This is a genomic window from Xanthomonas sp. LMG 12460, assembly GCF_009192895.1.
GTDB classification, from domain to species: domain Bacteria; phylum Pseudomonadota; class Gammaproteobacteria; order Xanthomonadales; family Xanthomonadaceae; genus Xanthomonas_A; species Xanthomonas_A sontii.
On sequence record NZ_NKUH01000037.1, the window covers coordinates 54,523 to 99,894 of the forward strand.

The 45,372-nt window shown below is 69.5% G+C and carries 39 protein-coding genes and 2 riboswitches (1 of these 41 only partly in view); of the genes, 15 read left to right on the forward strand and 24 right to left on the reverse strand.

The window, feature by feature from the left end; translation table 11 throughout:
• The 5 genes from CEK66_RS08815 to dusA all read right to left on the reverse strand — a co-directional run.
• Positions 1-1,505, reverse strand: partial view of a DUF1800 domain-containing protein gene (locus tag CEK66_RS08815; protein ID WP_152236656.1) — the 5' portion only. The gene continues 79 nt to the left of window position 1, outside the view; the window shows 1,505 of its 1,584 coding nt (coding positions 1-1,505); its start codon is at positions 1,503-1,505; its stop codon lies beyond the left edge, outside the window.
• Between the two features lie 212 nt (positions 1,506-1,717).
• On the reverse strand, positions 1,718-3,088 hold the full coding sequence (locus CEK66_RS08820) for a sensor histidine kinase (RefSeq protein WP_193312608.1): 1,371 nt from the start codon (positions 3,086-3,088) through the stop codon (positions 1,718-1,720).
• An 82-nt stretch (positions 3,089-3,170) separates the two neighbouring features.
• Positions 3,171-3,854 (reverse strand): response regulator transcription factor, encoded by a 684-nt coding sequence (locus CEK66_RS08825; RefSeq protein ID WP_003469280.1) that lies wholly within the window; start codon positions 3,852-3,854, stop codon positions 3,171-3,173.
• Positions 3,855-3,927: 73 nt separating this feature from the next.
• On the reverse strand, positions 3,928-4,311 hold the full coding sequence (locus tag CEK66_RS08830; protein WP_039726258.1) for a hypothetical protein: 384 nt from the start codon (positions 4,309-4,311) through the stop codon (positions 3,928-3,930).
• Positions 4,312-4,725: 414 nt separating this feature from the next.
• Positions 4,726-5,769 (reverse strand): tRNA dihydrouridine(20/20a) synthase DusA, encoded by a 1,044-nt coding sequence (dusA, locus tag CEK66_RS08835; RefSeq protein WP_152236658.1) that lies wholly within the window; start codon positions 5,767-5,769, stop codon positions 4,726-4,728.
• 238 nt (positions 5,770-6,007) lie between these two features.
• On the opposite strand from dusA, the gene CEK66_RS08840 reads away from it, so the two are divergent.
• The 5 genes from CEK66_RS08840 to CEK66_RS08860 all read left to right on the forward strand — a co-directional run bounded on the left by CEK66_RS08840 (position 6,008) and on the right by CEK66_RS08860 (position 13,378).
• Complete coding sequence (locus tag CEK66_RS08840) at positions 6,008-6,337, forward strand: type II toxin-antitoxin system RelE/ParE family toxin (RefSeq protein ID WP_226978545.1); 330 nt, start codon at positions 6,008-6,010, stop codon at positions 6,335-6,337.
• A 1-nt stretch (position 6,338) separates the two neighbouring features.
• Positions 6,339-6,626 (forward strand): XRE family transcriptional regulator, encoded by a 288-nt coding sequence (locus CEK66_RS08845; protein WP_148827261.1) that lies wholly within the window; start codon positions 6,339-6,341, stop codon positions 6,624-6,626.
• 63 nt (positions 6,627-6,689) lie between these two features.
• A complete protein-coding gene (locus CEK66_RS08850; RefSeq protein ID WP_152236659.1) occupies positions 6,690-7,976 on the forward strand; it encodes a hypothetical protein in 1,287 nt (428 codons plus the stop codon).
• Positions 7,977-8,386: 410 nt separating this feature from the next.
• Positions 8,387-8,640, forward strand: a riboswitch (cobalamin riboswitch).
• 210 nt (positions 8,641-8,850) lie between these two features.
• Positions 8,851-11,142 carry a 5-methyltetrahydropteroyltriglutamate--homocysteine S-methyltransferase gene (gene metE, locus CEK66_RS08855; protein ID WP_152236660.1) on the forward strand — a complete coding sequence of 764 codons (2,292 nt, stop codon included), beginning with the start codon at positions 8,851-8,853 and terminating at the stop codon, positions 11,140-11,142.
• 238 nt (positions 11,143-11,380) lie between these two features.
• Positions 11,381-13,378, forward strand: a complete 1,998-nt coding sequence (locus CEK66_RS08860) for a choice-of-anchor X domain-containing protein (RefSeq protein ID WP_152236661.1) — start codon at positions 11,381-11,383, stop codon at positions 13,376-13,378.
• 254 nt (positions 13,379-13,632) lie between these two features.
• Here CEK66_RS08860 and purU read toward each other — a convergent pair whose 3' ends face one another.
• From purU to CEK66_RS08885, 5 genes are all read right to left on the reverse strand, one after another.
• Positions 13,633-14,484 (reverse strand): formyltetrahydrofolate deformylase, encoded by an 852-nt coding sequence (purU, locus tag CEK66_RS08865; RefSeq protein ID WP_152236662.1) that lies wholly within the window; start codon positions 14,482-14,484, stop codon positions 13,633-13,635.
• A gap of 499 nt (positions 14,485-14,983) precedes the next feature.
• Entirely contained in the window at positions 14,984-15,424 is a 441-nt protein-coding gene (locus tag CEK66_RS08870) for an XVIPCD domain-containing protein (RefSeq protein ID WP_017908683.1), read from the reverse strand.
• 123 nt (positions 15,425-15,547) lie between these two features.
• Positions 15,548-16,426, reverse strand: coding sequence for an NAD(P)-dependent oxidoreductase (locus tag CEK66_RS08875; protein WP_152236663.1), 879 nt, complete (start codon positions 16,424-16,426; stop codon positions 15,548-15,550).
• Between the two features lie 58 nt (positions 16,427-16,484).
• Positions 16,485-17,582: an NADH:flavin oxidoreductase/NADH oxidase gene (locus tag CEK66_RS08880; protein WP_152236664.1), complete on the reverse strand. Its 1,098-nt coding sequence runs from the start codon at positions 17,580-17,582 to the stop codon at positions 16,485-16,487.
• Positions 17,583-17,669: 87 nt separating this feature from the next.
• Positions 17,670-18,551 (reverse strand): NAD-dependent protein deacetylase, encoded by an 882-nt coding sequence (locus CEK66_RS08885; protein ID WP_152236665.1) that lies wholly within the window; start codon positions 18,549-18,551, stop codon positions 17,670-17,672.
• 243 nt (positions 18,552-18,794) lie between these two features.
• On the opposite strand from CEK66_RS08885, the gene CEK66_RS08890 reads away from it, so the two are divergent.
• Positions 18,795-19,535 (forward strand): response regulator transcription factor, encoded by a 741-nt coding sequence (locus CEK66_RS08890; protein WP_152236666.1) that lies wholly within the window; start codon positions 18,795-18,797, stop codon positions 19,533-19,535.
• On the opposite strand, the gene CEK66_RS08895 is transcribed toward CEK66_RS08890, so the two are convergent.
• Positions 19,516-20,916, reverse strand: a complete 1,401-nt coding sequence (locus tag CEK66_RS08895; protein ID WP_053069678.1) for an ATP-binding protein — start codon at positions 20,914-20,916, stop codon at positions 19,516-19,518. The two genes, CEK66_RS08890 and CEK66_RS08895, sit on opposite strands and share 20 nt — an antisense overlap.
• A 135-nt stretch (positions 20,917-21,051) precedes the next feature.
• Here CEK66_RS08895 and CEK66_RS08900 point away from each other — a divergent pair, with 135 nt between their 5' ends.
• The gene (locus CEK66_RS08900) at positions 21,052-23,406 is read left to right on the forward strand and encodes a YadA-like family protein (RefSeq protein WP_152236667.1); all 2,355 of its coding nucleotides are present in this window, start codon (positions 21,052-21,054) and stop codon (positions 23,404-23,406) included.
• A gap of 65 nt (positions 23,407-23,471) precedes the next feature.
• Positions 23,472-25,427 carry a S8 family peptidase gene (locus CEK66_RS08905; protein WP_152236668.1) on the forward strand — a complete coding sequence of 652 codons (1,956 nt, stop codon included), beginning with the start codon at positions 23,472-23,474 and terminating at the stop codon, positions 25,425-25,427.
• Positions 25,428-25,464: 37 nt separating this feature from the next.
• On the opposite strand, the gene CEK66_RS08910 is transcribed toward CEK66_RS08905, so the two are convergent.
• A complete protein-coding gene (locus CEK66_RS08910) occupies positions 25,465-25,845 on the reverse strand; it encodes a VOC family protein (RefSeq protein ID WP_152236669.1) in 381 nt (126 codons plus the stop codon).
• A 33-nt stretch (positions 25,846-25,878) separates the two neighbouring features.
• The gene (locus CEK66_RS08915; RefSeq protein ID WP_152236670.1) at positions 25,879-27,132 is read right to left on the reverse strand and encodes an MFS transporter; all 1,254 of its coding nucleotides are present in this window, start codon (positions 27,130-27,132) and stop codon (positions 25,879-25,881) included.
• 99 nt (positions 27,133-27,231) lie between these two features.
• On the opposite strand from CEK66_RS08915, the gene CEK66_RS08920 reads away from it, so the two are divergent.
• Positions 27,232-28,137 carry a LysR family transcriptional regulator gene (locus tag CEK66_RS08920; protein ID WP_152236671.1) on the forward strand — a complete coding sequence of 302 codons (906 nt, stop codon included), beginning with the start codon at positions 27,232-27,234 and terminating at the stop codon, positions 28,135-28,137.
• 788 nt (positions 28,138-28,925) lie between these two features.
• Here the strand turns inward: CEK66_RS08920 and CEK66_RS08930 are convergent.
• The 5 genes from CEK66_RS08930 to CEK66_RS08950 all read right to left on the reverse strand — a co-directional run bounded on the left by CEK66_RS08930 (position 28,926) and on the right by CEK66_RS08950 (position 34,706).
• Entirely contained in the window at positions 28,926-29,258 is a 333-nt protein-coding gene (locus CEK66_RS08930; RefSeq protein ID WP_017911175.1) for a thioredoxin family protein, read from the reverse strand.
• An 88-nt stretch (positions 29,259-29,346) separates the two neighbouring features.
• Positions 29,347-29,907 (reverse strand): flavodoxin, encoded by a 561-nt coding sequence (locus tag CEK66_RS08935; protein WP_152236672.1) that lies wholly within the window; start codon positions 29,905-29,907, stop codon positions 29,347-29,349.
• A gap of 120 nt (positions 29,908-30,027) precedes the next feature.
• Entirely contained in the window at positions 30,028-31,068 is a 1,041-nt protein-coding gene (locus tag CEK66_RS08940; RefSeq protein ID WP_010340146.1) for a ribonucleotide-diphosphate reductase subunit beta, read from the reverse strand.
• A 108-nt stretch (positions 31,069-31,176) separates the two neighbouring features.
• Complete coding sequence (locus CEK66_RS08945) at positions 31,177-33,591, reverse strand: ribonucleoside-diphosphate reductase subunit alpha (protein ID WP_010341219.1); 2,415 nt, start codon at positions 33,589-33,591, stop codon at positions 31,177-31,179.
• Between the two features lie 180 nt (positions 33,592-33,771).
• Positions 33,772-33,991: riboswitch (cobalamin riboswitch) on the reverse strand.
• A 187-nt stretch (positions 33,992-34,178) separates the two neighbouring features.
• Complete coding sequence (locus CEK66_RS08950) at positions 34,179-34,706, reverse strand: hypothetical protein (protein ID WP_226978543.1); 528 nt, start codon at positions 34,704-34,706, stop codon at positions 34,179-34,181.
• Between the two features lie 178 nt (positions 34,707-34,884).
• Here CEK66_RS08950 and ompR point away from each other — a divergent pair, with 178 nt between their 5' ends.
• From ompR to CEK66_RS08965, 3 genes are all read left to right on the forward strand, one after another.
• The gene (ompR, locus tag CEK66_RS08955) at positions 34,885-35,613 is read left to right on the forward strand and encodes a two-component system response regulator OmpR (RefSeq protein ID WP_152236673.1); all 729 of its coding nucleotides are present in this window, start codon (positions 34,885-34,887) and stop codon (positions 35,611-35,613) included.
• Positions 35,610-36,878 (forward strand): ATP-binding protein, encoded by a 1,269-nt coding sequence (locus CEK66_RS08960; protein WP_152236674.1) that lies wholly within the window; start codon positions 35,610-35,612, stop codon positions 36,876-36,878. Before ompR ends, CEK66_RS08960 begins: the two co-directional genes overlap by 4 nt.
• Before the next feature lie 77 nt (positions 36,879-36,955).
• Positions 36,956-37,879, forward strand: coding sequence for an alpha/beta hydrolase (locus tag CEK66_RS08965; protein ID WP_152236675.1), 924 nt, complete (start codon positions 36,956-36,958; stop codon positions 37,877-37,879).
• Between the two features lie 34 nt (positions 37,880-37,913).
• On the opposite strand, the gene CEK66_RS08970 is transcribed toward CEK66_RS08965, so the two are convergent.
• The 3 genes from CEK66_RS08970 to CEK66_RS08980 form a co-directional block, all read right to left on the reverse strand.
• On the reverse strand, positions 37,914-38,684 hold the full coding sequence (locus tag CEK66_RS08970) for an NAD-dependent deacylase (protein WP_152236676.1): 771 nt from the start codon (positions 38,682-38,684) through the stop codon (positions 37,914-37,916).
• Between the two features lie 165 nt (positions 38,685-38,849).
• Positions 38,850-39,281 (reverse strand): organic hydroperoxide resistance protein, encoded by a 432-nt coding sequence (locus tag CEK66_RS08975; protein ID WP_010342071.1) that lies wholly within the window; start codon positions 39,279-39,281, stop codon positions 38,850-38,852.
• A gap of 84 nt (positions 39,282-39,365) precedes the next feature.
• Positions 39,366-39,824 carry a MarR family transcriptional regulator gene (locus tag CEK66_RS08980; RefSeq protein WP_152236677.1) on the reverse strand — a complete coding sequence of 153 codons (459 nt, stop codon included), beginning with the start codon at positions 39,822-39,824 and terminating at the stop codon, positions 39,366-39,368.
• A 140-nt stretch (positions 39,825-39,964) separates the two neighbouring features.
• Here CEK66_RS08980 and CEK66_RS08985 point away from each other — a divergent pair, with 140 nt between their 5' ends.
• On the forward strand, positions 39,965-40,363 hold the full coding sequence (locus CEK66_RS08985) for a hypothetical protein (RefSeq protein ID WP_152236678.1): 399 nt from the start codon (positions 39,965-39,967) through the stop codon (positions 40,361-40,363).
• A 22-nt stretch (positions 40,364-40,385) separates the two neighbouring features.
• Here the strand turns inward: CEK66_RS08985 and zapE are convergent, their stop codons facing one another.
• Positions 40,386-41,483, reverse strand: coding sequence for a cell division protein ZapE (gene zapE, locus CEK66_RS08990; protein WP_152236679.1), 1,098 nt, complete (start codon positions 41,481-41,483; stop codon positions 40,386-40,388).
• On the reverse strand, positions 41,480-42,145 hold the full coding sequence (locus CEK66_RS08995) for an alpha/beta family hydrolase (RefSeq protein WP_148827221.1): 666 nt from the start codon (positions 42,143-42,145) through the stop codon (positions 41,480-41,482). The genes zapE and CEK66_RS08995 overlap by 4 nt, the downstream gene beginning before the upstream one ends.
• Before the next feature lie 86 nt (positions 42,146-42,231).
• Here CEK66_RS08995 and CEK66_RS09000 point away from each other — a divergent pair, with 86 nt between their 5' ends.
• Positions 42,232-43,095 (forward strand): EamA/RhaT family transporter, encoded by an 864-nt coding sequence (locus CEK66_RS09000; protein WP_152236680.1) that lies wholly within the window; start codon positions 42,232-42,234, stop codon positions 43,093-43,095.
• A 61-nt stretch (positions 43,096-43,156) separates the two neighbouring features.
• Here CEK66_RS09000 and CEK66_RS09005 read toward each other — a convergent pair whose 3' ends face one another.
• Positions 43,157-44,482, reverse strand: coding sequence for a GTP-binding protein (locus CEK66_RS09005; protein WP_152236681.1), 1,326 nt, complete (start codon positions 44,480-44,482; stop codon positions 43,157-43,159).
• A gap of 75 nt (positions 44,483-44,557) precedes the next feature.
• Between CEK66_RS09005 and CEK66_RS09010 the strand changes: the two genes are divergently transcribed.
• Positions 44,558-44,941: a MerC domain-containing protein gene (locus CEK66_RS09010; RefSeq protein WP_017911918.1), complete on the forward strand. Its 384-nt coding sequence runs from the start codon at positions 44,558-44,560 to the stop codon at positions 44,939-44,941.
• Positions 44,942-45,372 lie beyond the last annotated feature (431 nt).

The window sequence follows — 45,372 nt, forward strand, 5'->3', positions numbered from 1 at the left end:
CGCGTGGCATCGCTCAGTTGCGGCTCGATCGCGTGGTAGTACAGCGGCGTGCTCAGTTGCGGGAAGCCGCCACGCTGCTGTCCGTCGACAGTGAACAGCTGGGTGTTGCCGTTACCGATCGCACGCGCGATCTCGAAGCGCTGCGCCATCTGCCCGGAACTGTTCCAGGCGCTGGATTGCAGCGCCCAGCCATCGGGGGTGATCCGGCCGAAGCTCGGCTCGCCCATCTGATTCAACCAGCCCAGCAACGGCTGCGGATTGACGATGGTCTGCCCGTCGTAGGCCAGGCGCAGCGCCGAGACCAGGAACCGGTAGGGATCCTTGAACTTGTGCGGTGCGCCGGCCGCCATCTCCGGTGCGGTGAACATCACCTGCAGCACCGCGGCGATGTCGCCGTCGCTATGCTGGAACGTGCGCGCCATCTTCTCCACCAGCGCCGGCGGCGGATCGTCGGCGACGAAGTATTCGGCCAGCTGCCGCGACACGAAGTGCGCGCATGCCGGCTGGCGCACGATCAGCTGCACCGCGCGCTCGACCTCGTCGAAGCCGCCGCCGGCGATGCGCTGGCCGAGCAGGGTCTTGTCGCCGGGTTCGTGCCGGGCCGGATTGAACTCGAATGCGCCGCGGCGCAGATACTGCGCCTGCAACGCCGGCGGCAGCTTCGGCGGGCCGTCGCGGTCGACCGGCGCGATGCCGACGCCGGTGAGGATCAGCGCCAGTTGCTGCACGTCCTTCTGCGTGTAGCCGGCGTCGACGCCGAGCGTGTGCAGCTCCATCAGCTCGCGCGCATAGTTCTCGTTGACCTTGCCCTTGGCGTTCTGCGCGTTGTCCAGGTACTCCAGCATCGCCGGGCTCTGCAGCGTCGCCATCACCAGGTCGGAGAACTTGCCCAGCGCGTGCGGGCGGATCGCGTTGTCGGCGTAGTCGGCCACGGTCCAGTGCAGGCGGGCCTTGTCGGCGAATACGCTGAAATGGTTGAGCCAGAACCACACCATCTGCTCGCGCAACTGGTCCGGCGCGTAGATGGAACGCAGCAGTTGCGCCTGCCGTGCCTGGTTCAGCAGCAGATCGCCGCGCTGCTGTGCGGCCTTCTTCGCCGCGACCTTGGCGTCGCCGTCCGGCATCGCCTTGATCGCCTGCTGGGCGGCGGCCTGCTGCTTGAGCAATTCCTGCACCGGCGTGTGCAGCGCCGCATAGCCGTCCAGTTGCGCGCGCACCGGCGCCGGCAGGGCCGCATCGCCAGCATCGGCCTGCAGTTGCTCGCGCAGGAAGCGCTTGCGGCCATCGCGCTCGAACTGCGCCACGCTGGCGCTGTCCAGGCCGGTGGTCATCGACTGCAGCCAACGCGCGTCGTCGCGCTTGAGCACCTTGTCGGTGGCGGCGATGGCGGCGACGGTGAACAGCACCAGCAGCAGCGACAGCAGCAACCGCTGGGTGTTGCGCAGCGCGCGCCGGCCGCGCACGCGCAGACGCGTTGCTGCAGGACGATGCCGGGATGCGGACATGCGAGGCTCCTGGACGAAAAGCGGCGTGAAGACCGGCGCAGTATCGCCAGCTGGTTGCCGGTCGCGTTAAGCCACTGTCGGAAACCTCCCGGTCATTTGCACGGGATTCACCTGCTGCTGCGGTGCAGCGGCGCCAGCGGCGGCGGATCCCCGCGGTCGGCCAGCGCGCGGCGGGATGGCGATCCCGGACCGGCACCGGCGCGTTGCCGGGCCTACAGTCCCGGCGGCAGGGTCACCAGGAAGCGCGCCCCGCCCAGTTCCTCGGAGCGGCTGACCTGCAGTTCGCCGCGGTAACCCTTGACCAGGTCCTGCACGATCGCCAGGCCGATGCCATGGCCGTGCACGCGCTCGTCGCCGCGCACGCCGCGCTGCAGGATGTGCGCGACCTCGTCCGGGGCGATGCCGGGGCCGTCGTCCTCCACCGCGATGATCAGGCCGGCGCGGCGGCTGCCGGCGGCCGGCTCCGGCCGCACGCTCAGCAGCACCCGCCGGCGCGCCCACTTGAAGGCGTTCTCCAGCAGGTTGCCGAGCAGTTCCTGCAGGTCGCCGGGTTCGCCGTGGAAGCGCGCGCTCGGCTCGATGTCGAACTCGCACAGCACGCCCTTGGCCGCGTAGACCTTCTCCAGGCCGCGCACGATCTCCTCGGCGTTGGGCTCGATCGGCAACGGCGCGGCGAACAGCTTGTGGCCGCTGGAAGCGGCGCGGGCCAACTGGTAGGACACCAGGTTGTTCATGCGCCGCAGCTGCACGTCCAGCTCTTCGCGCAATTCCGGCCCCTGCGCGCCGCTGTCGAGCTGGGTGCGCAACACCGCCAGCGGCGTCTTCAGGCTGTGCGCCAGGTCGGCCAGGGTGTTGCGCTGGCGGTCCAGGTTCTCGCGCTCGCTCTCGATGAAGGCATTGATGCTGTCGGTCAGCGGCTCCAGTTCGCGCGGGTGGCGATCGCCCATGCGCAGCGCTTCGCCGCGCTGCACCTTGGTCAGTTCGTTGATCACCCGGCGCAGCGGGCGCAGGCTCCATTGCAGGATGAAGGCCTGCAGCACCAGCAGGATCAGGCCGGCGCCACCGAGGTTGAACCACACCCGGCCGCGGAACACGCGCAGTTGCGCACCCAGCGCGCGGGTGTCCTCCATGATGTAGATGGTGACCGGGGTTTCCTTGTCGCGGCGCACGTAGGCCAGGCCGATGCCGTAGCGGTAGACCTCGCCTTCGCTGCCGTCGATCTGGGTCATCGGCCAGGGTCCGTCGAAGGTTTCCTGACGCGGTTCGAGCATGCCGCCCTTGGGCGGCAGCGGGCCCATGCTGGACATCGAGATCCAGCCTTCGCTGGGCATCACGATCTGCGCGTACAGGCCGCTGCCCGGCCGGTCGAAATGCGGATCCGGCGACGGCTTGTCGTTGTTGATGTACAGCGAGCCGTCGCGGGCGACGTCGATGTTGTTGGCGTAGGCGGTGGCGTAGCTCTTCAGGCGCTCGCGCAGGTTGCTCAGCGCGGTATCGGCGAACGCCTGATCCAGGGCGTAGCCGGCGGCGGCCAGGAACGCCAGCAGACTGAGGCTGGCGGCGAGCAGCTGGCGCGCCTGCAACGAGCGCGGGCGCCAGCGCTTGTACCACCTGGGTCGTGCCGCCACGCGGTCGCTTCCTCGGTGTGCTCGCCGGCGCCTGCGATCAGCCTTCGGTGCGCGGAATCGCGAACCGGTAGCCGCGGCCGCGCACGGTCTCGATCGGCTTCAACTCGCCGTCCGGGTCCAGCTTCTTGCGCAGGCGGCCGATGAAGACTTCCAGCACATTGGAGTCGCGATCGAAATCCTGCTGATAGATGTGCTCGGTCAGGTCGGCCTTGGAGACCAGTTCGCCGGCATGCATCATCAGGTACTCGAGCACCTTGTATTCGTAGCTGGTCAGGTCGACGTTGCTGCCGCTGACGCTGACGGTCTGTGCCGCCAGGTCCAGCGCGACCGGACCGCATTCCAGCGTGGGCTTGCTCCAGCCGGCGGCGCGGCGCAGCAGTGCATTGACGCGCGCCAGCAGCTCTTCGACGTGGAACGGCTTGACCAGGTAGTCGTCGGCGCCCTGCTTGAGGCCTTCCACCTTGTCCTGCCAGCTGGAACGCGCGGTGAGGATCAGCACCGGAAACTTCTTGCCTTCGTCGCGCAGCGCCTTGATCAGCTCCATGCCCGACATCTTCGGCAGGCCGAGATCGATGATGCCCACGTCGAAGGGCACTTCGCGGCCCATGTACAGGCCTTCCTCGCCGTCCTGCGCCGCATCCACCGCAAAGCCTTCGCGCTTCAGGCGAGCGGCCAGGGTCTCTCGCAGCGGAGCTTCGTCTTCGACCAGAAGGATACGCATGAACTCTCCCTAGTAACTTACAGGTGGCCGGTGGCCGGGGCGGTGTGTGGAACCTGAACCGAACTATCCGGACTCACGGGTGATCGTCGCGTGGTGGCTCGGGAGGCTCGCCCGACCGCGGCGCCCGCGGCGGCGCCGCACGGCCAGGTTGCGGATCGTCCATGTAGCGTACCCGCCCACGGCCGTCCATGTACTTGACGCGGTTGATGTCGCGGCCATCGAACGGCACGCGCTCGGCGCCGAGAATCTGCCCGCCGGTGGAGCGCTGCACCCGGCGCACCGCGTCGGACAGCGAACTACCGCCATAGTCCCGATTACGCCCCGCATCGCGCTCCGGCGGCGCCATCACACCCGGCATGGGCGGCTGCTGCGCACGGCCGTGCCCAGCCGCGACCGACGCCAGCGCGAGCGCGAAGACAGCGGCAAAGCGGTAGTGGCGGGAAGCGGAAGAAGTCACGACGGGCATCCTAACGGACTGATCGGAAACGTTCAAAACTTGTGAAGCGCGACACCTCGCGGGAACGAAGACGACCTCGAGAAATCGAGGCAAATTCTTGATTTTTCGGGGTGAATCCGGTCTGAACTTTTCCCCGCGCCGCGGGCGGCATTCAGTCAAATGAACCTGTGGAAGGCCAATGCAAGGGCCGCACCAGGGGCCTGGAGAGGCCCTTCGGCAGGTGCTTGGCGGCGTCTCCGCAGGACCAGAGATTAGCCCCAGAAACCTGAACGGAATCCCTGAACGACGCACAGAAGACGGCGGCGTGGCAGTCGTCGATCGAGACGCCGCATGGGTCGGCGACCGCTTGGCGACGAGAGCGATCAGGTCATCGATGCGAAAGGTGCCCCGCACCACGCGGCGGCGCCCGTCGGATCACGCCGCCGCGCGTGCCGCCCCGTCGGTGACCGCCAGCGCCCGCTCCAGCAGCGCCCAGTCCGCGCCCGGCCGGTGCGCACCTTCGCTGAGCACCTGGCGGAAGGCGCGGCCGCCGGGCTGGCCGTGGAACAGGCCGAGCAGGTGCCGGGTGATGTGCTTGAGCGCCAGGCCCTCGGCCAGACGCGCCTCGACGTAGGGGCGCAGCGCGCGCAGCAACTCGGCACGCGGGCGCAGTGCGGCGCCGGTCAGGGCCGCGTCCAGCCGGTGCAGGACGTAGGGATCGTGGTAGGCGGCGCGGCCCAGCATCACCCCATCCACCGCCTGCAACTGCGCCTGTGCCGTCTCCACCGCGGCCAGGCCGCCGTTGAGCACCACCTGCAGTTGCGGCCGCTCGCGCTTGAGCCGGTGCGCCCAGTCGTAGCGCAGCGGCGGCACCTCGCGGTTCTCCTTCGGCGACAGGCCCTGCAGCCAGGCATTGCGCGCGTGCACCACGAACAGCCCGCAGCCCGCCGCGGCGACCTTGTCGACGAAGGCCAGGAACACCGCGTAGTCGTCGTCCTGGTCCACGCCCAGCCGGCACTTCACCGTCACCGGGATGTCCACCGCCGCGACCATCGCCGCCACGCAGTCGGCGACCAGCGCCGGCTCGCGCATCAGGCAGGCACCGAAGCGCCCGGCCTGGACCCGGTCGGACGGGCAGCCGCAATTGAGGTTGATCTCGTCGTAGCCCCAGTCCTGGCCGATCCGCGCCGCCTGCGCCAGCAGCGCCGGCTCGCTGCCGCCGAGCTGCAGCGCCAGCGGATGCTCGGCCGCATCGAAATCCAGCAACCGCGCGCGATCGCCCAGCACCACCGCGTTGGCGTGCACCATCTCGGTGTACAGCCGCGCCGACGGCGCCAGCAGCCGGTGGAAGACCCGGCAGTGGCGGTCGGTCCAGTCCATCATCGGGGCGACGGACAGGCGCAGGGAGGCGGCATAGCGAAATTTTTTTCGCAGGCCCAATGGCTTGCCTTGTTTTTCGTGATCTTCAGTTCCGCTCATGATTGGTCGACTTCGAGTTCTCGGGCCTCGCTGCTACGCTGCGTGTCAGTTGGCCATGTCGCTCGGGCCACATAAATCATCGCCGGTCGTCTCCGCGAGGACGTAGCGCTAGGGTACACGGCTCAGATCCGCGTCCATCGGCGCGGGAGGTGATACACCTATCAAGACCAGGCAAGTCGGGGAAAGCCCGACCAGGGCTCTTCCGGACGCACTTGCCGTTTATATCGATACGGATATAATCATGCCCATCAAACCGATCGAATTCCTTGGAGACTCCCTGCGCAATCTTCGGGATTTTCCAGATGACGCGAAGCGAGAGGCCGGATATCAGTTGGATCGCGTGCAGCACGGATTGCAGCCCGACGACTTCAAGCCCATGCCGACGATCGGCCAAGGCGTTGAGGAAATTCGGATACGGGACAACAACGGCGCCTACCGCGTCATCTACACGGCCAGGTTGGCCGATGCGATCTACGTGCTTCATGCGTTCCAGAAGAAGACGCAGGCTACATCGAAGCAGGACATCGACCTTGCAAAGCAACGCTTCGCCCTGCTGGACAGGAAGTGACATGAACAAAAACAAGACCGAACGATTCGCCAGTGTCTGGGATGCGCTTGCCGACACCGCCCAAGAAGCGGCCAACCTCAAGGTCCGCGCCGAGCTGATGAGGAAGATCGCCTCCCTGATCCAGGAAAACGGTTGGACCCAGGCTGCTGCGGCTGAAAGATGCGGCATCACTCAGCCACGCATCAATGACCTGTTGCGTGGTCGCATCTCTCGATTCTCGCTCGACGCCTTGGTGAACATCGCTGCTTCCCTGGGCCGGCAAGTCCACGTCGAGCTTGACGCTGCCTGATCGATACCAATGACAGTGCGCACCCTCTCCAGATGGGTCGATCGCCTACTGAAGGGTTCGGTCATGATCGAATGCCCGCGCATGGAGATCCTAGGACGTGATCACGAGCCACCCGTCTTTACTGGACCAGGGCACATCAAGGTCGGCCAGGACAAGCGTATCCGCTTTGTCATGCACGGCACTCCACGTGACGGATCCGATGCCTTTAAAAGGATAGTCCTAGCCCAGAAGCATCCGCATGACATCCGGCACCAATTCAGGATCAATGCGACTGCATACGATGGAACGGAATGGTCGGGAGGGTGGACTAAGCTGACTTTGGGCGAAGAGGCAGCAAATATCTGGCAGCTATCCGGCCCCATACACAGCCTTCACACAGACTCCACAGGGTTCGGGGTCGCCAAGAAGAGCGGTGTTGAGCTGGTATTTGATCGATCTTTGCGGCTACCGATACCCATGAACATGGTCAAGACCGTGCTTCGGGGCGACAAGCAGGTCTTTTGGGCACGAAGCTCAGGCACTAAAACCATCAATGTGCTGGATGCAGAGATTGAGTTCTTCCTTTCACCTGAGCACGAACATGTCTGGGCCGTGGCGAATACCACCCAAAATTTCCCACATCCGCATCTGGAAAACTGGCTCAGCGAACCCCTGAATCTACTGCTTGGTGAAATTGTCGTGCCGAGCCTATGTGCCCGGAATTTCGGCGACGGCAGGGCCTTTATCAGGTTCCGCCCATCACCGTGGAAACCAGCAACCACGCTGACTGCCAGCATCTTGCGCGAAGATCCGCTTGGAGCCGACGAGCGCTTTTGGAACCTGTACTGCGACATCCTGACGATAGTTGCCACAGCTCGAGACGCCGATGGTCACCCAAACTTCGAGGCGCATCCACTGACTCAATACTACTGGGAGATCGTCCAAGCAAGCGGGGGCTCCAACTGGGTCCTTTGCATGACGTTGGCCAGCACGGTCGAAGGCATCGCAAAAGCGATGTTCTCTGAGACAGAGTGGAAGGCCGACTGGGCAACCAGCGAAGTCGATAGCCTGAAGCAGGTTGTCAAGGACTGGAAAGGCGATAGCAACCTTCGCAGCAGAGTCCTGGACTACCTCAATGGATTCAAGAAAAAGGGCATCGCCAAAGTTCTGAAATCGCTGGTTGAACAAGGGATTGTTACTTCTGACCAAGTCGATGCATGGAGTCGCATCCGCAATTCCTCGATGCATGGCGACATGGTTCTTCCTTGGTCGGATGAAGACCAAGAAGGTCGCATCATCAATCTGATCGAGCTCACGCACAGGCTGAGCGAGGCTTACATCAAACGCGAGTTAGGCAAAGTCACTGCATAGGCAACTTCCTAAAACTTAACCACAACGGTTACAACGCGAATTTTTCCCTTCATCCGGACAACAGACAGGCGGAGTTGCTCGGAGCCCACGAGGTTGCGAGCAGCATGCCCGCGTTGCAAAGACGCTGTCGGTCTGGAGTGCGGTCGCAGCGTATTGAGGACAGCGAGTGACTTTCGTCCGGGAAACATTCGCGCGCAACATTGGCCTGGCGCGCTGTTGTGTGCACAGATCGGCATGACGATTTCCTAGGCTGGATGAGAGTGGGATCTGGACTGCTGCACTACCCCGTTACGCCGTAATCAGGCGTATGCGTATCTGGCGATGCCTGCGATCAGGGCAACGACTCATCCATGATGTGAAACCCAACGCATCACGTGGCACCGACGCTTGACCGCCCGCCGCTTCCAGCCTATCGTGCGCTCGCCGAAGGTATTCATCTCTTCATTCGGATGAAGGGATGGATTTAAACGGGAATCCGGTGACGGCCGGCGCCGCAAGCGCCTGCCCATTCCGGAGCTGCCCCGCAGCGGTGAATGGAAACGACCTCCGTCAATGGCACTGGGCCGGCGCATGCCGGCCTGGGAAGCGACGGACAGTAGGTGCGCAGCCGGCACGGTGCGCGTGTCCATCAGCCCGAATACCGGCCCCGGCCGGAGGACCGTGCGTCCTCCGATTCGACCTGGCGCCTCCGCGGGGAGGCGGCCGGACCGCGACCCGGCCTTGCGCCGCGCCGCGCCGTCCGCCTGCCCGCGCGGTACCGGTTCGCCCGCGGGGGCGAAGGTCGCTGGCGTGGCGGGCGGTCCGTGCGAACGGGACGCGCGGCGCGCGGTTCCTTCGTTCCTCAATGCCCTTGAACGCAATGAGGAAACGCAACATGACGATCGTGACCAACCTGGGCTTCCCGCGCATCGGTGCGCGGCGCGAGCTCAAGCAGGCGCTGGAACGCTACTGGCGCCGCGACATCGACGGCGCGCAACTGCAGGACACCGCACGCGAGCTGCGCCTGCGCCACTGGCAACTGCAACGCGAGGCCGGGGTGGACGTGCCGCCCAGCAACGACTTCAGCCTGTACGACGCGATGCTCGACACCGCGTTCCTGTTCGATGCGATCCCGCAACGCTACCGCGCCCTGGCCGATGCCGACCCGCTGGCCGGCTACTTCGCGATGGCGCGCGGCACGCAGGAACACGGCCTGGACCTGCACGCGCTGGAAATGACCAAGTGGTTCGACACCAACTACCACTACCTGGTGCCGGAGCTGGCGCGGCGACAGCACTTCCGCCTGCGCGGCGACAAGCCGGTGGTGGAGTTCCTGGAGGCCAAGGCGCAGGGCATCCAGACCCGGCCGGTGCTGATCGGGCCGGTGACCTTCCTGGCGCTGTCCAAGACCGTGGACGGCAGCGACCGCTGGGCGTTGCTGGACAGCCTGTTGCCGGTGTACGCCGAACTGCTGCAACGCCTGCATGCGGCCGGCGCCGGCTGGGTGCAACTCGACGAGCCGGCGCTGGTGCTGGACCTGGACGAGGCCGCACGCGCCGCCTATCGCCGCGCCTATGATGTCCTTTCGCAGGCGCCGCGGCCGAAGCTGCTGCTGACCAGCTACTTCGGCGAGTTGGGCGACAACCTCGAGCTGGCGATGGCGCTGCCGGTGGACGGCATCCACGTGGACCTGGTGCGCGGCGTGGCGCAACTGGACGCGGTGCTGCAGGCCTTGCCGGCCGGACGCGTGCTCTCGGCCGGCCTGGTCAACGGCCGCAACGTGTGGCGCACGCCGCTGGACAACGCGCTGACCCTGGCACGCTACGCCGCCGGCCATGTCGGCCGCGAGCGGTTGTGGCTGGCGCCATCGTGCTCGCTGCTGCACGTGCCGGTGGATCTGCAGCAGGAGACCAAGCTGGACCGCGAACTGGTCGGCTGGCTGGCCTTCGCCAGGCAGAAACTGCAGGAACTGCGCACCCTGGCCGATGCGCTGGACGACCAGCCGCAGGCGCAGGCCGCGCTGGATGCGGCGCGCGATGCGCTGGCCAGCCGTCGCGCTTCGACCCGCGTGCACCGCGCCGAGGTGACGCGGCGGGTGGACGCGCTGACCGACGACGCCGGCCGTCGGCAATCGCCGTATGCGCAGCGCCGGCAGGCGCAGCAGGCGGCGCTGCGGCTGCCGCTGTATCCGACCACCACCATCGGCTCGTTCCCGCAGACCGAGCAGGTGCGGCAGGCGCGTGCGCAGCACAAGGCCGGCAAGCTCGACGATGCCGCGTACGACGCGTTCCTGGCCACCGAGACCGAACGCTGCGTGCGTGCGCAGGAGCAACTGGGCCTGGACGTGCTGGTGCACGGCGAGTTCGAGCGCAACGACATGGTCGAATACTTCGGCGAGCAGCTGGACGGCTTCGCCTTCACCCGTCATGGCTGGGTGCAGAGCTATGGCTCTCGCTGCGTGAAGCCGCCGATCATCTACGGCGACGTGCAGCGCCCGGCGCCGATGACGCTGCGCTGGACCACCTACGCGCAGTCGCTGACCGAGCGGCCGATGAAGGGCATGCTGACCGGGCCGGTGACGGTGCTGCAGTGGTCGTTCGTGCGCGACGACCAGGAGCGTGCGCAGACCTGCCGGCAGATCGCGCTGGCGCTGCGCGACGAAGTGCGCGACCTGGAGGCGGCCGGCATCGGCGTGATCCAGATCGACGAGCCGGCGATCCGCGAAGGCCTGCCGCTGCGCCGCGCCGACTGGCGGGCGTACCTGGACTGGGCGGTACAGTGCTTCCGCATCGCCGCGGCCGGGGTGCGCGATGCCACGCAGATCCACACCCACATGTGCTACTCGGAGTTCAACGACATCATCGAGGCGGTGGCGGCGATGGACGCGGACGTGATCTCGATCGAGACCTCACGCTCGCGCATGGAACTACTCGATGCCTTCGTGCGCTTCCGCTACCCGAACGCGATCGGGCCGGGCGTGTACGACATCCACTCGCCGCGCGTGCCGAGCACGCAGGAGATGGTGGCGTTGCTGGAGAAGGCGCGTGCGGTGCTGGATCCGCAGCAACTGTGGGTCAATCCGGATTGCGGGCTGAAGACCCGCGGCTGGGCGGAAACCCGCAACGCGCTGCAGGCGATGGTGGCGGCGGCGCAGCAGTTGCGCAGCCAGCACGCGCAGGCGGCGTGACCTGGCGATGCCCGGCGCCACGTGCGCCGGGCATCGCGATGGTTGCAGCATGTCCGGCATCCCAGTTCGGCGTGCATTGCTGCATTGCGTCTTTGTCCGGCAATGTGCGCTGGCTATAACCACAGGCGAACGCGTGGCGAGGGGGCGCTGCGTCCTCGCCGACGTGCTGCCGGCGGCGCACTGCGTCGCGGCTCCGGCATGTGCGTCTGCTTCTCAGCACCGCCAGGGAGAGCGCGTCATGCCGAAGCTGTCGAACCTGTCCGCCGTCTGCGTCCTGTGTCTCGTCGTCCCCGCCGCCGCGCTGCACGCGGCCGAACTGATTCCCAAACAACTGGCCGGACCGCCGGAGGAGTTCGCGCAGATGCGCGCGCCCGCCCCGGCGGAAGCGGCGATCCTGTCCAAGAGCGCGTTGCTGCCGGTGGAGTTCTCCGCCGCTCGCAGCAGTGGCCCGGCGCAGTGGCAGACCACCCTGCCGGTGGAGAACGGCAAGCTGCGCTTCGTGGTGCTGTCCGGCGAACACGATTGGCAACCGCGCCTGAGCGCACCGGCCACGGCCAGCGCACGCATGGGCACCGCCGCCGCGACGCCGCTGCCCGCGCCCAGCGCCAAGGCCACCCACCTGGGCGCCGGCGGCGCCGCGCTGCCGGCCCGCGAGTACCACGTGGACAGCGCCGCCAACGGCGACTGGACCCTGACCCTGCAGGCCGATGGCAGCAACACGGCGCAGCGCGGCTATGTGCTGATGGAAGGCGACCCGCGCACGCAACTGGCGTCCTATCCCAGCGACCGCGCGCAACTGCAGCGCGGCCAGCGCATCGGCCTGACCGCGCTGCTCGGCGGCATCGATGCGCAGGGCGGCGTATCGCTGGCGCGCAGCGCCGGCAGCGGCCGCATCGACACCGCACAGCTGCGCGTGATCGCGCCGGACGGTTCCGTCAGCCAATGGCCGATGGCCGACGACGGCCGCCACGGCGACGGCGCCGCGGGCGATGGCGTGTATGCCGGCGACTTCCCGGCGACGGCCACCGGCACCTACATCGCACAGGTCGTGGTGCATGGTCACGACGCCGGCGGCCAGGCCTTCGTGCGCACCAGCGAGCACGTGCTGCCGGTGCTGGACACCACCTTGCGCATCACCGCCGATGCCGTCGCCGCCAGCGCACAGCCCGGCACCCGGCTGACCCTGCCGATCCCGGTGCGCATCGGCGGCGGCCAGGCGCCGGCGCACTACCGCATGCTCGGCGAGCTGTGGGGCACCGGTCGCGACGGCAGCGCGGTGCCGGTGGCCTGGCTCGGCGGCATGCTCGCGCCGCAGGACGGACGCCTGCCGCTGAGCGTGGACGAACGCTGGATCGTCCGCGCCGGCGCGCGTGCGCCGTTCGCCCTGCGCAACCTGCGCGTGGAGGATCCGGACAACTTCGTGCCGCTGGCCACGCGCGCGACGCTGCCGCTGACCCTGCCGGCGCTGCGTCGCAGCAGCGTGGCGCGCAGCACCGGCGCGATCGACGAGAGCATGCGCATGGGCGAGCGCCCGGCGCAGCTGAGCGCCGCCGCCACCGACATGCAGGCGCGGGCCACCGGCAAGCGCCTGGTGCTGGTGCACGGCTACTGCTCGGGCGGGGTGTGGCCGGTGGCGCAGTTCACCAACGCCTCCGCGTTCCTGGACGTCAACCAGAACCGCAGCAACGACCAGTTCGCGCAGCGCCTGGCGCAGTTCGGCAGCCAGTGGAACTCGTTCGGCACGGTGGCGCACAGCCAGGGCGGCATGGCCGCGTTGCACCTGTACGTGTACTACTGGAGCGGCCTGGACAATGCCAGCGGCGGGCGGGTGATGCAGTCGGTGGGCACGCCCTACCAGGGCACCAACCTGGCCGGCATCCTGGCCACGGTGGGCTCGTGGTTCGGTGTGGGCTGCGGCACCAACAACGACCTGACCTACGACGGCGCCAAGGCCTGGCTGGCCGGCATCCCCAACTCGGCGCGGGCGCTGGTGAACTACTACACCACCTCCTTCGCCAAGACCAACTGGTACACCAACGACTACTGCAATGCGGCCTCGGACCTGGTGCTGAGCGACCCGGAGGACGGCACCGTGGAGCAGGTCAACGGCCAGCTGCCCGGCGGCGTCAACCGCGGCCACACCACCGGCCAGTGCCACACCACCGGCATGCGCGATCCGGCGCAGTACCTGGACGCCAGCCGCAACGCGACGATGAACGCCAACGCGGCGCGTTGAGGGCTGGGAATGGGGAATCGGGAATGGGAATCGGCAGAGCGAACGCCGCGCTGCGGCTGCTGATGGTGCCCTTCCCTATTCCCGACCCCCATTCCCCGCTTCATCGGAAATGCCACGGTGCAGTGACTGGAGAGCGGCGATGATCGTCGATGCAGACGGTCGGCGCCGCGACCATGGATTAGGGCAAGCGGGTGCTTAGCCGCTGTTGCTGTTGCTGCTCCCCATTCCCGATTCCCGAATCCCCACTCCCCGCCTCAGCGAAATACCACCGTGCGATGCCCGTTGAGCAGGATGCGATGCTCGACGTGGCGGCGCACGGCGCGGGCCAGCACCTGCGACTCGGTGTCGCTGCCCAGCCGCACCAGTTCGCGCGGGGTCATGGCGTGGTCCACGCGGGCCACGTCCTGCTCGATGATCGGGCCTTCGTCCAGATCGCCGGTGACGTAGTGCGCGGTGGCACCGATGATCTTGACCCCGCGTGCGTGCGCCTGGTGGTACGGCTGCGCGCCCTTGAAGCTGGGCAGGAAGCTGTGGTGGATGTTGATCGCGCGTCCGGCCAGCGCCGCGCACAGCGTCGGCGACAGGATCTGCATGTAGCGGGCCAGCACCACCAGATCGATGCGTTCGCGTTCGACCAGCGCCAGCAGCTGCGCCTCCTGTTCGGCGCGGTTGGCGGCACTCACCGGCAGGTGGTGGAACGGCACGCCGTAGGACCCGGCCAGCGCGGCGAAGTCGGGATGGTTGGAGGCCACCGCGGCGATGTCCACCCGCAACTGCCGGCTGTGCGCGCGAAACAGCAGATCGTTGAGGCAGTGGCCCTGCTTGCTGACCAGCACCAACAGGCGCGCGCGGCGGCGCGCGTCGTGCAGTTGCCAGTCCATCGCGTAGTCGGCGGCCAGCGGCTCCAACTGCAGCTTCACCGCGGCGACGATGCCGTCGGCGGGTACGTCGAAGTGCACCCGAAGGAAGAAGCGGCCGCTTTCCTCGTCGCCGAACTGCTGCGCATCGAGGATGTTGCAGCCGTGCTCGAACAGCAGGCCGCTGACGCGGAAGACGATGCCGGTACGGTCCGGGCAGGACAGGGTCAGGATGTAGTCGTGGCGCATCTGTCGATGATAGGGGAAAGGCGGGGATTCGGGATTCGGGATTCGGGATTCGGGATTCGGGAATCGGGAATCGGGAATCGGGAATCGGGAATCGGGACAGTCCGCCTCTGGAACGTGGTGAGGCAACTGTCATGCAGCGACGGCGGACGAAGTCCGCTGTGCATCCGATCTTGCACGACGTCGGGACTGAAGTCCCTCCCACAGTGCAGTCCCTGACGGTGCCAGTGCTGCAGTGTGGGCGCGGCCTCAACCAGGACGGTGAGAAGAGGCCACGCCATCCAGCCGCAGCCGGCTTTTCCTTCTCCCTCCGGGAGAAGGTGCCCCGAAGGGGCGGATGAGGGTACGGGCGAAGCTTCGTGCAACTTGAACTCCGCGTGCGCTGCGCGCCCCGTACCCTCACCCCGACCCCTCTCCCGGGGGGAGAGGGGCTTAGGCATCCTTATCCTGAAATCCGGTCGCAGCTGACGTCGCACCCATGACGCTGCTCACTCGCCTGCGCTCACTCCGGGCGCAGGCGCAGCGCCAGGCGGCGGTTGACCTTTTCCAGACGCGCCAGCGAGTCCTCCACCGACATGCCGACCGCTTCGTGGGTGGTGATGTGCGCGCGCAGGTGCGCCGGATCGTCCAGGTCGCCGCGCACCAGGAACACGTTCTCGCCATCCTCCACGTCGCCGATCTCGCGGCTGAGCACCACGTGGTCGACCTGGTCGAAACCGTATTCCTTGGCCAGCGGCAGCAGCCGCGCCACCATGCGCTCGCTGATCGCGTCCGGCGCGCGCCCACAAGCGGCGTCCAGCGCATGCACGCCCTCGCGGATCTGCGCGTACAGGAGATGGTCCGGATGCTCCGGGTGATCGGGCCCGGGCACGGGCTCGCGCACCACCGCGCGCGGTGGCTGGATCGGGGCTCTGTCGCCGGGATCGGACGAATTCGGACTCATGGCATCCTCCTGTGATGCGCCAGCAAATCGCCGCACCTTAGCGGCAAGCGCGCGCCAGGCTCAAGCGGGCACGCAGTGTGCCGCATGCGCCGCCAAGGTCCGCTGAAGATCGTCCCGCATCGCTCAGACCTGGCCGGCGCGGCGCGCGGCGACCTTGGCCAGCGCCGCCCAGTCGAGGTCGCCGTCGCCGTGCGCGATCGCCTCGATGAAGGCATCGCGCAGCACCGCCGCCAGCGGCATCGGCACGTGCCGGGTCTCGCCGGCGTTCAGGGCCAGGCGCACGTCCTTCAGGCCCAGCGTGGCCTTGAAGCCGGCCGGGCTGTAGCGCTGTTCGGCGATCATGCCGCCGTAGGTCTGGTAGGCCGGTGCGGCGAACACGGTGCTGGTGAGCATGTCGAGGAAATCGGCCGCTTCCACGCCGTGCCCGCGCACCAGTGCCGACGCCTCGGCCATGGTGCCGATGGCGCTGGCCAGGCACAGGTTGGCGGCCAGCTTGACCGCGTTGGCCTGTTCCGGCGCGGTGCCGAAGTACCAGGTCTTGCGCCCGATGACATCGAGCAAGGGCTGCACCCGCGCCAGCGCCGCGGCGTCGCCGGCGGCGAGCAAATTGAGCTGGCCGGCCGCGGCCACCTCCACCCGCCCCAGCACCGGCATCGCCAGGTAGGCGACGCCGCGCTCGGCATGCAACGCGTGCAGTTCGCGCGCCAGCACCACCGAGATCGTGGCCATGTTGACGTGCACGCTGCCGGCGGTGAGCGCGTCCAGCGCGCCGCGATCGAGCAGGGTTTCGCGCACCGCGGTGTCGTCGGCCAGCATCGAGAACAGCACCGGCCCGCGCACCGCATCGGCCGGCTGCGCGGCCTGCTGCGCGCCGGCCTCAAGCAGGGGCTGCGCCGCCGCGGCGCTGCGGTTCCATACCGTCAACGCATGGCCGGCGCGCAGCAGGTTGAGCGCGATCGGCTGGCCCATCGTGCCCAGGCCGAGAAATCCAATCGTCGTCATTGCAGGCTCCATGAAGGAATCGAAATGTAGGCCGCCACCAGCGCGCGCGGCGCGCCGGTCAGGCGTCGAGCACGCCGCGCGCCGCATGCGGCTCGCAACGCAGGTATTGCGGCGACGGGCGTACCCGCGCGCCCAGCGCGGCGGCCGCGTGCCACGGCCAGCGCGGATCGTAGAGGATGCCGCGGGCCAGCGCGATGGCATCGGCACGGTCCTCGGCCAGGATGGCCTCGGCCTGCTGCGGCTCGGTGATCAGGCCCACTGCGATCACCGGCATGCGCAGCGCGCGGTGCAGCGCCTCGGCCAGCGGCACCTGGTAGCCGGGCGCCACCGGAATGCGCTGACGCCGGTCCAGCCCGCCGCTGGATACGTGCAGATAATCGCAGCCCTGCGCCTGCAATGCCTGCGCCAGCGCCTCGCTCTGCGCCAGATCCCAGCCGCCGTCGACCCAGTCGGTGGCGGAAATGCGCACGCCCACCGCGATGCTCGGCGCCACCGCGGCGCGCACCGCCGCATGCACGCGCAGCAGCAGGCGCATGCGGTTCTCCAGGCTGCCGCCATAGGCATCGGCGCGCTGATTGCTCAGCGGCGACAGGAACTGGTGCAGCAGGTAGCCGTGTGCGGCATGCAATTCGATCAGCTCGAAGCCGAGTCGCTCGGCGCGCCGCGCCGACGCCACGAACGCCTCGACGATGGCGTCGATGCCGTCCAGGTCCAGCGCCTGCGGCGGCGGGCCGTCGGCGGCAAATGCCTGCGCCGACGGCGCCACGGTCTGCCAGCCGTTCGGCTGCTCGGGCGCGATCGCGCCGCCGCCGTCCCAGGGCTTGTGCGTGGACGCCTTGCGCCCGGCATGCGCGAGCTGGATGCCCAACGGCATCGGCGACCAGCGCCGCACGGAGCGCAGCACCGTGTCCAGCGCCGCCTCGGTGGCGTCGTCCCATAGGCCCAGATCGGCGTAGCTGATGCGCCCACGCGGCTCCACCGCGGTCGCCTCCAGGATCAGCAGCCCGGCGCCGGACTGCGCCAGTTGCCCGAGATGCTGGGTGTGCCAGTCGCTGGCACGGCCGTCCTCGGCGGAGTACTGGCACATCGGTGCGATCACGATGCGGTTGGACAACGACAGCGGCCCCAGCGCGAGGGGCGAGAACAAGTGACTCACGATGCGGATCCATGGAGACGCCGCGCGCAGCGCGGGAAGCGGCCATTGCACTCCTGCCGCACAACGCGATCAACCACTGCCGATGGATCAGTTCGTGCCGGGATTCGGAACGCACACCGCTGCCGGCAGCAGGAACGCCAGCGCCTGCGCGCACGACTGCTCCACTTTCAGGCTCAGCAGATCGTCGCCGCGGGTGCGGCCCAGGTTGACCGCGGCGATCGGCAGCCCGGCCTTGCCCGCGGCCTGCACGAAGCGGAAGCCGGAATAGACCATCAGCGACGAGCCCACCACCAGCACCGCGTCGGCGCGCTGCAGATGCGCGAAGGCACTGGCCACGCGCTCGCGCGGCACGTTCTCGCCGAAGAACACCACATCCGGCTTCAGCACGCCGCCGCAGTGCGCGCAGGGCGGCACCACGAAGCTGGCGAAATCCTCGCCCTCCAGGTCGGCATCGCCGTCCGGCGCCGGCGCGGCCTGCAGCGTCGCCCACTGCGGGTTGTGCTCCAGCAGGTGCTGCTGGAACGCCTCGCGCGGCATGCGCCGCTCGCAGCCCATGCAGCGCACCACGTCCAGGCGCCCGTGCAGGTCGATGGTGGCGCGGCTGCCGGCGGCCTGGTGCAGGCCGTCCACGTTCTGGGTCAGCAGCAGTTCGACCTGGCCGCGCGCTTCCAGCTGCGCCAGCGCGGCATGGGTGGCATTGGGCCGCGCATGGCCGAAGCGCGGCCAGCCGAGCAGGCTGCGCGCCCAGTAGCGCTGCCGCGTCGCCAGTTCGCCCATGAAGGCCTGGTAGGTCACCGGCTGCGCACGCTTCCAGTCGCCGGCGGCATCACGGTAGTCGGGAATGCCCGAATCGGTACTGCAGCCGGCACCGGTCAGCACGAACAGGCGCCGATGGCGGTCGACGAACGCTTCCAGCGCGGACGCCGCCGGCGGTGCGGACGCGGCGTGATCCTGCAGCAACTGCGACATCGTGAAGGTCCCGGAGGTGGTGGAGGCGCACGCGACGATGGCGTGTCGGCTTCCTATCTAGGGGGTGGGCGGCAGCAACGCAAGCCCTGGCCGCCACGGCCGCTGAAGCGTTGCCGCGCGCATTGAAAGCCCGCTGGAAACTGGCTACTGTCCAGGGCGCGGCAGGATGCTCGGCGTTCACTGCACCCTGCTGGCCGCACGCCGCCTCCGTGAGGAATGCCATCCCTTCGCCGATTCCGTCTCGTGAGCCGCGTTTCCGATCCCACCCCGTCCCCGCTCGCCGCTGCCGCCAACGCCCCACTGCGGGTGGCGTTGCTGGAGGACGACGATGTGCTGCGCGACCGCGTGTTGCTGCCGGGCCTGCAGCGGCACGGCTTCGAGGTCACGCCGCTGCGCACCGCGCAGGCGCTGTGGGCGGCGCTGGAGGCGCAGCGTTTCGATCTGATCGTGCTCGACATCGGCTTGCCCGACAGCGATGGCTTCACCCTGACCCAGCAACTGCAGGAACGCCGCCCCGGCATGGGCATCGTCATCCTCAGCGGCCGCGGCGAGCAGCCGGATCTGGTGCGCGGGCTGGTCCAGGGTGCGGATGCGTACCTGATCAAGCCGGTGCAGATCGAGATCCTCGCCGCCACCTTGTTCAGCGTGGCCCGGCGCATGCTGCGGCCGAGCGCGCCGGCCAGCGAGGAATGGCAACTGCAGGACGACGGCTGGTGCCTGTTCGCGCCGGACGGGCAGGCGGTGCCGTTGACCGCGTCCGAACGCAAGGTGCTGCAGAGCCTGTGGCAGGCGCGCGGGCGCCTGGTCAGCCGCGATGCGTTGGTCGGCATGCTCGGCGGCAATGCCGGGCTGGAGATCGATCCGCACCGGCTGGACGCGTTGTTGCATCGGCTGCGGCAGAAAGTGCAGGAGCGCACCGGCAGCGCGCTGCCATTGCGCGCGGTGCGCGGCGAAGGCTATCTGCTCATGCCGCAGGAGCGCTGAGCCCGGCCAGCGGCAGGCGCAGCACGAAGCAGGTGCCGGCGCCGGGCGCGCTGCGCACCTGCAGGCTGCCATGCGCCTGTTGCGCCATCTCGAACGCCACCGCCAGGCCCAGCCCGGTGCCCTGCCCGGCCGGCTTGGTGGTGAAGAACGGCTCGAAGATCTGCCGTTGCACGGCCTCGCTCATGCCCACGCCAGTATCGGCGATGGCGATGGCGACGGCCTCGCCATCGCGGCGCAGTTGCAGCGAAAAGCAGCCGCCGCCGGGCATCGCATCGCGCGCGTTGGCGGCGAAGTTGAGCAGCGCCAGATCGAAGCGGCTGCGATCCAGGAACACCGGCGCCGCTTCGGTGGCCAGATCCAGACGCACCTGTACCGCGGCACCGAACAGTTGTCGCAGCATCGGCTGCAGGCTGCGCAGCGCTTCGCCGGCATCGAAGCGCTCGGGCACGCTCGCCTCGCGGCGACTGAAGCTGAGCAGCTTGCGGCTGACCGCCACGCCGCGATGCGCGGCCAGGGCCACGCCTTCCAGTGCATCGGCCAGCACCAGCGCATCGCGCGGCGGGTGATAGTCCAGTTCGTGCACGCAATGGCGTTGCTCGGTGTAGCCGAGGATCGCACTGAGGATGTTGTTGAAGTCGTGCGACACGCCGCTGGCCAGCTGCTCCACCAGCTCGATCTTCTGCAGATGCAGCAGGCGTTGCTGCGCCAGGGTGCGTTCGCGCATCTCCACGCGCAGGCGCGCGGCGCTGCGCCGCGCACGCCACAGGCTCTCGCGCAGCGCGGCGACGGTGCGATCCAGCACCAGGGTGATCATCAGGTAGCTCAGCGCCAGCGAGGGCAGGTTCTGGAACGGGCTGCGGGTGCCGCGCGGGTCCTGGCCCCAGGGGCTTTCCATGCCCAGCCAGAAGATCAGTGGGATGCACAGGTACACCAGCCACAGCGCGCGGCGCCCGATCACCAGCGCGGCCAGGGTCAGCATCATCATCGGGTACGGATCGAAGGCCTGCAGCTGATAGCCGAACGCCAGGTTGGCGGCGACCGCCGAGCACAGCACCACCGCGATGAACGCGGCGGCGGCCTGTTTGAGCAGGCCGCGGCGGATCATCCAGACCCCGCCCCAGGCCGCGGCGGCGATCGCCGCATCGGTGCCCACGTCCACCGCCAGCTGCATCGTGCTCATCTCGATGCGCGGCGCGGTCAGCAGGTGGTAGAGCTTGTTGAGCGGGATCTCGCTGCCCAGGAACACGAACAGCACCTGCAGCGCGGGCGCGTTGCGCCGGTCGAGCGGATCGGCGATCGGCACCCGGCGCAGCCACAGCGAGAGGCGCCGCCACAGCCGCGCGGCAAGCGCGACCGGCGCAGAGTGCGCACCCCATCTCACCCAGGCTCCCATGACGGTGAGTCTACCGTGAGGGAGACGTGAATTTGCGTGCATTGAAGGGGGCTGGGCTTGCGGCCTTAATCGGGCCTGACTCGTTGTCGGGACGACGCTCCCGGCCCCAGCCCGGAATCGACCATGCCTCTTCTGCCCAATGCCCTGCGCGCCGCCATGCGCCCGCTGTCGTCGTCCTCGTCCATCCTGCCGCAGGCCTCTGACGGTCTGTTGACCGCCGCGTTGCTGCTCGCGCTGAGCCTGCCCTCGAGCGCTTTCGCGGTCACTGCCACGGCACCGACCGCGGCGACCCAGCCGCCCTCGCAGGCGCCGCAGGGCGACGCCACCCCCACCGAGACGGACAGCGCCGACGCCGACGCGGCGCCGCAGGACGCCACCACCCAGGACGTGCAGCCCGGCACCCAGAACACCACCCACTACTTCCTGGCCGAAGGCTTGAACGACGGCAGCGACTACGCCAGCGCCGCCGGCCTGCGCGCGGTGGCGATGGGCGCACGCGCAGACGCCTCCGGCGCCTTCGCCATCGCGATCGGCCACCACACCGTCGCCTCCGACAGCGCCGCCATCGCCATGGGCGACGGCGCGGTCGCCAGCGGCACCTCGGCGATCGCGATCGGCGGCAGCTTCTTCGGCAGCACCTACGGCGACTCGGCCGGCGCGCAGAGTACCGGCTTCGGTTCCCTGGCCCTGGGCACGGCCGCCACCGCAACCGCTGACAGTGCCAGCGCGCTGGGCTGGAACACCAGCGCCAGTGGCTCCGGCGCCACCGCAGTGGGTGCCACCGCATCGGCCAGCGCCAAGTACGCCACCGCCAGCGGCTCCTCGTCCAGCGCCAGCGCCGAGCAGGCCAGCGCGTTCGGCTATGCCGCCAATGCCAGCGGCACCGGCGCCGTCGCCAACGGCGGCTACAGCGTCGCCTCCGGCTTCTTCGGCGTGGCGATGGGCTACACCGCCACCGCCAGCGGCGACGGCGGCATCGCGATCGGCGACAGCGCCTCGGCGGCCGGCCAGCAAAGCGTGGCGATCGGCGCCAGCAATGCGGGCGTGCCGGCGCAATCCAACGGACTGGGCGCGGTCACCATCGGCGCCGGCGCCTGGGCGCTGTCCGACTACGGCACCGCGCTGGGCTTCGACAGCCATGCCGACGCGGACTACAGCATGGCGCTGGGCGCCTCCGCGCTGGCGACCAGCACCAATGCGCTGGCGGTGGGCGCCAGCTCCTTCGCCGACGGGCAGGACGCCAGCGCCTTCGGCGCCATCGCCAGCGCCAATGCCGCCGGCGCCACCGCGCTCGGCAGCGGCGCCTCCGCACTGACCGCGGGCAGCGTCGCGCTGGGTTACAACAGCGCCGCCACCGGCGCCAACAGCGTGGCCATCGGCGCCGGTTCGATGGCCGACCGCGACAATGCGGTCGCCTTCGGCAACGACGGTGCGCTGCGCCAGCTCACCTACATCGCCGCGGGCACCGCCGACACCGACGCGGTCAACGTGCTGCAGTTGCGCAGCATCGCCAGCGCGCTCGGCGCCGGCAGCGCGGTCGGCGGCGATGGCAGCTTCAGCGGCGGCAGCTACCTGATCCAGGGCCGCAGCTACGGCACGGTCGGCTCGGCGCTGTCGGCGCTGGATGGCGCACTGTCGGCGCTGGACACCCGGGTCGGCAGTGGCGCCGGCGGCGTGGCGGTGGGCGGCGGCGACACTGGCGGCCCCAGCGTCGGCGCCGGCACCAATGCCGTGGCAGTGGGGGCGCAGGCCACCGCCAACGGCCAGAACGGCACGGCAATCGGCTCCAACGCGCTGGCCTACGGCCCCAACGACACGGCGCTGGGCGGCAACGCGCAGGTCAACGCCGACGGCAGTACCGCGGTCGGCGCCAACGCCAGCATCAGCGCCAATGCCACCAACGCGGTGGCGGTCGGCGAAAGCGCCACGGTCACGGCCGCCTCCGGCACCTCCGTCGGCCAGGGCGCGTCGGTCTCGGCGAACAATGCCGTGGCGATCGGCCGCGGCTCCTCCGCCACGCGCGCCAATACCGTCTCGGTCGGCAGCGCCGGCAACGAACGCCAGATCAGCAACGTCGCCGCCGGCAGCGCGGCCACCGATGCGGTCAACGTCGCGCAGATGCAGGCCGGCGACAGCGCCACGCTTAGCAGCGCCAACGCCTACACCGACAGCCGCATGGCCGGCTGGGACGACAACCTGACCAAGCTGCGCACCGACACCGACCAGCGCTTCCAGCACCTGGACCGGCGCATCGACCGGATGGGCGCGGTCAGCGCCGCCTATGCCGGCATGGCGGTGAACACCTCCGGCCTGGCCGGGGCCAACCGCATCGGCGTCGGCGTCGGCTCGCAGGGCGGCGAAAGCGCGCTGGCGGTGGGCTACCAGCGCGCGATCGGCAACCGCGCCAGCGTCTCGCTCGGCGGCGCCTTCTCCGGCAGCGAGAAGAGCGTGTCCGCCGGTGCCGGCTTCAGCTGGTGACACGACCGTAGGTGCCGCCCTTCCTTGATTTCCACGCCTTCGTCGATCTTCGCAGAGACACCGCCATGACCCATGCCATCCCGCTTTCCCGCAACCTGCTCGCCCTGTCGCTGGGCCTGGCCCTCGCCGGCACCGCGCAGGCGCAGACCGCCCCGCGCTTCTCGGTCCTGGCCCAGGCCGCGCCCGGGCAATCCACCGTCTACGACGGCCTGATCGTGACCTATCGCGACGGCAGCAGCGCCGTCCGCGACACGCGCGCCGCCAGCGCCACGCTGAACCAGATCATGGCCGCGCGCAGCACCGCCAGCACCTGGACCAGCACCTACCGGCAGACCGCCCCGGCCTTGAACCGGGTGCGTCGCCTCGCCATCGGCGCCGACCTGGTGCGGCCCAGCCGCGCGCTGACGCCATCGCAGTTGCAGACGCTGATCGCCAGCCTGAAGGCCGACCCCGCAATCGCGCACGTGGAGCCCAACCTGGTGCTCAAGCCGGTACGCAGCGCCGCGCAGGCCACGGCCAGCGCGGCAAGCGCACCGAACGATCCCGGCTACGCCGTGCAGTGGCACCTGCGCACGCCCGATGGCCACCTGGAAACGTTGGCGCCGGAGACCACCGGCTATCCCAACCGTGGCGGCATCGATCTGTTGCCGGCCTGGCAGTACGGCACCGGCCAGGGCGTGGTGGTGGCGGTGATCGATACCGGCATCACCGCGCATCCGGACCTGGACACCTCGCTGGCCAGCGCCGGCTACGACTTCATCAGCGATGCGCTGATGTCCGGCCGCGCCAGCAACGGACGCGTCGCGGGCGGCTGGGACACCGGCGACTGGACCACCGACGACAAGTACCTGGTCGCCAACGGCGGCTGTGCGCAACCGCAGGAACAGACCGACAGTTCCTGGCACGGCACCCACGTCGCCGGCACTATCGCCATGCGCACCAACAACGGCATCGGCATGGCCGGGATCGCGCCGGACGCGAAGATCCTGCCGATCCGCGCGCTCGGCCATTGCGGCGGCACCACCGCCGATATCGCCGATGCCATCGTGTGGGCCTCGGGCGGCCACGTCGACGGCGTGCCCGACAATGCCAACCCCGCCGAGGTGATCAACATGAGCCTGGGCGGCGGCGGCGCCTGCGCGCAGGATTCGGTCACCGCCAATGCCATCGCCAGTGCCATCGCGCGCGGCAGCGTGGTGGTGGTGGCCGCAGGCAACGACAACGCCGACGCCGGGGGCTATTCGCCGGCCAGTTGCCCGGGCGTCATCAACGTCGCCGCCACCGGCATCACCGGCGGTCGCGCCTACTATTCCAACTTCGGCAATACCATCACCCTGTCCGCGCCCGGCGGCGGCGTGTACGCCAACGATGCATCCAGCGGTGCGGGATCGGTGCGCACCGGCCTGGTCTGGTCCACCCTCAACAACGGCACCCATGGTCCGGACCAGCCGGCCTACGCCGGCTACGCGGGCACGTCCATGGCCTCTCCGCACGTGGCCGGCGTGGTCGCCCTGGCGATCAGCGCGGCGATCAACGCCGGCCGGCCGGTGCCGACGACCGCGCAGATGCGCGACATCCTGACCCAGACCTCCAACGTGTTCCCGGTGAAGCCGACGCTGCGCATCGGCGCCGGCATCCTCAATGCCGGCAAGGCGGTCGCGCGCGCTGCAGGCGCCAGCGGCGGCGGCGAGGAAGCCACCGCCACGACCATCGCGCGCGGCACGCAGAGCCGGCTGTCCGCCGCTACGGGCCAGGGGCCGCTGTACCGCCTGGATGTCCCGGCCAACGCACGCAACCTGCAACTGCGCACCTTGGGCGGTAGCGGCCAGCTGCGGCTGTACGTACGTGCGGTGCGCGCACCCAGCGCCGACGGCAGCGATGCCGACTACAGCTCGGTGCGCAACGGCACCACGCAGAACGTGCAGATGGCGCTGCCGGCGACCGGCAGCTACTTCTTCCGCCTGGTCGGCGGCAGCGGCGGCTACGCCAACGTGACCCTGTCGGTGAGCTACACGGAGTGACCGAACGCCACGGGCGCTGCCGCGGCGGCGCCCCTGTTCACAACGGGTTGGCGACCTCGATCAGGTTGCCGTCCGGATCGCGGAAGTACAGCGACAGGATCGGTCCGCGGGCGCCGGTGCGTTGCACCGGCCCGTCCTCGATCGGCACGGCGGCAGCGCGCAGTTCCTCGGCCACCTGCGCCAGCGGCGTGGCGGTGAGAAAGCACAGATCGGCCGAGCCCGGCGTCGGCACCCGCGCCTTCGGGTCGAACTCGTGGCCATGCCGATGAAGGTTGATCTTCTGCTCGCCGAACGCCAGCGCCTTGCGGCCTTCGCCGAAGGTCACCACGCGCATGCCCAGCACCCGCGCATAGAACGCGCAGGTCGCCTCGATGTCGGCGACGGTGAGGACCAGATGGTCGAGATGGTCGATCTGCATTGCGGAACCCTCGTTGGATGACGGCAGCGCGGTTCACTCGCCGCGCGGCGGATGCGGCCCGAAGCGGCCGTAGGGGCGGCTGTCGTCGGCGCCGCGGCGCAGCACCTGCGCGGCGACCAGGCCGATGCCCAGCAACACCAGGCAGCAGGCGACCAGTGCGTTCCAGCCGCCGTGCTGCCACGCCGCACCGCTGAGCGAGCCGATCACGCTGGCACCGGCGTAGTACGCCAGCAGGTACAGCGAGGCGGCATGGCCCTTGAACTGCCCGCCCAGGCGCCCGACCCAGGCGCTGGCCGCCGAATGCGCGACGAAGAAGCCGATGGTCAGCAGCACGATGCCGGCGATGACCGGCACCAGCGCATGCGCCAGGGTCAGCGCCACGCCCAGCGCCGCGGTGGCGATGCCGGCCAGCACCACCGGGCCGCGACCGAACCGGTCCGAGGCGGCGCCGGCGACCGAGGACGACACGATGCCGAACACGTAGGCGCTGAAGATCATGCCGAGCTGGCTCTGGCTCAGCCCGAATTCCGGCCCGCCCAGGCGGAAGCCGGCGTAGTTGTAGACGCTGACGAACACGCCCATCGCCAGGAACGGGATCGCGAACAGCCACGGCAGGTGGCGATCGCGCAGATGCCCGCCCCAGGCGCGCAGGTGGAAGCGCAGGTTCACTCCCTGGCGGCGCACGAAGTGCCGCGACGGCGGCAGCAGCCACACGAAGCCGACCGCAGCCAGCAGATCCACCGCGCTCAGCGTAGCCAGCGCGGTGCGCCAGTCGAAGTGGTCGGTGAGCATGCTCATGCCGATGCGACCGACCATGCCGCCGAACGCATTGCCGGCCACGTACAGCCCGGTCGCCGCGCCGAGCCGGCTCGCCGGCAGTTCCTCGGCCAGGTACACCATCGCCACCGCCGGCACGCCGCCCAGGGCGATGCCGGACAGCGCGCGCACCACCACCAGCGCGCCCCAGTGCGGCAGGTAGGAGGCGAGCAGGTTGAGCAGCGCCGCCAACGCGATCGACACGAACATCAGCCCGCGCCGGCCCAGCGTTTCCGACACTGCGCCGGCGCAGAAGATCGCGATCGCCAGGCCGCCTGTGGCCAGCGACAGCGGCAGCGAGCTGGCCGCCGCGCTGAGGCCGAACTCGCGGGCGAACGCGGGCAGCAGCGGCTGCACGCTGTACAGCAGCGAGAAGGTGGCGAAGCCGGCCAGGAACAGCGCCAGGCGGATGCGCAACAGCGGCGCATCGTCCACGGCGTGCACCGGCGGGCATTGGCTGGAGGCGTTCACGGTGTGGGTCGCGGCGGGAGACGGATGGCCAGTATTCGCCTGCCGCCACCCGGCGTCCAATATATGATCGACCCACTCTCCATATGCTCTGGATATGACATGGAACTGCGCCACCTGCGCTATTTCCTGGCCGTGGCCGAGGCCGGGCACTTCACCCGCGCCGCGGCGCAACTGGGCATCCAGCAACCGCCGCTGAGCCAGCAGATCCGCGCACTGGAGGAGGAACTGGGCACGCCGCTGTTCGTGCGCACGCCGCGCGGCGCCGAGCTGACCGATGCCGGCCGCGCCTTTCGCACCGAAGCACGACGCGTCCTTGCCGACCTGGAACGCGCCGGCGACGCCGCACGCCGCGCCGCACGCGGCGAGAGCGGCGTGCTGCGGCTCGGCTTCACCGCCTCGGCGGCGTTCAACCCGATCGTGCCGACCCTGGTGCGCGGCTTCCGCCGCGGCTGGCCGGCGGTGACGCTGGCGCTGGAAGAGACCAACACCGCCGGCCTGCTCGCCGCGCTGCTGCAGGGACGGCTGGATGCGGCCTTCATTCGCTACAGCGTAGCCACGCCCTCGGAACTGCAGTTGCTCAAGCTGCCCGACGAACCGATGAAGATCGCGGTACCGGCGGCGCACCGCCTGGCCAAGCGCCGCCGCGCGCCGCTGTCGGCGCTGGCCGGCGAACCGTTCATCCTGTTCCCGCGCAGCTTCGGCACCAGCCTGTACGACGAGATCCTCGATGCCTGCCGCCAGGCCGGCTTCGAACTGAAGATCGAACAGGAAGCGCCGCAGATGTCGTCCATCGTCAACCTGGTGGCCGCCGAACTGGGCGTGTCGGTGGTTCCCGCCTCGACCGCGCAGGTGCAGTTGCCCGGCGTGCGCTACCTGGACATCGACGGCCGCGTGCCGATGGCGCGCCTGGCCTTGGCCGCGCTGCCGGCCACCGCGCAGGCGATGCCGATCGTGCGCCACCTGTGGCAGTTGGCGCAGGGGCATGCGGCGGGCAGGCGTGGGTAGGGGCATCGCTGCACGCTTCTGGGCGCGCCTGTAGGAATCAACTGTCGAGCAGCCGCGACGAACGGCGCGTGCGGGTACCCAACCGCGTAAGGCGTCGGGACTGAAGTCCCTCCCACAGTGCACCCAGCTAACGTACCGCAAGCCCCGATAAGAGTCGTCCCGCCACGCGCGAACCCCACCTGCCGCTGCTGCGGAAACCAGCGTCGTTGCGTGTCCACCACGATCGACAACCGACATGGGCCACCAAGCGCAGCGCCTTCGCTGGCGGACACTGCAATGACGCGAGCGGGCGTTGCAGCGGCCGTCGCTTCGGCCGTTGCTGTTGCCGTTGTCGTTGCTGTTGCTTCGGCTTTTGACTTACCGGGTTCCCTTCCGAAGCGGCGGCCAGCACGGGGAAAAACCCCGAAGGGGCGGCGCACAGGGACGTGCGCCGTCCGCGGCAGGGACAGGATGCCCCTTCCGCGGATCCCCGGGATGGACGCGGACCCGTAGCGCGTTAGCGCGGAGGGCGCGAGGCAGGGTGTGCTTGACCAGCCTTCGGCTGTGGTAAAGCGCTTCTTTTGGTTACTTTTCTTTGCATAAGCAAAGAAGTGCTTCTCAGCAGCCGAAGGCTGATCAAAGTAACTCGCCGCAAGGCGAAAGCCGTTGCTGTTGATGTTGATGTTGCTGCTTGATTTACGCGTCGGACAAGCACAACCGCAAGAGTGAGCTTTGGCAGCGATAAGCTCTATCGGTGAAGCCCGTCGCGGCTGAAGCCGCTCCTACGAGATACGAGGAACGCGGCGCGCTCAACCCAGATGCGTGCGCACCGCTTCGTCGATCTTGGCCGGCGGCACGAAGCCGGGCACCCGCGCCACTTCCTCGCCCTGGCGGAACAGCATCAGGGTCGGCGTCTGGCGCAGGCCCTGGGCGCGGAAGAACTCCTCGCCCACGTCTTCCATCTTCACCTTGAGCAGGGTCACGCCTTGCGCGCTCTCGCCCTCGGCGAAACGCTCCAGCGACTTGTCGAGCATGCGGCAGCCCGGGCAGTTGTCCTTGTTGAAATCGGCCAGCACGCGCGGATGCGCGGCGAGGGCATCGGCGAACTGTTCGGCACTGGAAACGGTGATGGTGGTGAGCATGGAACGAAACCTTGTCTGATGTCGGAAGAAGCCCGGCGTGCGATGGGGACGCCGGCGATGCCAGGAAAACAGATGAACGACGACGGCGTCAGCCGCTGCCATGCAACGGCAACACCCTCGCAGCGAAGCCAGCCGCGCCCGCGGGAGCGGACTCGGCAGCGGCCACCGGCACATCGCCTGCCAACGACGCGCGCGCCGCGCACAACGCCAGCACCTGCGCGCACCACGCGTCGATGGCCGCGTTGTCGCGGTCGCCGTGCGGCATCTGCTCGATCTCCAGCAATGGATAAACACTCTCGAAGAACCGCGCGATGCGCTTGACCGCCCCGCAGTAGTACTCCAGCCCCCACTGCGTCTCGCCGGTGCCGAACGCCGCCACTTCGATCGTCTTGCCTGTCGCCTCGACCAACTCGGCGATATAGCGCTTCATCTCCGCCGGCGTGCGCCCGGCGTTGTCGCTCCAACTGCCGAGCAGATGCAGGTCGAAGTCCGCCGCACGCGCGGCGTCGCCGAGCGCGCCCTGCAGCGTCTGCAGATCGGTGTGGATCCAGGTGACCGCGTGCCCGGCCGCCTCGCACTGCGCATGCACGCGGCGGGCGACGTCGCGGGTATTGCCGCTGAGCGAAGCGTAGGCGAGCAGGATACGCATGGGGCAGGGATTCGGGAGTGGGGATTCGGGATTCGTCAGAGCAGGATGGCGGTGCTTCACCAATCCCGAATGCCTGGCTTTTCAGCAGCCGAACGGCTGATCATCCCCAATCCCGGCCCTTCACAGATCGTCGAAGCCGTTGTCCGAGTTGGTCTTCTTGTAGCTGGCGTTGCGCATCTCGAAGAAGTCGGTCTTGGTCTCGGTGAAGTTGTCGGCGTAGGCCTTGATCCACGGCATCACGTTGTCGCTGGCGCCGCTGTACAGCTTCTCGATGCCGAGCATGCCGGACATCTTGTTGGCGCGGTACTTCACGTACTGGATCATCTCGTCCACGTCGATGCCCTCGATGCCGTCGAGCACTTCCGAGGACCACTCGGTCTCCAGGCGGATCGCGTGTTCGAAGGCCTGGTGCACGTAGTCGGTCAGCTCGTTGGTCTGCAGCTCGGCGTTCTCGCCGATGATGGCGCGGATCAGCTCGCTGATGAACTTGGTGTGGGCCAGCTCGTCGCGGTTGATGAAGCTGATGATCTTGCCGGTACCGGTCATGCGGTTCTGCCGGACCAGGTTGTAGAAATACGCGAAGCCGGAATAGAAGTTGATGCCTTCCAGGATCGAGGACTGGATCAGCGAGCGCAGCAGGGTCTCTGCGGTCTTCTCGCGCATGAAGTCGTCGTAGGCCTGCATGATCGGCTGGTTGCGCGCGATGATGGTCGGATGCGTGCGCGCGATCTCGAACACGCGGTTCTGGTCGGCCAGGCCGGCGATCGAGGCCAGCACGTACGAGTAGCTCTCGTTGTGGATCACTTCCTGCTGGCCGATGATCGCGGCGTTGGCGTGCGCGGCCGGGTCGGTGATGTATTCGGCGACGTTGTAGATGAAGCGCGTCTGCGGCGAATCCAGCGTGGCCAGCAGGCCGATGATCGAGTCGTAGGCGTTCTTCTCGCGCGCCGACAGCTCCCCGTACTGCTTGGCATCGCCCTTCATGTCCACTTCGTCGGGGATCCAGAAGTTGGTCGACAGCTCCTTGTACGCCCGGTAGAAGGACGGGTACGGGATGTCGTTCCAGTTGAGGATGCCGCTGGTGGTGCCGTTGATGATGCCGGTGGAACGGTTGGGGTGCAGCGGTTCGAGGATCTTGATGCGGTCGAGCGCGATGGCCATGGATGTGCTTCGGTAGTCGGGTGAACGGCGCCGGCGGGCGGCGCGGGAATACGGGACGCGCGCGGCAGGACCGGCCTGCCGCGCGGCGCGGGCGTCAAACGCCGGCGATCAGCTCGAGCACCACTCGCACTCGCTGATGTCGATGTCGTTGGAACGCACGTAGTACGTGGTCTTCAGGCCTTCCTTCCACGCGGTCATGTGCAGGTCCAGCAGGGTGCTGGCGCGGATGCCGCTGGGCACGTAGAAGTTGAAGCTGATCGACTGGTCGACGTGGCGCTGACGGCGCGCGTTCTGGCGCACGCTGGCGAACTGGTCGACCTTGTAGGCGCCCTTCTCGTAGTACGGATAGGTGTCCACGGTCAGCCCCGGCGCCACCACCGGACGGCGGAAGTCCTTCTTCTCTTCGTAGTAGAACGCGCTGTAGATGGGGTCGATCGAGGCGGTGGAGCCGGCGATCTGCGCGGTGCTCATGTTCGGCGCCACCGCCACCATCCAGGCGTTGCGCACGCCGTGCACGCTCACCTGCGCGGCCAGTTCCTGCCACTGCGCGCTGTCGTAGCCGCGCTTGGTGAAGTACTCGCCGTTCTGCCAGTCGCTGCCCTTGAACACCTTGTACGCGCCCTTCTCCTTGGCCAGCGCCAGGCTCGCCTGGATGGTCAGGTAGTTGATGCGCTCGTACAGCGAATCGCTGTACGCCTCGGCGTCCGGCGAATTCCAGTCGATGCCCTTCTGCGCCAGCAGGTGGTGCCAGCCGAAGGTGCCCAGGCCGATCGCGCGGTACTTCTGGTTGGTGATGGTGGCCTGCGGCACCGGCAGCTCGTTGAGGTCGATGACGTTATCGAGCATGCGCACCTGGACGCGGATCAGCCGCTCCAGGATGTCCGGCGACAGCAGGTCCGGCTGCGCGGTAACCGCGCGGCCCAGGTTCACCGAGGACAGGTTGCACACGACGAAGTCGCCGGCCTGCTTGGTGGTGACGATCTGGTCGCCGCTGATCATCTCCTGGATGACCCGCGTCGGGCTCATGTTCTGCAGGATCTCGGTGCACAGGTTGCTGGAATACACCATGCCCTGGTGCTTGTTCGGGTTCATGCGATTGACTTCGTCGCGATAGAACATGAACGGGTTGCCGGTCTCCAACTGGCTGACCATGATCCGTTTGAACATGTCGATGGCCTTGACCACCTTGCGGCCGATGCGCTCGTCGGCCACCACTTCCTCGTAGCGGGCGCGGAAGCTGCCTTCGCCGCGCTTCTCGTCGAAGAAGTCCTGCAGATACCAGCCCTTGACCTCCTTCACCTCGTGCGGGTCGAACAGGTACCACTCGCCGCGGCGCTCCACCGCTTCCATGAAGATGTCCGGCACGCACACCGCGGTGAACACGTCGTGCGCGCGCAGGCGCTGGTCGCCGTTGTTCAGGCGCAGGTCCAGGAACGCCTCGATGTCGCGGTGCCAGATGTCCAGGTACACGGCGATGGCGCCCTTGCGCTGGCCGAGCTGGTCCACCGACACGGCGGTGTTGTTGAGCTGCTTGATCCACGGCACCACGCCGCCGCTGGAGTTCTTCACGCCGCGGATCGCCGAACCGGAGGAACGCACGTAGCCCAGGTAGGCGCCGACGCCGCCGCCGTGCTTGGACACGCGCGCCACGTCGGTGTTGGAGTCGTAGATGCCCTGCAGGCTGTCGTCGACGGTGTCGATGAAGCAGCTCGACAGCTGCCCGCCGATCTTGCCGGCGTTGGCCAGGGTCGGCGTGGCCACGGTCATGTACAGGTTGGACAGGGCCCAGTAGGCCTCGCCGACCAGCTGCATGCGGCGCTCGCGCGGCTTCTCGTCCTGCATCAGGTACAGGGCGATGGTCAGCCAGCGCTCCTGCGGCAGTTCGTAGACCTTGCGCGAGTTGTCGGTGGCCAGGTAACGCGTGGCCAGCAGGTACAGGCCGTTGTAGGCGAACAGCTTGTCGCGCTCCGGATCGATCATGCGGCCGGCTTCGGCCAGTTCGTCCTTGGAGTAGTTCTTGAGGATGTCGATCGAGTACACGCCGCGGTCGGCCAGGCTTTCCTGCAGGCCGACGTAGGAGCCGTACTTCTCGCCGGCATCGTAGAAACGGTTCTTGCTGGCGCGCTTGTACAGGCGGTCCAGGTACAGGCGCGCGGCGAAGTACTCCCACTCCGGCGTGGCGATGTCCACGCGCGACTCGGCCTCGCGGATCAGGTAGTCGACCATGTCGTCGGCCGACAGGCTTTCCTTCTTCTCGATGAAGGCGAAGGCCTTGCGCTCGTAGTCGCTCACGTCCAGCTGCGGGAACTCGGCGTGGATCCGGTCCAGGGTGCGCTGCAGGCGCGAGCGGTCGAAGGCCATGCGGCGGTTGCCGCCGTCCTTGACGATCCAGGTCACGGCGCGCTGGTCGTTGCTCGGCTCGCTGCTGGCCGTCGGCTCCGGCTGGGCAGTGGCGGCAGCGGTCGTGGGGTCGACGGCGGCGTCGACGGACGCGGTGGCCGGCAGGCTGTGGGTCTGGCTCATGAAGGTCTCCAAGCGTGGTGCACGCGGCCGCCCGACCCTCGCAGGCAGCGGTCCGACCGGGTTCGCAGGTGGGCAGGCGGTGTCGCGAAGACTGCAAACGGCGCAGGCACCGGGCCTGCGGGCGGTCAACGCTGCACCGACCCTCTCCCCCCGGAGAGCGCGCGGTCGGCGCCGCGCGGTGTGCTTCGCGCGGCTGTCGGCAGGTCTTCGGGCTGATGGGCAACGGCCGTGGCCGGTTCCTAGCCCGTCGCTTCCCAAGGCGGGCGCCTCAGTGCGGATGACGGGTTCGTTCCCAATTACCGCTGCGGGGCAGCGCCGGAGTTGGCGTTGGCACGCCGCACCGGCTTCCCTTTTGATCCCGCGGCTTGGGGCCGCCGGAACCGACCACCCCAAGATAGTGGGGTCGGTCGGCAACGTCAACGCTAAATATGGGTGGAATTACGAAAACCTAAGCCTGGCAACGGTTTGCCGCCGACGGCCGATTCCGGTCCCGCCGCGGCGGCCGTTCGCGGCCGTGACGGGGTCGTGAAGCCGGCCGCAAACACGGGCGTTGGCGCCCCCGGACGACCCCGACACCGCCACCTCGCTTAGGGCCGGCACGGCACCACCGCGCCGCTGGCATCGGTGCAGGTCCCGGTGTGGACGACACTGCCGTCCTGCACGCTGGTGCTGCCCTGGTAGCTGCCCTGCGTGCCATCGACGGTGCTCTGGCGGCTGCCGCTGAGCGTGCCGTCGGCGGCCCGGGCCAGGCTGCCACTGCTGCTCGCGCTGGCGCCGTCGGCGCGCTGGACGCTGGCACTGCCCTGGCGGCTGGCGCTGCCGTCGGCGTTGCGCTCGGCGCTGCCTTGGCGCGTGGCGCTGCCGCCGGCGGCGGTCGTGCGGGTAGCGGCGCTGCGCGAGCTGGCGTTGCCCTGGCCGTCGGCCTGCCATTGGCGGGCGCGCTGCACGCTGCCGTGCGCGCCGCTGGCGCTGGCCTGCACGGCGGCGTGGCGGACGCCGTCGGTGCCGCCGGCGGTGCGCGTGCGGGTGTGTTCGCGTGCCGGTGCACTGGGCGCGACCAGGACGCCGGCGGCCAGCGCCAGCAGCAAGGGAGTGATGCGACGGGACAGCGACATGGCGTTCTCCGGTGACGGCAGCAGCGTGCTGCCGAGCGTCACCGTAGCCATGGCGCCGGCGCCGCGGGCGCCGCATCGGCCAGCAAATGTTGCCGAACGCCGCGGCGGAAACATCCGCTTACAGTTGCGCCGCGGCGGCCGTTGCCGCGGGGCCGCGGCGCAACCGATAGTGGCGTCCATGGACGATGCCGCGCCCGCTCCCCGCCTGCTGCTGGTCGACGACGACGACCGCCTGCGCGCCCTGCTGTGCCGCTACCTGGAGCGCCAGGGCTTCGCGGTCAAGACGGTGGCCGACGGCATGCAGCTGCAGCAGGCGCTGGCGCGCGGCCACTACGACCTGGTGGTGCTGGACCTGATGCTGCCCGGCGAGAACGGCCTGGAGATCTGCCGGCGCCTGCGCGGCCAGGGCGACCACACCCCGATCGTGATGCTGACCGCCAAGGGCGACGAGATCGACCGCATCGTCGGCCTGGAGATCGGCGCCGACGACTACCTGCCCAAGCCGGTCAACCCGCGCGAGCTGCTGGCGCGGATCCGGGCGGTGCTGCGGCGCACCCGCCCGGGCGGCGCCGGCGCACCGCAACCGGAGGGCGGCGAGATCGGCTTCGGCCGCTTCCGCCTGCACCTGGGCCGGCGCGAGCTGCGCCGCGACGGCGAACCGCTGAAGCTGACCACCGCCGAGTTCGCGGTGCTGTCGGTGCTGCTGCGGCACCCGCAGCAGCCGCTGAGCCGCGACCGCCTGTCCAGCCTGGCGCACGGCCGCGAACACGAGCCGCTGGGGCGCAGCATCGACGTGATCGTCGCGCGGCTGCGCAAGCTGCTGGAGGACGACGTGCGCACGCCGCGGCTGATCCAGACCGTGTGGGGCGTGGGCTACGTGTACGTGCCGCCGGGGCCGCAGGCATGAGCGCGCCTGCCTCCCGCGCCAGCGGCTGGCCGCGCAGCCTGTTCGGGCAACTGGCGCTGGTGATCGCGCTGGTGCTGGCCGGCGCCGGCCTGCTGGCGCTGCTGCTCGGCCGCGAACTGGCGCTGCGGCCAGCAGCGCAGCAGCAACTGCGCGTGCTGCACGGTTTCGCCAATGTCGCCGAGGCGCTGCAGCGCTCGCCGGCCGCCGCGGCGCTGACGCCGGCGTTGCGCGAGGCCGGCCTGCAACTGCGCAGCGCGCCGCCCACCGCCAGCGCCGCCGGCCCGCTGGCCGACGCGATGCAGCGCCGTGCGGCCGATCAGCTCGGCCCCGGGCGCGCGCTGCGCCGCGATGCCGACGGCACCCTGTGGCTGCAACTGGCCACGCCGACCCCGCTGTGGGTGGCGTTCTCCAGCCAGCCGCGCGAGCACGGCCTGCGCCGGTTCTCGGTGGCGATGCTGGCCGGTTGCGCGCTGCTGGTCTGGCTGGCCGCTGCGCTGGTCGCGCGGCGCCTGGTGCGGCCGCTGCGGCAACTGGCGCAGGCCGCGCCGCACCTGGTCCGCGGCGAACAGGCCGGACCGATCGCCACCGGCGGTCCGCGTGAGGTCGCCGCGCTGGCGCAGGCGCTCACCGCGGCCAGCGCCGACGTGCGCCACGCCGCCGCCGAGCGTGCGCTGCTGCTGGCCGGCATCTCCCACGACCTGCGCACCCCGCTGACCCGGCTGCAGTACGCGCTGGCGCTGCTGCCTCAGGTGGAGCCGGAACTGCGCGAAGGCATGGAGCGCGACATCGGCGAGATCGACGCGATCCTGGCGCAGTTCATCGCCTACGCCCGCGACGGCCGCGACGAACCGGCCGTCGCGCTGGACCTGGTCGACCTCTGCCGGCAGGCACTGGGCGCGGCGCAGCCCGGCTGGGAGGCCGTCCTGCCCGCGCAGGCGCCGCTGCACGGGCGGCCGCTGGCGCTGCAGCGCGCGCTCGGCAACCTCATCGGCAATGCCGAACGGCACGGCGCGGCGCCGTTCCAGCTGCGCCTGCACAGCGACGGCGGCGATGGCTGGTGCATCGAGGTGCGCGACCACGGCCCCGGCCTGGACCCGGCGCTGGCCGCGCGCGCGTTGCAGCCGTTCGTGCACGGCGGCCATGGCGGCAGCGGACTGGGCCTGGCGATCGTCGAGCGCGTCGCGCGCCAGCATCGCGGCGCGTTGCTGCTGCAACCCATCGCCCCACACGGCCTTTGCGCCATCCTGCATCTGCGCCCGGCCTGAGCCCGGCGCGCGCCGACGCCCGCACGCGTCGGCCGCGCCACGCCCCTCCTCTCCGTCCTCCATGGAGTGATCCGCCCATGCGCCTGTCACGCCCCTCGCCCACCCACGGCCTGCTCGCCCTGATGTTGCTGCTGCCGTTGCTCGCCGCCCCCGTCCACGCCCAGGACGGGCGCTTGCGCGCCCGCCTGCTGCAGCGCCTGGCCACGCGCGACGGCGCCGACGGCGCACGCGCGCCCTTGCCCGCCGGCGCGCAGGTGCTGCGCGACGTCGCCTACGGCCCAGACCCGGCGCAGCGCATGGACGTGTACCTGCCGGCCGGCGCACGTCAGGCGCCGCTGATCGTGATGGTGCACGGCGGCGGCTGGGCCGACGGCGACAAAGACAACCCCGGCGTGGCCGCCAACAAGGTCGCGCACTGGCTGCCGCAGGGCCATGTGCTGGTGTCGGTGAACTATCGCCTGCTGCCGCAGGCCACGCCGCTTGCGCAGGCAGAAGACGTGGCGCGCGCGGTCGCCCGGATCCAGCAACTGGCGCCACAGTGGGGCGCCGATCCGGCGCGGCTGGTGCTGATGGGCCACTCGGCCGGCGCGCACCTGGTGAGCCTGCTGAACCTGTCGCCGGACCTGCTGGCGCAGGCCGGGGCGCGCCGACCGCTGGGCACGGTGGCGCTGGACAGTGCGGCGATGGACGTGGAGCAGGTGATGCAGCAACGGCATCTGCCGCTGTACGACCGCGCGTTCGGCAGCGTGCGCAGCGACTGGATCGCCGCCTCGCCGTACCACGTCATGGGCGCCAGCGCGCCGCCGCTGCTGGCGGTGTGCTCCAGCCGCCGTGCCGATGCCTGCGCGCAGGCGCGCCACCTGGCCAGCAAGGCCGGCGCCCGCGGCATCCGCGTCGAGGTGCTGCCGCAGGATGCCAGCCACGCCGAACTCAACCGCGACCTGGGCCTGCCCTCGGCCTACACCGCGGCGGTGGACGCGTTCCTGCACACGCTGCGCTGAGCGCCGCGCGCAGCTTCCGCGGCCGGCAACGCGCTCAGGCCACCATGCACTGCTGCAGCAGCAACGGCAGCGCCACCGCGGCGCTGTCGCGCCAGTGCAGATCCGCACGGGCCGACAACGCACTGGGTTCGGGATTGATCTCGACCACGCAGGCGCCGCGCTCCTTGGCCTGCAGCGGCAGGCTGGCGGCCGGATAGACCAGGCCGGAACTGCCGATCACCAGCACCAGGTCGGCGGCGTCGGCCGCGCTCTGCGCGCGCGCCCACTCCGCCGCCGGCAGCGCCTCGCCGAACCACACCACGCCCGGGCGTACCGTGCCGCCGCAGGCCGCGCACACCGGCGGCACCAGGCGCTGGCTGGGCGTGTGCACGTCGATCGGCGGCAGCAAGCCGCGCCAGGGCTGGCCGCAGTCGCTGCAGCGCAGCGCCGACAGGCGGCCGTGCACGTGCGCGGCGACCTCGCTGCCGGCGCGCTGGTGCAGGTCGTCCACGTTCTGGGTCACCAGGGTGGTGTGGCGGACCTCGGCCAGGCGCGCCAGCGCCAGGTGCCCGGCGTGCGGCTGCGCCTGCGCCACGATCGCCATGCGCCAGCGGTACCAGCCCCAGACCAGGGCCGGGTCGGCACGCCAGGCGTCCTCGGTGGCCAGTTGCTCGGGATCGAAGCGCGACCACAGGCTGTCGTCCTGGCCACGGAAGGTCGGCACCCCGCTCTCGGCGGACATGCCGGCACCGGTCAGCACCAGCAGACGGCGCGCGCCCTGGATGAAGGCGGCGACGGTCTCGGCGTTGTAGGCGGAACTGAGCATGGCGCGCTCGATTTGACCAAGCGCACACTATTGCATCGCCGCAGGTCACCCTCAATGTGCACGGCAGCACGCGCAGGCGCCCGCAACGCGAACGGGCGGCCAGTGGCCGCCCGTTCGCGCGTGGTCATGGACCGGCACAGACGCCGGCCCGGACCTCCGGCTGGCTCAGTCGAGCACGACCAGCTTGACGTCGATGTTGCCGCGGGTGGCGTTGGAGTACGGGCACACCTGATGCGCCTTCTCCACCAGCGATTCCAGCGTCGCACGCTCCAGGCCCGGCACGGCGATGCGCAGTTCCACGGCGATGCCGAAGCCGCCCGGGATCTGGCCGATGCCGACATGGCCTTCGATGCTCGGCTCGGCCGGCAGCTTCACCTTCTCCTGGCCGGCGACGAACTTCAGCGCGCCGATGAAGCAGGCCGAGTAGCCGGCCGCGAACAGCTGCTCCGGGTTGGTGCCGTCGCCGCCGGCGCCGCCCAGCTCGCGCGGGGTCGACAGCTTGACGTCCAGCGCCTTGTCCGGGGTGGCGGCGCGGCCGTCGCGGCCCCCGGTGGCGGTGGCGGTGGCGGTGTAGGCGATGGTGGTCGGTGAAGCCATGGTGGTTCTCCTTGGAGGGCGGCGCCGCGGCGCCATGGGGTAGAGGGGCGGGTTAGAGGGGACTGCGATCGGGTCGGGAACCGCTCAGGCGGCGGCCTGCAACTTGCCGCGGACCTCTTCCAGATCGTGCTTGAGCCGGGTCAGTTGCTGCAGATCGCAGGCGACCGCGCACAGCACGCCTTCCGGCACCGCCTGCGCGCGCGTGCGCAGCGCCTGGCCGTCGGCGGTCAACGCGATCAGCACACGGCGCTCGTCGTCGGCGGCGCGGCTGCGGGTCAGCAGGCCGATCGCCTCCAGGCGCTTGAGCAACGGGGTCAGCGTGGCCGAATCCAGGAACAGCTTCTCGCCGATCTCCGACACGCTGCGCTGGTCCTGCTCCCACAGCACCAGCATCACCAGGTACTGCGGATAGGTCAGGCCGAGGTCGCGCAGCAGCCCGCGGTAGAGCTTGTGCATGGCCAGGTTGGCCGAATACAGCGCGAAGCACAGCTGGGTATCCAGCTTCAGCAGGGCGGTGGCGTCGGGGGCAGAGGTACGGTTCATGGGCACTACATTACATAGCGCGCGATTTAATTGCAAGCGATATTTTGCCCCGCCGACTCCTCGCTGAAGCGGGCGCCGCCCTGCCCTCGTGCCGCCAGCGGCGCAGGACTACGCTGCGCGCAACGTAGAGGAGCTTCCGCATGCGCGCATCGTTCCTGCTGCTGGCCGCGCTCGGCGCTGCCCCAGTGATGTCCAAGGCCGTGCCCAACACCCTGCCCGATGGCCCGGTGCTGGTCGGTGCCGGCGCCGACGCGCTGGCCCGGGAAACCCGTCGCCAGTGCCCCGGCGTGCCGACCGACCGGCTCACCCCGGCCGATCTGCTCGATGCCGAGGAGACCTTTCGCGATGGATTGTCGACAGCGCAGCGCCAGGCCATGGACCGGCAGTTGCCGCAGGACGGCGCGTCCGGGCCGGCGCGCTGCGCGCGCAGCGAAGGCGGCGCCAGTTGCCCGGCAGTTGCCTATCTGGAAGAGATCGCTGGCGCGGGCCTGATGCCGCGCTTCGTCGCCGGGCTGTGTGCGCCCGGCGCGGTGCGCTGAGCGTCCGCAGACGCTCCTGCGCTCAGACCCGGTGCGCCGCCGACAGGTACTCGGCGCTCTGCATCTCGATCAGCCGCGAGGCGGTGCGCTCGAACGCACCGGCCAGGCGCTCGCCGGTGTACAGCAGCGGCGGCGGATCCTGCGCGGTGCAGACCAGGTTGACGTGGCGGTCGTACAGCTCGTCGATCAGGTTGACGAAGCGCCGCGCCGCGTCCTCGTTCATGCGGTCGAAGTGCGGGATGCCGCCGAGCAGCACGGTGGTGAACTCGTGCGCGATCTCGATGTAGTCGCTGGGACCGCGCGGGCCTTCGCACAAGGCGACGAAATCGAACCAGACGATGCTCTTGCCGCGCGCACGTACCGGGATCTTGCGCCCTTCCAGTTCGATGTTGCCGCGGCGCGCCTCGGCATTGCCGGTCAGCGCGCTCCAGCGCTCGCCCAGCCAGGCGTCGCTGTCCTCGGCCAGCGGCGCGCGGTACACCGGCGAGCGGGTCAGCGCGCGCATGCGGTAATCCTCGGTGCCCTCGGCGTACAGCTCCACGCAATAGGTCTGCAGCAGGCCGATCGCCGGCAGGAAGCTCTCGCGCTGCAGGCCGTTGAGGTACAGGTTCTGCGGCGCGGTGTTGGAGGTGGTGACCAGGGTCACGCCCTCGGCGAACAGGCGCTCGAGCAGGCGCGACAGCAGCATCGCATCGCCGATGTCGGTGACGAAGAACTCGTCCAGCACCAGCACGCGCAGCCGGCTGCGCCACTCCTGCGCGATCTTCGCCAGCGGATCGCTCTGCCCGGCGTGCTCGCGCAGGCGCTCGTGCACGCCGCGCATGAAGCGGTGGAAATGCGTGCGGTACTTCCGCGCGATCGGCAGGCCGTCGTAGAACAGATCGACCAGGAAGGTCTTGCCGCGGCCGACCCCGCCCCAGAAATACAGCCCGCGCACCGGCTCGGGCTTTTTCCAGAACGCCGACAGCCGGTCCAGCCAGCCCTCCTGGTCGCCGTCCACGATCGCGACGTGGATGCGGTCCAGTTCGGCCAGCGCCGCATGCTGGGCCGGATCGTCGCGCCAGTCGCCGCGCGCCACGCCCTCGGCGTAGCGCAGCGACGGCAATGCCGCCGCGCTCACGCCTGCGCCGCCGGCAGCCAGGCCTTGACCGCGTGCTGCAGGGCGCCGCGCAGGTCGATCAGCTTGCGATGGAAGAAATGGCTGGTGTCGGGCATGCGCACCAGTTGCGGCTGTGCCTCCAGGGTCTCCAGCCAGTCGTACACGGCCTGCGGATCGACGATCTCGTCGGCCTCGCCCTGGATCACCAGCCACTGCGGCGGCGGCGCCATGCCGGAAAAATCCCAGCGCCCGGCCGGCGGCGCGATCGAGATCAGCACCTGCGGCTGCAACGCGGCGCTGGCGCGCAGCGAGACGTAGGCGCCGAAGCTGAAACCTGCGAGCCACAGCGCGTCGTGCGGACGCTGATCGCGCACCCAGGCGGCCACCGCGGCCAGGTCCTGCTGCTCGCCGTCGCCGTGGTCGAAGCTGCCGGCAGACGCGCCGACGCTGCGGAAGTTGAAGCGCACCACGCGCACGCCCAGCTCGCGCAACGCGCGCGCGACCATGGTCACCACCTTGTTGTGCATGCTGCCGCCCTCGGTGGACAGCGGATGGCAGACGATGGCGGTGACCGGCAGCGCGGCGACGTCGGCGTCGGGCAGATCGACCGCGGCCTCGATCGGGCCGGCGGGGCCTTGCAGCGTCAGTGCGCCGGAAGCGGTGGGGAAAGCGGGAGAGGTCATGCGGTCATAATACCGGGGCTGGGTCGCGGCCACATGCCGAAGCGGTGCACGCAGCGTTCTTTTTCCTCCCGATCCGGATCCTGCGTGTGGTCTTCGTCCTGTTGAGTGTGGTGTGCAGCGTGCTGGTCTCGGCGCTGCTGAAGCTGGCGCCGCAGCGGCGCATCGACCTGGCCCAGGCGGTGACCTGGAACTACCTGGCGGCGTTGCTGCTGTGCGCCGCCCTGCTGCAGCCGCCGCTGGCCGCACTGGGCGATGCGCACACGCCGTGGGTGTCGCTGCTGGCGCTGGGCGTGTTGCTGCCGAGCCTGTTCCTGGTGCTGGGCCGCGCGGTGGCCAACGCCGGCATCGTGCGCACCGACGCGGCGCAGCGGCTGTCGCTGCTGCTGTCGCTGGCGGCGGCCTTCCTCTGGTTCGGCGAACGCGCCAATGGCGCCAAGCTGGCCGGCCTGGCGCTGGGCCTGCTGGCGATCGTCGGCATCGTGCAGCGACCGCAGGCGGCCGCGCACAGCACCGCGCGCACCACGCCGTGGCTGCTGCTGGTATGGGTCGGCTTCGCCGCGATCGACGTGCTGCTCAAGCGCATCGCCCAGGCCGGCACGCCGTTCGCCGCCTCGCTGCTGGTCGCCTTCGCGCTGGCTTTCGTGCTGCTGCTGGGCGTGCAACTGTGGCGCCACCTGCGCGGCACCGTCCCGTTGGCCTGGCGCAACCTCGGCGCCGGCCTGCTGCTGGGTGCACTCAACTTCGGCAACATCCTGTTCTACGTGCGCGCGCATCAGGCCCTGCCGGACAGCCCGGCCAGCGTGTTCGCGGCGATGAACCTGGGTGTGATCGGCCTGGGCACCCTGCTCGGCATCGCCGTGCTCGGCGAACGCACCAACCGCTGGAACCGCCTCGGCCTGCTGCTGGCGGTGCCGGCGATCGTCCTGATCGCGATGGGCGCAGGCGGCTAACGCTCAGCGCCCGCACCGCGCTCTCACGATTCCCCAGTCCCGATTCCCCACTCCCGGCCCATCAGCGCCGCCATACCGGAAACGGATCCTCCAGCCCCTGCCACACCACCGGCCCCTGCCGCAGTTCGGCATCGTCGAGCAGGCAGGCATCGAGTTCGGCACGCACCCGCGCCTCGTCCAGGCCGACGCCGATCACCGCCAGTTCCTGGCGGCGATCGCCCCACAGCGGATGCCACATCGCCCGCAGCGCCGCGTACTCGCGCGCATCGCCGACCTCCTCGGCCTGCGGCGGCGGCGCGTTCCAGCACGCGGTCTGCTGGCGCTGCCAGCCCAGCTCGGTATACGGCAGCGGCGACGGCGGCAACGCCAGCGGCGTATCCAGCAGGCCGCGATCCACGCGCTCGCGCGCCGCATACCAGAAGCCGGCGGCCTGGGTCTGGGTGGCCGCACCGACGATGGACAGCTCGCCGACCCAGTCCATGCGGCTGGCCAGCCAGAAGAAGCCCTTGCTGCGGATCACGTCGCGCAGGCCGCGTTGCGCCAGCCGCGCGAAGCGCAGCGGATGGAACGGCCGGCGCGCGCGATAGACGAAGCTTTCGATGCCGAACTGTTCGGTCTCCGGCGCGTGCTCGCCGCGCAGCGCCTGCATCCAGCCCGGCGCCAGTTGCGCGCGCACGAAATCGAAGCGGCCGGTGTCCAGCACCAGCTCCAGCGGCACCTCGCCGCGGCTGGCCTCGACGATGCGCGCATCGCGGTTGAGCGCGCGCAGCACCGCGCGGGTGCGGTCGAGGGTGGCCGTATCGGCCAGGTCGGCCTTGCTGATGACGATCACGTCGGCGAACTCGATCTGCTCCACCAGCAGGTTGACCAGCCCGCGCTCGTCGTCGTCCCCGGCCTGCAGGCCGCGGTCGGCCAGGCGCTCGGCCGAGCCGAAGTCGCGCAGGAAGCTGACCCCGTCGACCACGGTGAGCATGGTGTCCAGGCGCGCGACGTCGGCCAGGCCGCGGCCGTCGGCGTCGCGCACGGCGAAGGTCGCCGCCACCGGCATCGGCTCGGAGATGCCGGTGGATTCGATCAACAGGTAGTCGTAGCGCCCGCTCTCGGCCAGGCGCTGCACCTCCTGGCGCAGGTCGTCGCGCAGGGTGCAGCAGATGCAGCCGTTGCTGAACTCGACCAGGGTCTCTTCGGTGCGACTGAGCGCGGCGCCGCCGTCGCGGATCAGCGCCGCGTCGATGTTGACCTCGCTCATGTCGTTGACGATTACGGCCACCCGGCGCCCATCGCGGTTGTGCAGCACGCGGTTGAGCAGGGTGGTCTTGCCGGCACCCAGGAAGCCGGACAGGACGGTGACGGGGAGGCGGGAATCGGAAACGGCGGACGTGGACATGGCGGGCATCGGCGCGGAGGCGTGGCGGGCTGGAAATGTTACTATATAACACTTGGTGCATTGGAGTGATCGTCCATGAAATCCCTGCCGCAATCCTTCTTCGACGCCTCGGCGATGGTGTTGTCCGGGCTGTGCCTGCTGCACTGCCTGGCCTTGCCCTTGCTGGCCGCGGCGCTGCCGTTGTTCGGCGTCTGGGCCGAGGCCGAGTGGGTGCACGTGGTGTTCGTGGCGATCGCCGCGCCGTTGGCGGGGCTGGCGCTGTGGCGCGGGCACCGGCGCGACGCGCTGCCCTGGCCGCTGTGGACGCTGGCGGCACTGGGCCTGCTCGGTCTGTTGGCCGGCGCTTTCGGCATTCCCGACGAGGCCAGCGAGACCGCGATGACGGTGAGCGGCAGTCTGGCGTTGGCCAGTGCGCATCTGTGGAACTGGCGCCGGCATCGGCGGCGTTGCCGGCATTGAGCATGGGGCGCGCTGTGTAGCGCGCTTCGCTCGAGGCGATCAGGGGCGCGATGCAGCGTGGCTTTCGCTGTTGTTTTTGCTGTTGTTTTTGCCGTTGCTCCGGCTTTTGACTTGTCGGGTTCCCTTCCGAAGCGGCGGCCAGCGCGGGGAAAAACCCCGAAGGGGCGGCGTACATGGATGTACGCCGTCCGCGGCAGGGGCAGGATGCCCCTTCCGCGGATCCCCGGGCTGGACGCGGACCCGGAGCGCGTTAGCGCGGAGGGCGCGAGGCAGGGTGTGCTTTCTTTTGGTTACTTTTCTTTGCACAAGCAAAGAAAAGTAACTCGCCGCAAGGCGAAAGCTTTGCTATTGCACTTGCTCTCGCTATCGCACTTGCTCTTGCACTTGCTGTTACTACGGCGGCCGATGGATTGTAGGAGTCAACTGTCATG

Excerpts from the sequence above, each read along its gene's own strand:
- CEK66_RS08825 (WP_003469280.1), bottom strand. The coding sequence starts at position 3,854 with ATGCGTATCCTTCTGGTCGAAGACGAAGCTCCGCTGCGAGAGACCCTG.
- dusA (WP_152236658.1), bottom strand. The coding sequence starts at position 5,769 with ATGAGCGGAACTGAAGATCACGAAAAACAAGGCAAGCCATTGGGCCTG.
- CEK66_RS08845 (WP_148827261.1), top strand. The coding sequence starts at position 6,339 with ATGAACAAAAACAAGACCGAACGATTCGCCAGTGTCTGGGATGCGCTT.
- CEK66_RS08850 (WP_152236659.1), top strand. The coding sequence starts at position 6,690 with ATGATCGAATGCCCGCGCATGGAGATCCTAGGACGTGATCACGAGCCA.
- metE (WP_152236660.1), top strand. The coding sequence starts at position 8,851 with ATGACGATCGTGACCAACCTGGGCTTCCCGCGCATCGGTGCGCGGCGC.
- CEK66_RS08860 (WP_152236661.1), top strand. The coding sequence starts at position 11,381 with ATGCCGAAGCTGTCGAACCTGTCCGCCGTCTGCGTCCTGTGTCTCGTC.
- purU (WP_152236662.1), bottom strand. The coding sequence starts at position 14,484 with ATGCGCCACGACTACATCCTGACCCTGTCCTGCCCGGACCGTACCGGC.
- CEK66_RS08870 (WP_017908683.1), bottom strand. The coding sequence starts at position 15,424 with ATGAGTCCGAATTCGTCCGATCCCGGCGACAGAGCCCCGATCCAGCCA.
- CEK66_RS08875 (WP_152236663.1), bottom strand. The coding sequence starts at position 16,426 with ATGACGACGATTGGATTTCTCGGCCTGGGCACGATGGGCCAGCCGATC.
- CEK66_RS08885 (WP_152236665.1), bottom strand. The coding sequence starts at position 18,551 with ATGTCGCAGTTGCTGCAGGATCACGCCGCGTCCGCACCGCCGGCGGCG.
- CEK66_RS08900 (WP_152236667.1), top strand. The coding sequence starts at position 21,052 with ATGCCTCTTCTGCCCAATGCCCTGCGCGCCGCCATGCGCCCGCTGTCG.
- CEK66_RS08905 (WP_152236668.1), top strand. The coding sequence starts at position 23,472 with ATGACCCATGCCATCCCGCTTTCCCGCAACCTGCTCGCCCTGTCGCTG.
- CEK66_RS08910 (WP_152236669.1), bottom strand. The coding sequence starts at position 25,845 with ATGCAGATCGACCATCTCGACCATCTGGTCCTCACCGTCGCCGACATC.
- CEK66_RS08920 (WP_152236671.1), top strand. The coding sequence starts at position 27,232 with ATGGAACTGCGCCACCTGCGCTATTTCCTGGCCGTGGCCGAGGCCGGG.
- CEK66_RS08930 (WP_017911175.1), bottom strand. The coding sequence starts at position 29,258 with ATGCTCACCACCATCACCGTTTCCAGTGCCGAACAGTTCGCCGATGCC.
- CEK66_RS08935 (WP_152236672.1), bottom strand. The coding sequence starts at position 29,907 with ATGCGTATCCTGCTCGCCTACGCTTCGCTCAGCGGCAATACCCGCGAC.
- CEK66_RS08940 (WP_010340146.1), bottom strand. The coding sequence starts at position 31,068 with ATGGCCATCGCGCTCGACCGCATCAAGATCCTCGAACCGCTGCACCCC.
- CEK66_RS08945 (WP_010341219.1), bottom strand. The coding sequence starts at position 33,591 with ATGAGCCAGACCCACAGCCTGCCGGCCACCGCGTCCGTCGACGCCGCC.
- CEK66_RS08950 (WP_226978543.1), bottom strand. The coding sequence starts at position 34,706 with ATGTCGCTGTCCCGTCGCATCACTCCCTTGCTGCTGGCGCTGGCCGCC.
- ompR (WP_152236673.1), top strand. The coding sequence starts at position 34,885 with ATGGACGATGCCGCGCCCGCTCCCCGCCTGCTGCTGGTCGACGACGAC.
- CEK66_RS08960 (WP_152236674.1), top strand. The coding sequence starts at position 35,610 with ATGAGCGCGCCTGCCTCCCGCGCCAGCGGCTGGCCGCGCAGCCTGTTC.
- CEK66_RS08965 (WP_152236675.1), top strand. The coding sequence starts at position 36,956 with ATGCGCCTGTCACGCCCCTCGCCCACCCACGGCCTGCTCGCCCTGATG.
- CEK66_RS08970 (WP_152236676.1), bottom strand. The coding sequence starts at position 38,684 with ATGCTCAGTTCCGCCTACAACGCCGAGACCGTCGCCGCCTTCATCCAG.
- CEK66_RS08975 (WP_010342071.1), bottom strand. The coding sequence starts at position 39,281 with ATGGCTTCACCGACCACCATCGCCTACACCGCCACCGCCACCGCCACC.
- CEK66_RS08980 (WP_152236677.1), bottom strand. The coding sequence starts at position 39,824 with ATGAACCGTACCTCTGCCCCCGACGCCACCGCCCTGCTGAAGCTGGAT.
- CEK66_RS08985 (WP_152236678.1), top strand. The coding sequence starts at position 39,965 with ATGCGCGCATCGTTCCTGCTGCTGGCCGCGCTCGGCGCTGCCCCAGTG.
- CEK66_RS08995 (WP_148827221.1), bottom strand. The coding sequence starts at position 42,145 with ATGACCTCTCCCGCTTTCCCCACCGCTTCCGGCGCACTGACGCTGCAA.
- CEK66_RS09005 (WP_152236681.1), bottom strand. The coding sequence starts at position 44,482 with ATGTCCACGTCCGCCGTTTCCGATTCCCGCCTCCCCGTCACCGTCCTG.
- CEK66_RS09010 (WP_017911918.1), top strand. The coding sequence starts at position 44,558 with ATGAAATCCCTGCCGCAATCCTTCTTCGACGCCTCGGCGATGGTGTTG.